Source organism: Streptomyces sp. NPDC002092 (assembly GCF_053593775.1).
The window spans coordinates 1-57671 of the sequence record NZ_JBSFDG010000031.1 but is presented as its reverse complement, the minus strand read 5'-3'; the positions used below and the strand labels follow the sequence as shown (position 1 = coordinate 57671).

45 protein-coding genes and 1 pseudogene (1 of these 46 running past the window's edge) are annotated in these 57671 nt (G+C 70.6%); 25 read left to right on the top strand and 21 right to left on the bottom strand.

Annotation, left to right across the window (positions count from 1 at the left end):
• Both ACWCRD_RS42110 and ACWCRD_RS42105 read right to left on the bottom strand, forming a co-directional pair.
• Positions 1 to 1707, bottom strand: the 5' portion of a protein-coding gene (locus ACWCRD_RS42110; protein ID WP_450970966.1) for a SpoIIE family protein phosphatase. The gene continues 1170 nt to the left of window position 1, outside the view; only the first 1707 of its 2877 coding nucleotides appear in the window; it begins with the start codon at positions 1705 to 1707; its stop codon lies beyond the left edge, outside the window.
• Between the two features lie 130 nt (positions 1708 to 1837).
• Positions 1838 to 2806, bottom strand: a complete 969-nt coding sequence (locus ACWCRD_RS42105) for a cyclase family protein (protein ID WP_450970965.1) — start codon at positions 2804 to 2806, stop codon at positions 1838 to 1840.
• Between the two features lie 814 nt (positions 2807 to 3620).
• Between ACWCRD_RS42105 and ACWCRD_RS42100 the strand changes: the two genes are divergently transcribed.
• The 4 genes from ACWCRD_RS42100 (at position 3621) to ACWCRD_RS42085 (ending at position 6693) form a co-directional block, all read left to right on the top strand.
• A complete protein-coding gene (locus ACWCRD_RS42100) occupies positions 3621 to 4034 on the top strand; it encodes a hypothetical protein (RefSeq protein WP_450970964.1) in 414 nt (137 codons plus the stop codon).
• Between the two features lie 302 nt (positions 4035 to 4336).
• Positions 4337 to 4645, top strand: a complete 309-nt coding sequence (locus tag ACWCRD_RS42095) for a hypothetical protein (protein ID WP_450970963.1) — start codon at positions 4337 to 4339, stop codon at positions 4643 to 4645.
• Positions 4646 to 4694: 49 nt separating this feature from the next.
• Entirely contained in the window at positions 4695 to 5954 is a 1260-nt protein-coding gene (locus ACWCRD_RS42090; protein ID WP_450970962.1) for a nucleotide sugar dehydrogenase, read from the top strand.
• Between the two features lie 205 nt (positions 5955 to 6159).
• Complete coding sequence (locus ACWCRD_RS42085; RefSeq protein ID WP_450970961.1) at positions 6160 to 6693, top strand: EF-hand domain-containing protein; 534 nt, start codon at positions 6160 to 6162, stop codon at positions 6691 to 6693.
• A gap of 116 nt (positions 6694 to 6809) precedes the next feature.
• Here the strand turns inward: ACWCRD_RS42085 and ACWCRD_RS42080 are convergent, their stop codons facing one another.
• Genes ACWCRD_RS42080 through ACWCRD_RS42055 form a run of 6 tightly spaced genes read right to left on the bottom strand, consistent with a single transcriptional unit; the run spans position 6810 to position 12593 of the window.
• Positions 6810 to 7244: a DUF6917 domain-containing protein gene (locus ACWCRD_RS42080; RefSeq protein ID WP_450970960.1), complete on the bottom strand. Its 435-nt coding sequence runs from the start codon at positions 7242 to 7244 to the stop codon at positions 6810 to 6812.
• Positions 7241 to 8191 carry a Gfo/Idh/MocA family protein gene (locus ACWCRD_RS42075; RefSeq protein WP_450970959.1) on the bottom strand — a complete coding sequence of 317 codons (951 nt, stop codon included), beginning with the start codon at positions 8189 to 8191 and terminating at the stop codon, positions 7241 to 7243. The genes ACWCRD_RS42080 and ACWCRD_RS42075 overlap by 4 nt, the downstream gene beginning before the upstream one ends.
• The gene (locus ACWCRD_RS42070) at positions 8188 to 9321 is read right to left on the bottom strand and encodes an Ldh family oxidoreductase (protein WP_450970958.1); all 1134 of its coding nucleotides are present in this window, start codon (positions 9319 to 9321) and stop codon (positions 8188 to 8190) included. Before ACWCRD_RS42070 ends, ACWCRD_RS42075 begins: the two co-directional genes overlap by 4 nt.
• On the bottom strand, positions 9318 to 10613 hold the full coding sequence (locus ACWCRD_RS42065; protein ID WP_450970957.1) for a M20/M25/M40 family metallo-hydrolase: 1296 nt from the start codon (positions 10611 to 10613) through the stop codon (positions 9318 to 9320). The genes ACWCRD_RS42070 and ACWCRD_RS42065 overlap by 4 nt, the downstream gene beginning before the upstream one ends.
• Positions 10610 to 11515 (bottom strand): sugar phosphate isomerase/epimerase family protein, encoded by a 906-nt coding sequence (locus ACWCRD_RS42060; protein ID WP_450970956.1) that lies wholly within the window; start codon positions 11513 to 11515, stop codon positions 10610 to 10612. The genes ACWCRD_RS42065 and ACWCRD_RS42060 overlap by 4 nt, the downstream gene beginning before the upstream one ends.
• A 1-nt stretch (position 11516) precedes the next feature.
• Positions 11517 to 12593, bottom strand: coding sequence for a Gfo/Idh/MocA family oxidoreductase (locus ACWCRD_RS42055; RefSeq protein ID WP_450970955.1), 1077 nt, complete (start codon positions 12591 to 12593; stop codon positions 11517 to 11519).
• A 305-nt stretch (positions 12594 to 12898) separates the two neighbouring features.
• Between ACWCRD_RS42055 and ACWCRD_RS42050 the strand changes: the two genes are divergently transcribed.
• The 10 genes and pseudogenes from ACWCRD_RS42050 to ACWCRD_RS42005 all read left to right on the top strand — a co-directional run bounded on the left by ACWCRD_RS42050 (position 12899) and on the right by ACWCRD_RS42005 (position 25204).
• Positions 12899 to 13993 carry a DegT/DnrJ/EryC1/StrS family aminotransferase gene (locus ACWCRD_RS42050; protein ID WP_450970954.1) on the top strand — a complete coding sequence of 365 codons (1095 nt, stop codon included), beginning with the start codon at positions 12899 to 12901 and terminating at the stop codon, positions 13991 to 13993.
• Complete coding sequence (locus tag ACWCRD_RS42045) at positions 13990 to 15132, top strand: DegT/DnrJ/EryC1/StrS family aminotransferase (protein WP_450970953.1); 1143 nt, start codon at positions 13990 to 13992, stop codon at positions 15130 to 15132. The genes ACWCRD_RS42050 and ACWCRD_RS42045 overlap by 4 nt, the downstream gene beginning before the upstream one ends.
• 96 nt (positions 15133 to 15228) lie before the next feature.
• On the top strand, positions 15229 to 16203 hold the full coding sequence (locus ACWCRD_RS42040) for a UbiA family prenyltransferase (protein WP_450970952.1): 975 nt from the start codon (positions 15229 to 15231) through the stop codon (positions 16201 to 16203).
• Entirely contained in the window at positions 16200 to 17570 is a 1371-nt protein-coding gene (locus ACWCRD_RS42035; protein WP_450970951.1) for an FAD-dependent oxidoreductase, read from the top strand. Before ACWCRD_RS42040 ends, ACWCRD_RS42035 begins: the two co-directional genes overlap by 4 nt.
• Entirely contained in the window at positions 17557 to 19134 is a 1578-nt protein-coding gene (locus ACWCRD_RS42030) for a class I adenylate-forming enzyme family protein (RefSeq protein ID WP_450970950.1), read from the top strand. The genes ACWCRD_RS42035 and ACWCRD_RS42030 overlap by 14 nt, the downstream gene beginning before the upstream one ends.
• Positions 19135 to 19212: 78 nt before the next feature.
• Positions 19213 to 20052 carry a class I SAM-dependent methyltransferase gene (locus tag ACWCRD_RS42025; protein ID WP_450970949.1) on the top strand — a complete coding sequence of 280 codons (840 nt, stop codon included), beginning with the start codon at positions 19213 to 19215 and terminating at the stop codon, positions 20050 to 20052.
• Positions 20049 to 21851, top strand: a complete 1803-nt coding sequence (locus tag ACWCRD_RS42020) for a CoA transferase (protein ID WP_450970948.1) — start codon at positions 20049 to 20051, stop codon at positions 21849 to 21851. Before ACWCRD_RS42025 ends, ACWCRD_RS42020 begins: the two co-directional genes overlap by 4 nt.
• Positions 21848 to 23518, top strand: coding sequence for a class I adenylate-forming enzyme family protein (locus ACWCRD_RS42015; RefSeq protein WP_450970947.1), 1671 nt, complete (start codon positions 21848 to 21850; stop codon positions 23516 to 23518). Before ACWCRD_RS42020 ends, ACWCRD_RS42015 begins: the two co-directional genes overlap by 4 nt.
• Before the next feature lie 360 nt (positions 23519 to 23878).
• A pseudogene (locus tag ACWCRD_RS42010) lies at positions 23879 to 24972 on the top strand (IS630 family transposase).
• 109 nt (positions 24973 to 25081) lie between these two features.
• Positions 25082 to 25204, top strand: a complete 123-nt coding sequence (locus ACWCRD_RS42005; RefSeq protein ID WP_450970946.1) for a hypothetical protein — start codon at positions 25082 to 25084, stop codon at positions 25202 to 25204.
• On the opposite strand, the gene ACWCRD_RS42000 is transcribed toward ACWCRD_RS42005, so the two are convergent.
• From ACWCRD_RS42000 to ACWCRD_RS41985, 4 genes are all read right to left on the bottom strand, one after another.
• Positions 25185 to 25313 (bottom strand): hypothetical protein, encoded by a 129-nt coding sequence (locus tag ACWCRD_RS42000; RefSeq protein WP_450970945.1) that lies wholly within the window; start codon positions 25311 to 25313, stop codon positions 25185 to 25187. The two genes, ACWCRD_RS42005 and ACWCRD_RS42000, sit on opposite strands and share 20 nt — an antisense overlap.
• 2 nt (positions 25314 to 25315) lie before the next feature.
• The gene (locus ACWCRD_RS41995) at positions 25316 to 25603 is read right to left on the bottom strand and encodes a hypothetical protein (RefSeq protein ID WP_450970944.1); all 288 of its coding nucleotides are present in this window, start codon (positions 25601 to 25603) and stop codon (positions 25316 to 25318) included.
• A gap of 97 nt (positions 25604 to 25700) precedes the next feature.
• Positions 25701 to 26597, bottom strand: a complete 897-nt coding sequence (locus ACWCRD_RS41990; protein ID WP_450970943.1) for an alpha/beta hydrolase — start codon at positions 26595 to 26597, stop codon at positions 25701 to 25703.
• Positions 26587 to 28023 (bottom strand): MFS transporter, encoded by a 1437-nt coding sequence (locus ACWCRD_RS41985; protein WP_450970942.1) that lies wholly within the window; start codon positions 28021 to 28023, stop codon positions 26587 to 26589. The genes ACWCRD_RS41990 and ACWCRD_RS41985 overlap by 11 nt, the downstream gene beginning before the upstream one ends.
• A gap of 202 nt (positions 28024 to 28225) precedes the next feature.
• On the opposite strand from ACWCRD_RS41985, the gene ACWCRD_RS41980 reads away from it, so the two are divergent.
• Positions 28226 to 29107 (top strand): helix-turn-helix transcriptional regulator, encoded by an 882-nt coding sequence (locus ACWCRD_RS41980; protein ID WP_450970941.1) that lies wholly within the window; start codon positions 28226 to 28228, stop codon positions 29105 to 29107.
• Between the two features lie 341 nt (positions 29108 to 29448).
• On the opposite strand, the gene ACWCRD_RS41975 is transcribed toward ACWCRD_RS41980, so the two are convergent.
• The 5 genes from ACWCRD_RS41975 to ACWCRD_RS41955 all read right to left on the bottom strand — a co-directional run bounded on the left by ACWCRD_RS41975 (position 29449) and on the right by ACWCRD_RS41955 (position 34648).
• Positions 29449 to 30354: a viperin family antiviral radical SAM protein gene (locus ACWCRD_RS41975; protein WP_450970940.1), complete on the bottom strand. Its 906-nt coding sequence runs from the start codon at positions 30352 to 30354 to the stop codon at positions 29449 to 29451.
• Between the two features lie 5 nt (positions 30355 to 30359).
• Positions 30360 to 31181: an inositol monophosphatase family protein gene (locus tag ACWCRD_RS41970; RefSeq protein WP_450970939.1), complete on the bottom strand. Its 822-nt coding sequence runs from the start codon at positions 31179 to 31181 to the stop codon at positions 30360 to 30362.
• Entirely contained in the window at positions 31178 to 32593 is a 1416-nt protein-coding gene (locus tag ACWCRD_RS41965) for a prenyltransferase/squalene oxidase repeat-containing protein (protein WP_450970938.1), read from the bottom strand. The genes ACWCRD_RS41970 and ACWCRD_RS41965 overlap by 4 nt, the downstream gene beginning before the upstream one ends.
• Positions 32594 to 32967: 374 nt before the next feature.
• Positions 32968 to 33633: a hypothetical protein gene (locus ACWCRD_RS41960; RefSeq protein WP_450970937.1), complete on the bottom strand. Its 666-nt coding sequence runs from the start codon at positions 33631 to 33633 to the stop codon at positions 32968 to 32970.
• A 250-nt stretch (positions 33634 to 33883) separates the two neighbouring features.
• On the bottom strand, positions 33884 to 34648 hold the full coding sequence (locus ACWCRD_RS41955) for an SMODS-associated NUDIX domain-containing protein (RefSeq protein WP_450970936.1): 765 nt from the start codon (positions 34646 to 34648) through the stop codon (positions 33884 to 33886).
• Between the two features lie 79 nt (positions 34649 to 34727).
• On the opposite strand from ACWCRD_RS41955, the gene ACWCRD_RS41950 reads away from it, so the two are divergent.
• The 5 genes from ACWCRD_RS41950 to fxsT all read left to right on the top strand — a co-directional run bounded on the left by ACWCRD_RS41950 (position 34728) and on the right by fxsT (position 47192).
• On the top strand, positions 34728 to 39884 hold the full coding sequence (locus ACWCRD_RS41950; protein WP_450970935.1) for a hypothetical protein: 5157 nt from the start codon (positions 34728 to 34730) through the stop codon (positions 39882 to 39884).
• Positions 39877 to 41403: a VMAP-C domain-containing protein gene (locus ACWCRD_RS41945; RefSeq protein WP_450970934.1), complete on the top strand. Its 1527-nt coding sequence runs from the start codon at positions 39877 to 39879 to the stop codon at positions 41401 to 41403. Before ACWCRD_RS41950 ends, ACWCRD_RS41945 begins: the two co-directional genes overlap by 8 nt.
• On the top strand, positions 41400 to 42854 hold the full coding sequence (locus ACWCRD_RS41940) for an SAV_2336 N-terminal domain-related protein (RefSeq protein WP_450970933.1): 1455 nt from the start codon (positions 41400 to 41402) through the stop codon (positions 42852 to 42854). The genes ACWCRD_RS41945 and ACWCRD_RS41940 overlap by 4 nt, the downstream gene beginning before the upstream one ends.
• 98 nt (positions 42855 to 42952) lie before the next feature.
• Positions 42953 to 44017, top strand: a complete 1065-nt coding sequence (locus ACWCRD_RS41935; RefSeq protein WP_450970932.1) for an AAA family ATPase — start codon at positions 42953 to 42955, stop codon at positions 44015 to 44017.
• Between the two features lie 85 nt (positions 44018 to 44102).
• Positions 44103 to 47192 (top strand): FxSxx-COOH system tetratricopeptide repeat protein, encoded by a 3090-nt coding sequence (gene fxsT / locus ACWCRD_RS41930; protein ID WP_450970931.1) that lies wholly within the window; start codon positions 44103 to 44105, stop codon positions 47190 to 47192.
• A 732-nt stretch (positions 47193 to 47924) separates the two neighbouring features.
• Here the strand turns inward: fxsT and ACWCRD_RS41925 are convergent.
• Both ACWCRD_RS41925 and ACWCRD_RS41920 read right to left on the bottom strand, forming a co-directional pair.
• Positions 47925 to 49163, bottom strand: a complete 1239-nt coding sequence (locus tag ACWCRD_RS41925) for an IS256 family transposase (protein WP_450970930.1) — start codon at positions 49161 to 49163, stop codon at positions 47925 to 47927.
• A gap of 346 nt (positions 49164 to 49509) precedes the next feature.
• Positions 49510 to 49932 (bottom strand): secondary thiamine-phosphate synthase enzyme YjbQ, encoded by a 423-nt coding sequence (locus tag ACWCRD_RS41920; RefSeq protein ID WP_450970929.1) that lies wholly within the window; start codon positions 49930 to 49932, stop codon positions 49510 to 49512.
• A 334-nt stretch (positions 49933 to 50266) separates the two neighbouring features.
• Here ACWCRD_RS41920 and ACWCRD_RS41915 point away from each other — a divergent pair, with 334 nt between their 5' ends.
• The 4 genes from ACWCRD_RS41915 to ACWCRD_RS41900 all read left to right on the top strand — a co-directional run bounded on the left by ACWCRD_RS41915 (position 50267) and on the right by ACWCRD_RS41900 (position 54106).
• Positions 50267 to 51169: an ABC transporter permease gene (locus ACWCRD_RS41915; protein WP_450970928.1), complete on the top strand. Its 903-nt coding sequence runs from the start codon at positions 50267 to 50269 to the stop codon at positions 51167 to 51169.
• Complete coding sequence (locus ACWCRD_RS41910) at positions 51142 to 51882, top strand: ABC transporter ATP-binding protein (RefSeq protein ID WP_450970927.1); 741 nt, start codon at positions 51142 to 51144, stop codon at positions 51880 to 51882. The genes ACWCRD_RS41915 and ACWCRD_RS41910 overlap by 28 nt, the downstream gene beginning before the upstream one ends.
• Before the next feature lie 42 nt (positions 51883 to 51924).
• Positions 51925 to 52947, top strand: a complete 1023-nt coding sequence (locus ACWCRD_RS41905) for an ABC transporter substrate-binding protein (protein ID WP_450970926.1) — start codon at positions 51925 to 51927, stop codon at positions 52945 to 52947.
• A gap of 73 nt (positions 52948 to 53020) precedes the next feature.
• Positions 53021 to 54106: an NAD(P)-binding domain-containing protein gene (locus tag ACWCRD_RS41900; RefSeq protein ID WP_450970925.1), complete on the top strand. Its 1086-nt coding sequence runs from the start codon at positions 53021 to 53023 to the stop codon at positions 54104 to 54106.
• Positions 54107 to 54121: 15 nt separating this feature from the next.
• Here ACWCRD_RS41900 and mltG read toward each other — a convergent pair whose 3' ends face one another.
• Together mltG and ACWCRD_RS41890 are read right to left on the bottom strand one after the other, a co-directional pair.
• The gene (mltG, locus tag ACWCRD_RS41895; RefSeq protein ID WP_450970924.1) at positions 54122 to 55111 is read right to left on the bottom strand and encodes an endolytic transglycosylase MltG; all 990 of its coding nucleotides are present in this window, start codon (positions 55109 to 55111) and stop codon (positions 54122 to 54124) included.
• Positions 55112 to 55154: 43 nt separating this feature from the next.
• Entirely contained in the window at positions 55155 to 56966 is a 1812-nt protein-coding gene (locus tag ACWCRD_RS41890; protein WP_450970923.1) for an ABC transporter ATP-binding protein, read from the bottom strand.
• 93 nt (positions 56967 to 57059) lie between these two features.
• On the opposite strand from ACWCRD_RS41890, the gene ACWCRD_RS41885 reads away from it, so the two are divergent.
• Positions 57060 to 57521, top strand: a complete 462-nt coding sequence (locus ACWCRD_RS41885) for a MarR family winged helix-turn-helix transcriptional regulator (protein WP_450970922.1) — start codon at positions 57060 to 57062, stop codon at positions 57519 to 57521.
• Positions 57522 to 57671: the final 150 nt, after the last annotated feature.

Here is a 57671-nt window from a genome sequence, read left to right as displayed (position 1 = left end):
CGACCGGTCGTCGTCCCCGAACGGCGGCGAGTCCTGCGCGCGGTAGAAGCCGGCCACGCCCAGGACTGCGCCGCGGGCGACCAGGGGCACCGCGATGAGGGAGTGGACGTGGCTCAGCAGCTGTGCGGAGTGCTCAGCGTCCTGCCCGAACCAGCCCGCGGCAGCCTTCAGATCCGGTTCCAGTACTGCCTGGCGGCTCGTCAGACACCGCGACTGCGGCATCGTCGGACCGTAGTCGACCTGCTTGCCGACCGGGTGGAAGGGACAGTCGTCATGGATGCCGTGGACCACCGTACGGCGTAGGTCACTGCGGGGATCGGCGGGCTCCTCGCCGCGGAGCACGGCTTCCGGCAGGTCGATGGTGACGAAGTCGGCCAGTTGCGGCACCGCCGACTCGGCGAGCTCCCGGGCGGTACTGCGCACATCCAGGGTGGTGCCTATGCGGACGCCGGCCTCGGACAACAATTCCAGGCGGCGGCGCGCGGCGAGGGCGTAGGTCCCCACGTGCGGCTCCCCCACCATCATGAGCTTTCTCGCCGGGGGCGGGGAATCGGAGTGCTCGTCCGTCGTGCTGTCGCCGGCCGTGACCTGCTCGACGCCCACGGCGACAGGGGCGTGCTCCGTGCCGGGAAGACACTCCGCCGGCGGGGTGACGTGGAGCTGCCCGGGCGCCACGTCGGGGACAGCCCCGGAGAACGTGAGGGAGGTGGCGACGGCAAGCTCGGCAGGGAGGCCCAGCGGCTCGTGCACCTGATGCGGGAAGGCGAGGGGCTCGCGCGGTGAGGGACCGGGGACGACGGCCTCGACGGCGAAGCCCTCCACTCCGGAGGCACTCGTCATCGGCCGGCTGACGAGCGTGACCCGACGGCCGTCGGGCAGGGGCACGTCGACACAGGCCCGCTGCGCGCAGGCGATCAGCTCGGCGGCCTTCTCCATGAGGATCGCGCGGTCGCGGGGGCTCATCTCCACGGCCAGTTCCCGCACCCCTATGTGATGCCGAAAACCTGCGGCGGCCTCGGCTGCGCTGTCCAGGTACGCCCGCAGCAGAGCGCGCTCACGCGAGGAACTCTGCCCCAGCAGCCGCCGCTCGATGGTCTCGGCCGCCTTGCGTATCACGGTGTCCAGCGCCGGGTCCTCGGCACTGCGGGGATAGCCGAAGCACAGGACGCCCTCGATGCGGCCGCTGAGCGGGTCGCGGACGGGAAGCGCGCGGCAGGCACTGCCCTGGGAGCGCTCGGCGAAGTGCTCGGCACCGTAGACCCGGATGGGTTGGCGCTCGGCCAGGGCGAGACCGATGCCGTTGGTACCCGCGACCCTCTCGGCGAACACGAACCCGGGGACACTCTGGATGGCCGGGAGATCTCTGGCCAGCGAGGCTTCTCCGAAACGGCGCAGGAGAACCGTCCCGCTCGCATCGGCGACGGAGATGTTCATCGCGCTGCCGGCGAACATGGCCTGCAGCCGGTCGAGCACCGGGACGGCCGCGCGGACGATCCGTCCGTCCGGTTCGAAGTCCTCCCGGAAGGGAAGGTCGGACTGGTCCGGCGACAGACCCAGCGTCCGGCAGCGCCGCCAGGAATCCAGGATCGACGTGCGCACGCCCGTCTCGACCGGCTCACCCTGCAAAAACCGCTCACGGAAACTGGCGGGTCCCGTGCCGCCTGGCGCACGCCCCGCCGGTATCGGATCTTCGCCGGCCCGAACCACGCTCCGCCTCACTCGCGCCTTCGACAGTCAACCCTTCCGAAATATCTGATATGGACGAGGATACGGGCATTGGAGGCGCGAGTCACCGTCCACAGGGCCCCTCACACACGGTGACCGGACCGGCTCGGCATCACAGGACCGCGACCGGATTGACGGGCGAGCCCGTCCCGCCCGGGACGTTCAGCGGCGCCACGACGAGCATGAAGTCGTAGCGCCCCGCCGTCGCGGTCGCGGCGGACAGCGCTTCCAGGTCGAGGTTGTCCAGCAGTGGCATCCCCATCGCGGCCACAGCCAGGGCGTGGACCGGCGAGTGCACGCCGTCCACGGGTGAAGGCCGTACGTCACTGTCGCCGTCTCCGCCGAGCAGCGCGATGCCACGCTCGGCCAGCAGCGGCAGGGCGTCCACATGAAAGCCCGCGCTGGCCGTGTCGGGGTCCCAGGCGCCGAGTTCCTCGCGGCGCCGGACGTGTCCGGAGCGCAGCAGTACCGCGTCACCCTCGCCGATCGTCACATCGAGCGCCTTCTCCGCAACGACGATGTCCCTCGCGTGCACCGCTCGCCCCGGCTCCAACCAGTGGATCCCGAGGACGGCGGGCAGGTCGAGGAGCACTCCCCTCGTGACGAGGGACCCGAGCGTCGACACCGCGCCGAAGCGGGCGCCTGCGGCATCGACGACCTCGTGTGCCGTGCGGCCGTCGTAGAGCTGCCCCCGATAGGCGATGTGGCACAGCGCGTCGAGATGGGTGATGCCCTTGCCGTGGTAGTCGGCGGCGATGAAGTCCTTGTGGGTGGAGGGTTCCGGCGCCTCCACGTCACCGAGGTCGGTCATGTGGTGCAGGGCAGGCTTGCGGTTGCCGGGGCCGGGCCGGGTGTTCCACGGCAGCGCCAGCGGGACGACCGTCCCGGTCCGCACGCGCGCTGCGGCCCGCCGCACATGGTCCGCCGTGACCCGGTTCCAGGCACCGCGGTCGGCCGGGGACCAGCGACCCCACGTGCGAACCGCCTCGAAGAGCGCGTCGAACTCCCGACGGGAGACGGCGGGCCCGTTGCCGACGCCGGTCGGCGCGGGATTCGCGGCATCGGCGGAACTCGGACTCATCTGTACTCACCGTTCCCAGGCAACAAAGTGTGCGGTCCGCCTCTGGGCGCTTGTTGTTCAGGGTTGAACCTGGGCTCCGGTACGGAGGAAATGAGTCGCCCGGAGACCGAGGTTGCAGTCAGGAGCCCGCAAGAAACGAGAAACGCACCTTCCGCTCCGCATTATCCCTGTTCATGTCCGCCACACTCCGTCAAGACAACGGCCAGGGTCAACGCACGCCAGACGGATGAACACCGATACCGGCGACCGCGCGTCCGGCCGGCAGCGTTCCCAACGGCCCTCAAGGGCAGCGACAGGTCGTCGCCCCGAGGCGATCCGTAGAGCAGGCAAACGTGCAAGCGGTCCGGCCAGACCACGACCTCTCGGCACCGTCCGGCAGGGCACGACCAAAGCATGGCGTTACCGCCAGGGCGCCGCCAGGTCTGTGGTCGAACCAGCCCGCTTGCCGACCCAGGCCGCTTGCTGTTTGGGGCGGAACGCGCCTGGCCGTGAGGACCGGAAGTGCCGATCCAGCCGTCCCGCACGGTTTGGTGAAGGTCATACAGGCTTCTTGGTGTGAACCCTTCCTTTCGCCCCACCATGGAAATTCCGCGAGGTGGGGTCGAGTGCGCGAGCCACGCCGACCGGAGGGCACCCCCTCAATGGGCCCGTTCACTCACACGTGTACACCACCTGCCATCGGCGCATCCTTCTCCGGCAGGCGGACAGACTCCAGACGCCGAAGCGCGGCAGCCGCCTCCTCCCGAGGAACACCGCACGACTTGACTGTTCCGCTCCCATCTCATGGCCGCCAGAAGGGGAAGCATCTGTGCCCATGACCGTCGATCACCTGCCCGAGGCCACCAGGTTCGGTGATCCGCCGGCGGACGTCCGTGTGGCCGAACTCCTCGACTCCGGCCAGATCTCTCACGTCAACGACCCTTTCCGCGCCATCCGTAGGCTCTCCACGCGGCATCACCAACTGCCGCCCTGGCTCCAGGAGTTCCTGCACGAGGCCGTGGCGCCGCCGCCCGGCCGGACGGCCGAGGACGTCCACAGGGGGGAGTCGTTCTTCGCGCTCCACCACAGCACCGTTTCGACGGTGCGGGCCACGGTCGGTCCTGTCGACCGCCACCCCTGCCCGGCCAGGGCATTCACGCTACGTTCCACCGGGCGCCCGGGCGGCGAGGAGAGCCCCGGACGGCGCCTGTCGCAGGAGGACGGCGCCTTCATGACCAGGCACGGATAAGCCGACCTGCATCTCCCGTTCCGCCGTCGACCTGACCACCAGGCAGGGCGCGAACATCGCCGCCCTCGTCCCGGTGGCCGCCGTTCCAGCCGGGAGCCCGCGAGAACGGTCACCGGGGCGTTCAACGCGGTACTGCGCTATGCCATGACGCACGATCAGGACGACCATTCGCGGATGCCCGAAGAACTCACCGACGGACGATGACGATATTCGCGCGGGGACTGCGGCACTCAACCGCCCTTCGCCCTGAAAAGAATGACCGAAGAAAAAGAATGACCGAAGAATTCCAGTGGAGGCCGTTTATGCGTGGTGCCCGGACCTTTCTGCTCGCTGTGACCTGTGCGCTCCTCGCGGGGACCGCAGCCCCCGGTACAGCCACGGCGGCGGAACCCGGCGAGGTCGTCGTCTTCGCGACGGAACTGGCGCCGTTGACCGTTTACCCGGAACCACACGGCTGCCACAAGCTTCCGGTGGCCGCACACGTGCTGACGAATCGCACCGACCGGCCGGTCACGGTGTACGGCGACCCCTTTTGCCTGACGCCCGGCCTCATCGTGCAGCCCGGCTTCGGGGCGCATGTGCCGCCCGGCAGCGGCAGCTTCTCGGCCTGAACCACCCTTTCCCTCGCCCTCCCACGCACACCCAGGAGAACTGCTGCACATGACCGTCGACCTTGTCGTCATGGGGCTTGGCCATGTCGGGTTACCGCTCGCCCGAGCCGCAGTCTCGGCCGGCCTGGCCACCGCCGGGTACGACGTGTCCGGCACCGTGGTGTCCGCTCTCGCCGAGGGCCGCTCGCACGTCGGTGGCGTCTGTGACTCCGAGGTCGCGGCCATGCTGGACGCAGGCTTCCGCGCCACGGCCGACCCCACGATCCTCGACGGCGCACAGACCGTGGTGATCTGTGTTCCGACCGGGCTCACGCCGGAGGGCTTACCCGACTTATCCGCGGTGCAGGACGCCTCGAAAGTCGTCGCTGCCCGGCTGCGCACCGGCATGCTCGTCGTCCTGGAGTCCACCAGCTACCCGGGCACCACAGAGGATGTCGTGAGACCGCTGCTGGAGCACGGCAGTGGACTGCGGGCGGGCGAGGACTTCCATCTCGCGTATTCCCCCCAGCGCATCGACCCCGGCAACGAGATCTGGGACGTTCGCAACACCCCGAAGGTCGTGAGCGGTTGCACCGCTCTGTGCGCGAAGTACGCCACCGCGTTCTACGGGCGGTTCGTGGACCACCTCGTCCTCGCCCGGGGCACGCGGGAGGCGGAGATGGCCAAACTCCTCGAGAACACCTACCGCTACGTCAATATCGCCCTGGTCGACGAGGTGGCACTGTTCTGCCACCAGGCCGGCATCGACGTCTGGGACGTTCTGCACTGCGCGGCGTCGAAGCCGTTCGGCTTCGCCCCTTTCAGTCCCGGTCCCGGCGTCGGCGGACACTGCATCCCCGTCGACCCCCGCTATCTGGCCGCGCGGGCCGAGTCCCAGGGTTTCCCCTTCCGCATGTTGGCAGCCGCACACGAGGTCCTCACCCACATGCCGAGGCATGTCGTGGACCGGGCCCTGTCTCTGCTCACCGAGAACCGCGGCCGGCCCGAGGGCGCACGTGCCCTCCTCCTGGGCGTCACCTACAAGGCCGATGTCGCCGACGTCCGTGAGTCACCGGCACGCCCCGTGGCCGCGGGGCTGCTCGCCACGGGGGTCGACGTCTTCTACCACGATCCCTACGCAGCCGACTTCAGCGTGGACGATCGGTCCCTGCCGCGCGCCACGGATCTGCGGGAGGCCCTGGGTGAGGCGGATGTGGCGATCCTGCTGCAGCACCACGCCTGCTACGCCAGGGAAGCGCTGGGCAGAGCCCGTTGCGCCGTGCTGGACACGCGCGGCAAGGCCGTCGGCAGCAGAGTGACGCTTCTCTGACAACCCCGCCGCGTCTCCGGGACTGGCTACGGCCCCCTTCGCCACCCCAGCCGACGCCTCGCCGCCGCCGACTCCGGTCGGCACCTTCCTGCCGGCGTCCCGCCGGCCCCACAGACCCGCGCAGGGGCAGCGCCCTGCGCGGTTGCGGCCCTTGCCAGGGGCCGCAGTCCGTCAAATCTCCGAGACGAACCGAGAAGGAGAACACATGAGCACTGCTGTCGCCAACGACCGTCTGGTGAAGCGCTTCGAGAAGTGGGACACCGACGGCAACGGTGTGCTGGAACCCAGCGACTTCCAGGGTGAGGCAGCCCGGATCGCCCAGAACCTGGGGAGGAAGGCCGACTCCGCGGAGGTTCGGGAACTCCTGAACGCGTTCCAGGGACTCTACGAGAACCTGGCCCAGAAGGCCGGGGTCCCCGCCGGGAGCGGCATCAGCCGGGAGCAGTTCCTCAACGCCACGGGAGACATGCTGTTCAAGGAGGGCGAGGCGAGCTTCAACCGCGCCCTCTCCCCCATCGTGAAGGCGCTGATCCGCCTGTGCGACGACAACCACGACGGCGAGATCGACCAGTTCGAGTTCCGAGCCTGGCTGACCGGCGTCGGCGTGCCGGAGTCCCGGGCCGGTGACATGTTCGAGCAGATCGACGCCAACGGAGACGGCCGTCTGTCCGAGGAGGAACTGCTGGGGGCGCTCCGCGACTTCCACTTCGGCCGGCTGGACGTCGAGCTTCTCGGCTGACCTGCCGTACCAGCCCCGGTGACCCCCTGAGTATCCGCTCAGGGGGTCACCCCATGAAACCGCATGAACCCGCATGAGCCCCGATGAACCCCATGAAGGGGGCCTGGACGAAGGCGTCAGTCCTTCGGCCCCAGGCCCCCTTCATCCGGGCCCTGGAGGAAGGTGACACGGGCCTCGGGCCGCAGCCGCAGGTCTCGGCCACTGACCGGACTGGCTGTGTGGATCAGGATGTTGTAGTGGTTCGGAAGGTGGCAGGCGTCGAAGCCGAGGACCGTGCCGACCGGCGTGTCGTCGATGCTCACCAGGTCACCACGGTCGATCACGCCGCCGCACACCAGTTCCGCGAAGCCGAGGAAGCCCACCCGGTCGATCCGGGCGCCGGGGCGCGGGTCCCATTGATCGGTGCTGACGAGTTCGTGCACCTCGTCCCGCCGCACGCAGCGCGCCGCGTGTTCCTCCAACCGCATCCCCCGGTCCGTGCGGTGGTGCGTGAGCACTTTGACCAGGCTCGCGCGCACCACACGTTTCGGGCCGTCCTCCGCCGGGTTCACCGGTCCGCCTCCGCCGGCGGCGCACAGGATGCGGGCCGGGCGCGGCGGTAGGCCGCCTCGACCAACTCCAGTGCGGGCAGGCCGCCGTGCGCTCCCGGCCCGACCGGGGCGCACCGGCCGGCGAGGGAGGCGAACTCGGTGAGGATCGCCTCGTACTCGTGCCACAGCGACGCCTTGAAGCCGAGGTGGCCGGCCAGCATGTCGGCGTGCAGGACCTCCCCGTCGGCCAGTTCGGCCTCGACGTCCTTGCGTTCTCCCGGGTACGACCAGTCCAGTTCCACCCTTGCGGTGGCGCCGGTGGGGCTGCTGAGGCGGATCACTGCCTTCCGGTCGACGCCCGAGCCGTCGCGGTGGATCTCGCTGCCGGTGACGGTGACGTCGCCGAGCAGCATCCGCACCAGGTCGAGCGCGTTCGGGCCGTTGTCGGCCACACAGCCGCCGCCGCAGCGGGCGGGGTCGAGGTACCAGTCCTCGCCGCCGAGATGTTCCTCGATGCGTTCCAGGTACCGCACGCGGACCGCGACGATCTTCCGGCCTGCCGCCTGGTGCGCCAGCGCACGGACGACGGTGTTGTAGCGGCGATGGAACGCCGTCAGCAGAGGGACGCCGCAACGCCGCGCGAGATCCACCAGCAGGCGTCCCTCGGCGGCGGTGAGGGCGAGGGGTTTTTCGACGCACACGGGAACACCGGCGGCCAGCGCCTCTCGGCAGACCGGGAGGTGCACGTGGTTGGGCACGGCCACGACCAGGGCGTCCGGCCGGGCCTGGGCCAGCAGTGTCCTGTGGTCGCGGAAGCGGGCCGCCCGGCCCCGGTACTGCTCCAGGGCCTGGTCGCGCGTGTCGCACACGGCCGACAGCTCCCAGCCGGGCAGCCGTTCGGCGGCGGCCAGGTAGTAGGGGGAGATGGCGCCGAGGCCGACGACGCCCAGCCGCAGCGGCCGGGTCATCGCGGGCTCCCGGAGCCAGGACCGACGGGGAGGCCCAGGTCCGCCAGTTCCCGGTACAGGTGCTCCGGCAGCGGGATGCCGTCGCGGCGGCGCTCGGCGGCGAGTTCGGCCTCCCGCCACCCCGGGTAGCGCACCGGTGCTCCGCCGGGCACCGGCGGGCAGTCGGCGAGCGCGCCGAACAGGGACCGGGTCGAGCCGACGACGTCCGTGCCCGGACTCAGTACCTCCGGGGCGATCGCGAGGAGGAAGAAGCCGATGCCGTCGTCCCGTCCGTGCGGCCGGCCGTCCCCTTCCAGAGCGGCGGGCGAGGGTCCCACGGCCGCCCCGGACACCACCGCGGCCAGCAGTTCCACCGCGATGCCGAGTCCGTAGCCCTTGTGGACGCCGGTCTCGGCCGTACCGCCCAGCCAGCGCAGGAACGCCTCGCCGCGGTCGAATGCGGACGGGTCCGTCACGGGGTTGCCCGCCGCGTCCTCCAGCCAGCCTGCGGGCACCGGAGTGCCCCGGCGGGCGGCCACGCGGACCCGTCCGGTCGGCGCGACGGTGGTGCTCATGTCCAGCAGGAAGGGGTGGCCGTCGAGAGCGGGGGCGGCGACGCTCAACGGGTTGGTGCCGAGCATGGCCACCGCGCCTCCCGGCGGGCGTGCGATGCGCTGGCCGCCGCAATTGCTCGCGACGACGCCGATCATCCCGGCGTGCGCGGCGCGGACGGCGTGGAAGCCGGCGCACCCGAAGTGGGTGGCGCCGCGCACGGACACCAGGCCGACGCCATGCCGGCGGGCCCGGGCGACGGCATCGTCCATGGCTTCGGCCGCGGCCCACAGGCCCAGGGCGCGGCGGGCGTCGACGACCGCGCAGGCGCCCAGGTCGGTGAGGGTCCGCGGTTCGGCACGGGGGTCGCAGCGCCCCGACTCCAGCAGCGGCAGGTAGAGCCGGGTGAGGTTGAACACTCCGTGCGAGTCGAGGCCGGCAAGGTCACCGTGGCACAGGGCGTCGGCGGCGAGCCGGGCCCTGGGTGCCGGAATGCCGTGGCCGGTGAACAGGCCGGTCAGCGCTGCACACAGCTCGGCGTGGCCGACAAGGACGGATGCGTGGTCGGACGTTGCCGAGGAGGCAGTGGACACCGTCATACGCGGTTCCTTACGGGAGGGGCGGGTCGGTGGTCTTCAGCGAAGAGGGTGACGAGGCGGTGGACGACGCCCGCGAAGTCCTCCAGGTCGGCGAGGTCGACGAACTCCCCGGGCGCGTGGGCGTGGTTGGCGGCGAGGTCACCGGGGCCGAGCACGGTGGTGAAGGCGTCGTCCAGACCGGCGGCCCAGATGGCGTCGCAGGTGAAACCGGGATCGCCGTCCGCCGGCCGGGCTCCCGCGCGGGCCAGGAGCGCCTCGGCACAGGGGTCGCGGTTGTCCAGTGCGGGCAGTCCGTCCTTGTCCCAGCCGAGCAGGGTGATGCGTCCCGCGTCCCGTGCCGTGCGGGCGAACTCCCGGGTGGAGGCGAAGAGTTCGCTGAAGCCGCGCAGACCGTCGGTGACGTGCCGGGTCACGGCGGCCTTGAGGTGACTGCCGTCCGCGGTGGTGCCGTAGGACAGGTTGACCAGCAGGGTGCCGGTGCCGTGGACGCGGTTGTGCGTGCGGCCGGTGTGCAGTCCGGCCAGGCACACCCGTGTGCCGGGTACGGCCCCGTCCAGGCGGGCGGCGAGGTGCTGGGCGAGGAAGCCGAGCAGCACGGTGGCGTTGTGTCCGGCGTCCGGATGGTCGTCGACGGCGTCCTCACCGGTGACGGTGATCCGGGCGGTCATGGAGGCGGTCGCCCGGGGCAGCGCGCGCAGACCGGTCGGTTCGCAGAACACGTTGAGGCGTCCGTGATGGCCGGCTTCCAGCAGGGGGCGGGTGCCGTAGGTGCCCAGGGCGCCGCCTTCCTCCCCGGCGACGGCCTGGAGCAGGACGGTGACGTCCCGTCCGACGGCGGGGTGGGACGCGGCCGCCCGCAGCCCCGCAAGCAGGGCGACGGCGGGTCCCTTGGCGTCGACGGACCCCCGGCCGGTGAACCTGCTTCCGTCGAAGGCGGGTTGGACGTGTCCGGCGACGGTGTCCAGATGGACGTTGAACATCACCGTGTCCACGCGGGGACGCTCGGGTCCAAGCCGCAGCAGCAGGCTGGGCTGGTCCACGAGGAAGCGCGGGTCGCGCGCGGCGGCCCGGACGGTGGACGGAACCCCGGGCCGGTCCAGACATGCGACGGGGGCAGCCGCGAGCCGTACGGTGCGCAACCCCACGTCGGCGGCGGCTGCCGCGTACCGGTCGAGGAGGTCGGGCAGTCGGGACGGCGGGTCGTCCGGCCCGGCCTCCAGAGGGTTGACGCTGGGCAGGCGCAGGAGGTCCAGCAGCAGCTTCTGGTACTGGTCGGTGAACAGTACGGTCACGCCGTACCGTCCGGGTGGGCGGGTGCCGCCTTCATGGTCCGCAGCAGCCGGGTGAGCGCCTGTCCGGCCCGTACGAACAGGGCACCGGCGTCTTCACCGGCCCGGACCAGGCCGTCGTGGGGGCGCACGGCGAGGTGTGGTTCGAGGGAGAGGGCGCCGGTGTAGCCGTGGGCGGCCAGGATCCGCAGGCATGCGGCCACCTCGGCACCGCCCTCACCGGGCAGCGTGTAGGCGGTGGTGCCGTCCGGGGTGCGGACGGCGTCCTTGATGTGGACGTGGGCCACATAGGGGGCGAGGTCCTGAAGCATGTCCGGCGCGCGGTAGCCGTACGGAACGCCGTTGCCGGTGTCGAACAGCAGCCGCAGGGCCGGGCTGCCGACGCCACGCAGCAGCCGGAGCGCTCGGTCGGCCCGGTCCCCGGCCCAGCCCGCGCAGTTCTCGTGCACCAGCACCAGGCCCGCCCGCTCGGCGCGGTCCGCCAGGACGGCGGTGCGGGCGAGGACGCGGTCGGCCCACTCGGTCTCCGTCAGGCCGTCGTTGGGGTACGACATGATCCGTACGAGACGGCAGCCCAGGGCGGCGCACCGCTCGGCCAGGACGTCCAGTTCGGCGAGGTCCACGGCGAGGTCACCGGTGACGGGACGGGACCAGTTCCCGATCCTGGAGGCCACGCCGATCACCGTGACACCGGCGTCCGCCAGCCGCCGGGTCAGGGTGTTGAAGGCCGCCGCGGAGAGATCGGCGAGTGCGGTCCCGTCGACCGTGCGCAGTTCGATGGCGTTCCAGCCCAGGTGCCGCAGGGCGGCCAGCTGGCCGTCGGTACCGGGCGCCGCCTCGTCGCCGATCCCGGCCAGGGGCCCGAATCCCGCGGCGCGGTGCCCGGCGGCGTCGTGTCGGGGCATCTCAGCGGCTCCCGGTGCGGGCGGATGGTGCGGCGGCGCAGTGTTCACGGGCCGCGCACAGCAGGCGGACGCTCTCGCAGGCGAGCGAGAAGCCGGCGGCGTCCGGCGCTGCGGAGAGAAAGCCGCGATAGGCACCTTCGAGGAAGTCGGTCAGGGCGTCGTCCCGGAAGACCTGGCGGCCGGGCCCGGGCACGCCGCCCGTGGCGGGGGCTCCGGTCGGCGCCGCGGGCGCATCGCCGCCGACGGGGGCGATGACGAGCTGGGCGTGGTCGTCGTCCTCGCTGAGGGGGAAGTGGCCCGTGGCCGTCCCGCCGTCGAACTCGCATACGACGCTGCGCTGTCGCACGGGTGCGCCCAGGTCGGAACGCAGCAGGGTGGACACCCCGGTGCTGTGCTCCAGTTCCAGGAGGGCACCGCCCATACCGGGCAGCTGCCGGTCCTCGCAGCGCAGGTCCCAGCAGTGCGCGGCGCGCAGTTCGGCGGGGCCGGCCAGGTCTAGGGCCAGAGCCAGGGAGTGGGGGAGCTCCACGTCGAGGGCGCTCTGATGCCCGTCGGTGGTCAGGGACCGCAGGAAGCGCGGCTTGTGCTGGTCCGCGGTGATGCGGCGCAGCGGGCCGAGCCGGCCGCCGCGGACGAGTCGGCGCAGCCGACCCGCGAGCCGGGAGCCGGTCCAGTGGGCCATGGCCACCAGGGCGAGGCCCGCCTCGTCGCGGAGCCGGATCAGGGCGTCCAGTTCGTCGCGGGACGCAGCCAGGGGTTTCTCCACGATCATCCGGCGAAACCCGTGCCCGGCGAGTGCCTCGATCAGGGCGTGTCTCGACCGGGGCGGCGTGCAAACGTGCACCACCGCGGTGGCGGGGTCCACGTGGTCCAGGGCCTGATCCAGCGTAGTGACGACGGTCACCTCTCCGGGGGTGGCCGAGAGCCGCAGAACGCCGGCGCGCGGGTCGCACCCGATCGCGGGCAGGGCGACCAGTGGATCGCCCGTGCTCCCGGTCCGCCCGGCCAACCGGGCCAGCGTTTTCAAGTGCAGTCCGGATCCGGACCGGCCGAGGCCGACCACGAGGGGCTGCAGCACATGGGCCTCCTAGTCCGTGCGCCAACTCCGTTGCGACGCAGGACTATTGCCCCTCTGCCGGGATTGGGTCAAGGCATTCGGAATGCCTTTACTCACAACGTGTGAAGATGCCCCTTGCCCATTCTCCGCGGCCGACGAGCCCGATTAGCGTTGATATTCAGCATGACTCAACGGGGCATACGACTCCACGGGGCGGGAGACGAGACTTGAGCGAATTATCGGCCGCAGAAGGAATAGCGCAGGCGGTTCCCTTCTTTTCCCAGGCCAAAACCTTCGAACTGCTGTGGCCTTCCATCGAAAAGTCATTGGAGGAGGTTTTCCACAGCGGTAAGTTCTCTCACGGAAAACAGGTCGGACAGCTTGAGTCGGCGCTCGCGGAATACACCGGCGCACGGTACGTCGTCGGAGTCAACAGCGGCACCGACGCACTCGTGCTGCTGCTGCGCGCCTGTGGGCTGCGTCCCGGCGACGGCGTCCTGGTCCCCGCCTACTCGTTCTTCGCCACCGCGTCGGCCGTCGTTCTGGCAGGCGGCCGGCCCCAGTTCGTGGACATCACCCCGGAGACGTACGCGATGGATCCGGCGGCCCTGGAGGCAGCCGTCACTCCCAGCAGCCGGTTCGTGATGCCGGTGCATCTGTTCCACACGATGGCCGACCTGGAGGCCGTCACCGCAGTCGCACGGCGGCATGGTCTGACGGTGGTCGAGGACAGCGCCGAGGCGATCGGCATGCGCCGACGCGGTGTGCACGCGGGCCTGCACGGCGCCGGAGGGGTGCTGTCCTTCTTCCCCTCCAAGACGCTCGGGGCGCTCGGGGACGCGGGAGCCGTGCTCACCGACGACGCGGAGGTGGCGGACACCGTCGCGGCCCTGCGCCACCACGGCAGGACCGGCCGTACGCTGAACGACTTTCCGGCGATCTCGACCGACAGCGCATGGCCGGGAGTGAACAGCAAGATGGACGACATCCAGGCGGCCGTCCTGCTCGCCAAGCTGCCCCTCCTGGAGGAGCAGATCGCGCACCGGGCCGAGTTGGCCGACGCCTACACCGCCCGTCTGCGGGACGTGCCGGGCATCATCCGCCTGCCGCGCGCCACCGCCGAGGGCCCGGGCACCCGCGACGTGTTCTACGTCTACCTCATCGAGACCGAGGACCGGGACGCCCTCGTCGTCCATCTCGACCGGCACGGCGTCGGCACCGAGGTCTACTACCCGGTGCCGCTGCCCCACCAGCCCGCCTTCGCCCACCTGGGCCACCGGACGGGCGAGTTCCCCCATGCCGAAGCGGCGGCCCGGCATGCCGTGGCCCTGCCGCTCCACCCCGATCTCAGCCCCGGCGACCTGGACCGCGTGTGTGACACCGTCCGCTCCTTCCGCGCCGAAGGGAGGGCGACCGCATGACCGTGTCGCTCCCTCCCGCCGTCCCGTTCTTCCCGCCCGCCCTCTTCGAAGCCGACCGCGCCGCGCTCATCGACCTGGTCCGGGAGGTGGGCCTGGACCCTGAGCAGCGGTTCATCCTGGGCCGGCGCACCACGGCGTTCGAGGATCTGCTGCGCGAGGACCTGGGAGCGGCGGACGTGGTCGCGTGTTCCAGCGGCACTTCGGCGCTCTCACTGGTGCTGCGGGCTCTGCACGTCGGTCCCGGTGACGAGGTGATCGTGCCCGCGTTCGGGTGTGCGCCGCTGGCCGCGTCGGTGGTCGGCACCGGAGCCACCCCGGTCTTCGCCGACATCCGGCCGGACACCATGACCATGGACCCGGACCATGCCGAGCAACTCGTCACCGCGCGGACCAAGGCGGTGATGCCGGCCCACATGTTCTCCGTGATGGCTGACATGCCGAGGTTCGTCGAGCTGGCCCGTCGGCACGGACTGCGTCTGGTGGAGGACTCGGCGGTCGCCCAGGGTGGCGTCCTGCGCGGTGTTCCGGCCGGACTGTGGGGGGAGGCGGGCGTCTACTCCTTCGTCCAGGTCAAGACCTGCGGCATGCCCGGCGAAGGCGGCGTGGTGGTCACCCGGGACGCGGAGCTGGGCGAGAAGGTACGGATGCTGCGCAACCACGGCCAGGTGGCCGGGCAGCGCTTCGTGCACCACGCCGTCGGGCTCAACAGCCGCTTCGACGAGATCCAGGCCGCGTTCCAGACGCACCGCTACCGCGCCTTCCCCAAGCGGCTGGCGCGGCGGGCGGAGATCGCCGCCTACTACACCGAGCGCTTCACGCCGCTGGCCGGCCGCGGTGTGGTCCCGCCCCCGCCCGACCAGGACGGCCGGTGCTTCTACGTCTACACGGTGCTCGCCGCCGACCGGGACTCCCTCGGCGCCCACCTGGCCGAGCGGGGGGTGGCCACGCACGTCTACTATCCGCGCCCCCTGCCCGCGCACCATGCCTTCGCCCCCCACGCGCCAAGCGGTGCCCGCTGGCCGCGGGCAGAACAGGCCGCCCGCCGTCATCTCGCGCTGCCGGTACACCACTTGCTGAGTGACACGCAGGTCGAACACGTCGCCGACCTGGTGTGCGCGTTCGTCGCCGAGCACTCCTGACGTACGACAGCACGTACGACAGCCGCCGGGGCCGCCCGGTCACCCGGACCGCGCGCGGCCTTCCCGCCCGACGCAGAGAAACCCAGGAGGTCACCCATGACGGACAGCATTGCGGCGGGCCGTCCCGCGTCCGCCGCCCACGGCGCCGACAGGCTGCGCGTCTATGCGCGGCTCGGCAAGCTGGACGTGTACGACTACTACCTAGGAATCTTTCTCGCCCTCTCCGCCGTCCTGTTCCCGGTCGGCGACTTCACGGCCCGGCAGGCGCTGGTACTGGTGGCGTTCCTGGCCGGGGAGATCGCGGTCCTGATGGCGATGGTCGCCCTGGACGACGTCACCGGCTTCCGGGACGGCAGTGACCTCGCCAACTACGGCCCCGACAACCCGCTGCGCAGCAAGGCACGCAAACCCCTCGTCGCCGGGACGCTGACGGTGCCGCAGGCGCTGCGCTTCGCCTGGGGCTGCGCGGCCGCGGGCGCCGTGCTGTGGGCGGGCGCCGCCGCGCTGGCACCGTACCGCCCGCTGTGGGCGCTGGTGGCGGCGGGCGCACTGTTCGCCGTGTCGCTGCAGTACTCGTACGGCCTGAAGCTGAGTTACCACGGCTTCCAGGAGGCGTTCCTCGTCGCGCTCGGCGCGGTGCTCGTGATCGTGCCGTACGGCCTGGTGACAGGGGGCTGGTCCGGCTTCCTGATGGTGCAGGCGGTCCTGTTCGGGTTCGGGCCGCTGATGTTCGGGGTCTATTCCAACACCAACGACGTCGCCGGCGACCGGGCGGTGGGCCGCCCGACCGTGGCGGCTCTGGTGTCCGAACGGGGCAACGCCGTCTTCATCGGGACCCTGTCGGTCACCGAGTTCTCCATCGGTGCGGTCGCCTCGGTCACCGGGGTGGCCCCGTGGTGGTTCGTGGTGCTGATGCTGCCGGCGACCGTGCTGCGCGCCCGCCAGTACCTGACCGGATTCGTCCGGGCGGACATCATGACAGCGCGCCGGACGGGCTTCGCGGTGCACCGGCTGAGCGTGGTGCTGATGACCGTGGCCAACGTCCTGGTCGCAGCGGGGGCCGCCGCATGAGGCCCGAGGTCGACGTCGCGGTCGTCGGCGCGGGCGTCGCCGGACTGACCGCCGCCCACGAACTGCGGCGCGCCGGGCTGTCGGTGCGGGTCTACGAGCTTCTGCCGCAGGTGGGCGGCCGGATGCGCAGTCTGCGCCACGAGGGCTGGACGGTGGACACCGGAGCCGAGCAGGTGGCGTCGCGTGGCTACCGTGCCACCTGGGAGTTGCTGCGCCGACTGGGCGCCGGCCCGGCGGACGTCCCCCGGGTCGGCGGTGCGGTGGCCGTCTGGCGTGGTGGGCGCGCCCATCTCGGCGTCGGCGAGAGCACGGCGGTGCTCACCGGCGCCGGCCTGTCCGTCCGCGCCCGGCTCGACCTGGCCGTCTTCTCGGCGTGGACCGGACGCCGCCGCGCCCGGTTCGACGGCGACCGCCCCGAGCACACTCCGCTCGGTGCCGCCACCGTGCGACAGACGGCGGCCCGCTACCACCCCGACCTGCACGACTACCTCCTCCAACCGGTCGCGGGAGGCTTCTTCGGCTGGGACACCGCCCGCTCTGCCGCCGCCCCCCTGGTGAGCCTGCTGCTGGAGGCCGGCTCCCCCACCACCTGGCGTACCTACCGGGACGGCATGGACTTCCTTGCCCGCCGGCTGGCGGACGGTACCGACGTCGTGACCGGCCGCGCCGTGCGGGAGGTCACCGACGCGGGCGAGCACGCCGTCCTGCGGTTCGACGACGGTGAGGTCAGGGCGCGGGCCGCTGTACTGGCCGTACCGGCGCCCGTGGCGGTGGCGCTGCGCCCGGACGTCCCCGCCGACGAGCGGCCGTTCGTCACGGCCTGCACCTTCACCCCGATGATGAAGGTCAGCTACCTGCTGGACCGCCCGCTGGCCCCGGCCGCCCGGCGTCCGGTGCACATCCTGCTCACCCCGGCCGTCGAGGAGGACGTGCTCTCCGGTGTGGTCGTCGACCACGCCAAGGACCCCGGCCGGGCCCCCGCGGGCCGCGGGCTGATCACCCTCGTGGCCGGTCCGCGCCGGGTCCGCGGATTGCTGGACGCCTCCCCCGACGAGGCCGCCGACGTGCTCGCCCACGCGGCGGAACGCTACGTACCGGGCCTCGCCGGTGCCCGCCGCCACCACCTCGTGCACGCCTTCCGCCACGGCCTGCCGGAAGCCACCCCGCAGGCACTGCGGGAACGCCCCGGCTTCCTGGCCCGCCCGGTGCGCGCCGTTGAGTACGCCGGCGACTGGGTGATGCTGCGGCCCGCTTCCGAGGGCGCCGTCCGGGCGGGTGCGCTGGCCGCGTCCCGTGTCCTGAGCAGGCTGAGGCGGCGGCCGTCGCCCGGCACCGACCGAGCGGAGGAGATCCGTGCGACCCGATGACATGGGCACCCTGTTCGACGACGCGGCGGCGCGCGGCGCCCGGACCGTGTTCCACCTTGACCGGCCCTTCGACATCGCCCCGCAGGCGGGCACTCGGTGGACCGTCTTGGAGCTCGCCGACCTGGTCCGCGCCACCGCCGCCCGGCTCATCGACGCCGGAGTCCGGCCCGGGGACCGCGTGGCCATCGTGAAGGACAACCACTGGGACTACGACCTGCTCGCCTGCGCCGCCGTCCGTGTCGGCTCCGTGCCCGCCCAGCTCTCCGCCCGACTGGACACCCCGGACCTCCTCACCCTGTTGCGTCGCCTGCGCCCGGCCGCGCTGATCACCACCTCCGCAGTGCTGGCCCGCTGCCGGGACGCCGCCGCATCGGCCCCCGTCTGTGTCACCGTCGACACCGCCGTGCCCGGGGCGGCCCACATCGCCGCACTGGACGCCTCCGGCCCCGGTGCGCCGGTACGACGCCACGAGGACGAGCCCTTGGTCATCCACCACACCTCGGGGACGACCGGCGTGCCCAAACTCGTGGTCCACTCCACACGGACACTCGTGCACAAGCTGGCCCGCCTGGAGGCGGTGCGCTACCCGGGCATCGGCCTGCGCCGGGACGACACCCTGTGCAACGCCAGCGCCTACGCGCACGGGCGCACCTTCTGCTGGACGGCGGTGGTGACGGCGCTCGCACCCGCCAGGATCGTGGTCCTCACCGGCGACGAACCGGACACCGCCGACCCGTTGCTGCGGGCGTACCCGCCCACCGTGATGGAGGCGCTGCCCGCCACGTACGTCCGGCTGCGGCCGCTCACCGCACGACTGGACAACCCGTTCCGGCGCGTCCGCCTGTACATCAGCACCTACGACGCGATGCACCCGCCCGCGCTGCGCGCCTACCTGGCCGCCAGTCGGCGTGCCCACCCGCTGTGGATGCAGGGCTGGGGCCAGACCGAGACCGGACCGCTGACGTTCCGCTTCCACACGCGCAGCTCCGCGCTCGCACCGGACGCCGCGTCCACGACGCGCCGACTGGGCCGTCCGGTGCCGGGCCGGACCCGGCTGCGCGTGGTGGACCCGGACACGCTGCGCCCGGTGCCGCGCGGCCGCCCGGGTCTGCTCCTGATCCGCACACCGGCCCTCGCCCTGGGCTACGTCGGTGAACAGGAACGCTGGGAGGCCAAGCGCGTCGGCGACTGGTGGTCCTCGGGCGATGTCGGGGTGCACCACCGCGACGGCAGCGTCAGCCTCCTGGACCGCGAGGCCGACACCCTGCCCGGAATGAGCTGTCTGCGGACCGAGGACCTGCTCGAGCAGCGGCTGCCACAGGCCCTGGAATGCGTGATCGTCGGTGCCCCGGACGGCGACCCGCTGCCGGCCGTGGTCACCGCCGACGGCCGGCTGGATCCGGATGCCTGGAAACAGGCCGTCCAGGGGCTGCCGCCGATGCGTCAGCCCGCGGTCCTGACCTGGGACGAAGTCCCTCGCACCGGCACCGGCAAGGTTCGCCGCGCCGCCCTGGCCCGGCACCTCACCGGCACCGCGGTCACCGGGACCGGCCGCTGGACCTGACAAGCCACCACGTGACGACCTGACGAACCACCACATGACGAGTGGAGTCCTGCCGTGTCCCAGCCGTCTCCCGATACCGTGTCCGAGCCGTCTTGCGCCCGGGAGCCGTCCTACGCCCAGGAAGGTGCCCGCGCGGTCTTCGGCAACGGCACCGCGCACAGCCGCGACCAGCACCGCTGCCTGGCTGCCGCGTACGACCCGGTGACCCTGCCCCGGCTTGCCGCCGCCGGTGTCGGTCCGGGCTGGCGCTGTCTGGAGGTCGGTGCCGGCGGTGGCAGCATCGCGCGCTGGCTGGCTGACCGGGTCGCACCGGGCGGCTCCGTGCTCGCCACCGACCTCGACCCCCGCGACCTGGTACCCGGCCCGGGCCTTGAGGTCGCTGCCCTCGACGTGTCCCGCGACCCGCTCCCGGAGGCAGCCTACGACCTGGTGGTGGCCCGCCTGATCCTGCAGCACGTGCCCTTCCGGGACATCGTCCTGCACAAGCTGGTGCGCGCCCTCAAACCCGGCGGCTTGTTGCACATCGACGAGATCGACGCCTCCTACGAACCGCCACTGCTCACCCCGAGCCCACAGGCCGAGGCACTGTACGTCCGGTTCCTCGAGGCCAAGACGGCGGCGCTGCGCGCCGCGGGCGGCGACCCGTGCTGGGCACGGAAGGTGCCGGCCGCCATGCGGGCGGCCGGACTGACCGCCCTCGACGTCCACCTCCACATCGGCGTACGACACGCGAAGGACCCCGGCCTGGGGCTCCAGCTGAACCACACCCGCAACCTCCGGGACCGGCTCAAGGAGCAGGGCATGACCGACGACGACCTGGACCGGGTGCGGGACCTGATGCGGGACCCGTCCTTCCGTGCCGCCTCCAGCGTCTTCTACTCCGTACAGGGCCGTCGGCCCGCCGAGGAGCGACCGTGACGCCGGGACTGCGGGCCGAGGCCCGGCCGGCCGTTGCCACCACGATCGCGGAGCGTTTGCTGCGGCACACCGCACAAGCCCTGCCTGCGGGGGCCGGCGCCGGCCCGGACCCGGTGCGGCTCCGCATCGAGTGGGCGGGCCCCGTCGCGACGGAGCTGCCGGACGAGCGCGCCGTACAGGCCGCCTGCGGTCTGATGCACGTCCACGGCCGGGCCACGGGCGGGCCCGCCCCGCTGGCAGTCGACTACGCCTCGGTCGTGGCAGGCGTGCTCGCCGCTCTGGGCGCCACCGCCCTGCGCGTCGGGCGGGCCCGCGGGCTGGACCTGTGCGAGGTGAGGACCTCGGTGGCTCAGGGAGCGCTGCTGGCGGTCGGCCAGTACCTGGCCGCCGCGACGGCCGGGGGGAACGATGGCCCGCCCGGACCTCCATTTCCGCCCGGCTCCGCGCGGCAGGCGGGCGGCCCGGCGACCCTGGTCACGTCCGACGGTGTCCGGGTGGAGATCGAGACCCTCGCCCCCGACGCCTGGCGGGAGTTCTGGATCCGGCTCGGTGTGGCGCCCGCCGTCGCGGGCCGCGGCTGGCTTCCCTTCCAGCAACGGTTCGCCACCGCTGTCTGTCCGTTGCCCGACGCGCTGCGGCAGGCCGCACGCCGTTGCACGCTGCCGGATCTGCGTGCCGCCGCACACCGCAGCGGGGTCAGCCTCCTCGTCGTACGTTACGACCCGGCCCCCGCCGTCCGCCCCGAACCCTGGGAACTGGCTCCCTGGCCGGAACCGGCACGGAGCCCTGGGCCGCACGCGGACAGCCCCGCCGGGTTCCCCTCCCCGCGCCCGGGCCGCGGTGCCGCCCTGCCGCTGACCGGGATTCGGGTCGTGGAGTGCACCCGTAGAGTGCAGGGCCCGCTCGCCGGGCACATCCTGCGGATGCTGGGCGCCGACGTCGTACGGATCGAGCCGCCCGGCGGCGACCCGATGCGCTGGCTCCCCCCGCTGGCGGGAGAGTGCTCGGCCCGGTTCCTGGCACTCAACGCGGGCAAGCCGGTGATCGAGGCCGACCTCACCACCGCACACGGCCGCCGCACCATCCGTACCCTGACCGCCGATGCCGACGTGTTCCTGCACAACTGGGCCCCCGGGAAGGCTTCCCGTTTCGGTCTGGCCGCCTCCGACCTGCTGCCCGGGAGGTCCGCTCTGGTGTACGCCTGGGCATCCGGCTTCGGCGACACCTTCGGTGACCGGCCCCCGGTGGGCACCGACTACCTCGCCCAGGTGCACAGCGGACTCGCCGCCGCGGTACGACCGGCTGACGAACCTCCGGCCCCGTCCCTGATGACCCTCACCGACGTGCTCGGCGGGCTGGTGTGCGCCCACGGCGTGCTGACCGCGCTGGCGGTCCGCGAGGCGACCCACCAGGGCAGCCAGGTCCACTCCAGTCTGCTCTCCGCGGGCGCACTGGTCCCCCGTCCCGCGCACCGGGTCCGCTGGACACCACTGGACCGGCCGCTGCGCACGGCGGACGGCCACCTGTACCTCGGCCCCGGTGCCCGGCAACGCCCCGACGCCGTGCGCCGCCTCCTGGACGGCGCCGACACCGCGTCCGCGCAGGCCGTCGCGGCCCGCTTCGTCCGCCGTACGACCGAGGAGTGGCGGGTGCGACTGGCCGAGGCGGGGCTGACGGCGACACCCGTGCGGACCGAGCTGTCCGACCTGCCCCACGACGCCGCGTTCCAGACGGCCGTCGCGCCGCCGGACCCTGCCAACGGGTACGCCCGCCCGTACACACCGTGGGAGTTCGCATGACAGCCCCCACCACGCCGGAGACGACAAATACCGGGCAACCGGTGTGGACCTCACGCGCCGGAGTCCCCTTCCCCGACCACGTGCCCCGCGACCGGCGACGGGCCTGGGTGGCGGCCGGCGTGTGCCCGGACACCGACCTGTACAGCCTGTTCACCGCCCATGTCCAGGAACACCCGGACCGTGAGGCGCTGGCGGACGACGCCGGGGTGCTGTCCTACGCGGCCCTCGACATCGAGGTGCGCCGCATCGCCGACGTTTTCGAAGAAGCAGGCCTCGGGGCCGGGGACCTGGTCGCGCTGCGGCTGCCCAACGGACGCGACGCCGTCGCCGCGGAACTCGCCGTGTACGCGATCGGCGCGGTGGCGCTCCCGCTCCCTCCGGGCGGCGACGACCACGACCTGCGGGCGCTGCTCGCCCGCTCACGGGCCCGCGGTGCCGTCCTCACCGAGGCGCCTCAGGCGCGGGTCCTCGTGGGTCTTCCCCACCTCCGCACCGTGTTCGTACCCGGCCCCGGCGGGGGACGGACCCAGGGGCTGCACGCCCCGCATCCCACGGCCCGGCACGGCCGGTGGCACCGGTCGGCCGATCCGTACGGCCCCGCCCGCATCCTGGTGTCCTCGGGTACCGAGGCCGAGCCGAAGATGGTCGCCTACAGCCATCACGCCCTGGCCGGCGGCAGGGCCCGCTACGTCCGGGCGCTGCACCCGGACTCCTCGGTGGCGCCCCGTCACCTCGTCCTCGTGCCGCTTGCTTCCTCCTTCGGCTCCCTGGGCACGCCCGTCACCCTCGCCGCCCTCGGCGGCACTCTGATCGTGCAGTCGGGGTTCGACGCGGAGGGCGCGCTGCGGCTGGTCGCCGAGCACCGCCCCACCCACCTCTTCGCGGTGCCCACGATGCTCCGCCGGCTCGCCGACCTCCCACCCCGGCCCGACGAGGACACCTCGTCGCTGCGTGTCGTCGTCTCCAGCGGTGCGGCGCTGCCCGCAGCGACCGCTGACGCGTGGCTCAGGCGGTTCGCCCGGCCGGTGGTGACCGTCTACGGCTCCTCGGACGGAGTGAACTGCCACACCGCGAGGGAGTACCTCCCGCCCGGCGACAGCGTCGGCACCCCCGACCCCACGGTCGCCCAGGTGCGGATCACCGGTCCCGACGGCACACCCCTGACCACCGGGCACACCGGCCAGATCGAGGCCAGAGGCCCCATGACGCCGATGTGCTACGTCAACGCGCCGGAACTGGACGCCCTTTACCGCACGTCGGACGGCTGGGTACGCACCGGCGACCTCGGCCGGCTGGACGAGCACGGACGGCTGCACGTCCTGGGACGGCTCAAGCGCATCGTGATCCGCGGCGGCCTCAACATCAGCCTCGCCGAGGTCGAACGCGAACTCGGCAGCCATCCAGCGGTGGCCGAGGCGGTCTGCGTTCCGGTACCCGACCCGGCCCTCGGCGAACGCGTGTGCGCCTGCCTCCGCACGGCACCCGGCGCCCCCGCCCCCACCCTGTCCGACCTCACCACCCACCTGCTGAACCGCGGCCTGGGCCGCCGCAAACTCCCCGAACTCCTCCTGGTGGTCGAGGAGATGCCCCTCGGCCCTACCGGCAAGATCTGCCATCGCACCCTGGCCGCCCGGGCGATTCGACAGCGCGTCCCGGACCGGTCGTGAGGCGGTGACGATCTGCCGCTCACACACCCTCAGCACCACGCCGGAGGGCAGGCGCCGACCTGTCACCGCCACGGGCGCACGAGGGCCTGCCGACGTCGTAGCCGCAGAGGTCGAACGGCCGCCCTCCAGCTACTAGATCCACGACAGCTGCCGTACGCGCAGCAGCATGTGACGCAGCCACCGTAGGGCGAACACGCAAGGTACGGAGATTCCGCGTCCCACCCTCAGGGCGGTCTTGCTCAGGCCAAGAAGCTCAGGCGAACCCGACGGTTGGCATTGTCGATGTTGGTGTCCGCCAACCTCCGTTACTGATCTCTTCGGACTGTTGTCGGATGCTGATCCCTGCGGTAGGCCGGTGGTATGCGGTACGCGCAGGGTGGTGGGCTGACCGCTGAGCGGCGGCAGTTTCGTGAGCGGATCCGGTACCAGGCCGGTGAGCGGTTCGCACGCGGTGAGAGAACCGCGGTGATCGCGAGGGATCTGCGGGTGAGTGAGCGGTCGGTGGAGCGCTGGCGTCGTGCCTGGCAGGAGGGCGGGATGGAGGCCCTCGCCTCCGCGGGGCCGGCCAAACTTCCCAAGGTGTCCGACGGCCAGTTCGCTGTGCTGGAGGAGGAGTTGGCCCTCGGGCCGGCCGAGCACGGCTGGGAGGACCAACGGTGGACCCTGGCGCGGGTCAGAGCGCTGATCGCCTGGAAGCTCGGTATCGACTGCTCCTCGGCGGGCGTCTGGCGGCTGCTGCACCGGCACGGCTAGTCCTGGCAGTGCCCGGCCCGCCGCGCACTGGAACGCGACGAGCATGCGGTCGAGCTGTGGAAGAAGGACGTGTGGCCGCAGGTGGAATGACCGCGGCGGCGCTGGGGGCCTACATCGTCTTCGAGGACGAGGCGGGGTTTTCCATGACACCGCCGCGGGCCCGCACCTGGGGCCGACGTGGGTACACGCCGGTGGTCCGGGTGCGCGGCCGCTCCTGGCGCCGCTGGTCGATCGCTGCCATGTGCTGCTACAAGCAAGGAGAAACCTCCCGGCTGATCTACCGGCCGCGCCGCCACCGCAAGCACAAAGGCAAAGGGCGCGACAGCTTCTCCTGGCGCGACTACCGCGACCTGGCGGTGCGCGCGCACATCCAGCTCAAGGCCCCGATCGTGCTCGTCTGGGACAATCTCAATACCCATCTCGCCGCTGGCATGCGCCAGTACGCGGACGAACACGACTGGCTCACCATCGTCCAACTGCCCTCCTATGCACCGGATTTGGATCCGGCGGAAGGCGTCTGGTCGCTGTTACGGCGCGGCCCGCTGGCCAATACCGCCTTCACCGACGACGATCACCTCGAACGCACCCTCCGCCGCGGACTTCGCCATATCCAGTTACGGCCAGACCTCATCGACGGCTGCCTTGCCGGCACCGGACTCAGCCTCACCCACCACCCGACAACAATCCGAGGAAATCAGTAGGACAACCCCGACCCTACCCACAGAACAAGAGCTGCACGTGACGCCTGGCTTCGCCATGTTGAAGCCCACCTGTGCGCCCGAGCACAATGCCCCGCCGCCCGTCCTACTGTTGAGCGACAGCCGCGCGAATCCGATGGTCGACGCGAAGGTCACGGGCCTGACGGGCGGCTGGTCCAGCACCGACAGGCGCGGGGCCGGCGCCGCCGACCCGCTCATCGTGCGCTTCGCGTGATCGCCGGCACGATCCGGTAGCCCCGCTGGAAGACCAGGTTGTGCAGGTCACCGGTGGCGATCGCGCGCGGCGTGGGCACCTCGGCCGCCGCCTGCTCGGGCGTGAACACGTTCAGCGGCCAGTCTGCACGGTCGCGCCCCGCAGATGCGGGTGGTGGAAGCCACCGCCGTAGTACGCAAGAAGGGTGATCGGCGCGATCCCGGTCTCCCGCTGCTCGGGCCACGACAGCGTCCAGCTCGCCCTCAGCCCCTGGTCCCGGGTGCGCTGGGTTCCGCTCGCCGTCACCTCGCCGGTACCGAGGAGCAGGGCGGTGTCGAACTCCTCCAGCACCTGGGCGGCGTACGGGTGGAGCAGTTCGACGGCCTGCTCGAAATGCCGATCCTTGCCCTGACGCGACACGGTGTCGCGTCCTCGCCGTGGGTTCCGTCGCGCAGGTCCCCGAAGGGGCGCAGCAGGGCTGCGATGTGCGGCAGCCCCGTCTCGGGCCGTGTGGTGGTCATGGTGTCTCCTTCCGTCGTTCGAGTTGCTCGCGCAGCGCCGTTCCGAGCCAGCGCCGCAGTCCCGGGTTCCCTGCACCGGGACCGCCTGCGGCAAGGAAGGCCGCGTGCGGGGTGCCGGGGAAGGTCTTCAGCCGTACGGCGCTGCCCGCCTCGCGCAGCAGCCGGGCGTACTGCGTGACGTCGTCGCGGACGGGATCGAGCTCGCCGACCGCGAGTACGGCCGGGGCCAGCCCTTCCAACCGCTCCGCCGCCAGGGGGATGCTGTACAGCGGAGCCTCGCCGCGTATGGCGGTTTCCACCCCGCCGCGGTACGTCTCCCAGGCCAGCCGGAGGTCCTCCGCCGCAGGGAGGGCGCCCCGCTCGCTGATGTAGGAGGTGGCGGCGCAGTCGGGGTCCAGTGGCGGGTAGGCCAGCACTTGGGCGGCGAGTGGCTGGTCGCGGTCGCGGCGGGCGAGGGCCGCGCAGGCGGCGATGGTGCCGCCTGCGCTGTCGCCCCCGGCCGCCAGCGGCTCGCCGTCCGCTGCCTGTTCCCCAGCCCAAGAGAGCGCGGTCAGCACGTCCTCCAGCTGGGCAGGGTGCCGGTAGCCGGGGGCCAGTCGGTAGCCGGTGCTGACCACGGTGCACCCCGAGGTCCTCGCGAGGTCCGTGACGGGCCCGTGCCAGTGCTCGACCGACCCGGCCTGCCAGCTGCCGCCGTGCGCCCAGACCAGCCAGCCGTACGAGCGCGGTCCGGGCCGGTAGATCCGTACCGGTATGCGATGGGTCCCCGCGTCCAGCCAGCCCGGCCGCCACTGCACTTCACCGGAGCGCAGGCCGTCCGGACGTACGGCCCTGTCCTCGTCCGGAGCGCCCAGACCGGCGCGGGGTTCGTACCGTCGTGAGTTACTGCGCACTCGACCGCGCACCACGCAGGAACACGGCGCTGGTGAGGGCGCCGAGGACAACGAGGGCGGCGTTGACCGCGATGGCCGTCTTCAGTCCGCCGAGGATAGCCGAGGCTCCCGTGCCGGTCATCGCGGCGGTGGCGATGGCGCTCATGATCGGCGTGCCCATGGTGATGCCGATCTGCTGGGTCATGGTTGCGAGCCCGGTGGCCAAACCCTGTTCGTGGTCAGCCAGCCCGGAGGTCGCGGTGACCATGAATCCGACGATGACGAGCATGTTGCCCACCCCGCCGGCGAAGGTGGCGACGAGCAGCAGCCACAGCGAGGAGTGAGCGGTGCCGAGGCCGAGCAGGGCGGCCGTGAACACAGTCTGCAGGATGCCGCCGGTGATCAGCGTCTGCTTGCTGCCGATCTTCCCGATGACCTTCGGGGCGACCGAGCCGCCGACGACCGTTCCGATGCCCAGCACACCGAAGGACAGACCGGCGGCCAGCGGGGAGAAGCCGAGCACCTCCTGGAGGTAGAGGGTCAAAAGGAAGACCAGGGAGGTCTCGGTGAGGAAGGCGATCAGACCGGCGACGTTGCCCCAGGCCACCGAACGCTTGCCGAGCACGCCGAGCGGCACCAGCGGGGCGCTCACCTTGCGCTCGACGACCCAGAACACGATCAGCAGCAGCACACCAGCCGCAAGTGGCAGCAGGGCGTTCGTGGAGCCCCAGCCGTGCTCGCCGGCCTGGGTGAGGCCGAAGACGATGGCCAGCAGACCGAGGGTGACGCTGATGGCGCCGGGCACGTCCAGCTTCGGGCGCTCGTCGGGCCGGGACTCCTTGATGACCGTCGGGGCGACGATCAGGACGGCGAGGGCGACGGGCACGTTGATGAAGAACGCCCAGCGCCAGGAGAGCAGGTCGGTCAGCAGGCCGCCGAGGATCGCGCCGGTGGTGAACCCTGCGGACATCAGAGCCCCGTTGAGGCCGAGGGCCTTCTCCCGCAGCGGGCCCTCCGGGAACGAGGTCGTCATGAGTGAGAGGCCTGCCGGGGTCACCGCGGCGGTCGCGAGTCCCTGGAAGACACGGGCCGTGATCAGCACTTCCGGGTTCTGAGCCAGACCGCCCACCAGCGAGGCCGCGCCCAGCACCACCAGGCCGCCGAGGAAGAGCCGACGGCGGCCGAAGAGGTCTGCGACCCGGCCGAACAGCAGGGTGAAGCCCGCTGCGCACAGGGCGAACGCGGTGCCGATCCACTGCAGATGCGCCAGAGAGAAGCCCAGGCCCTTGCCGATCACCGGCAGCGCCACGTTCAGGATAGAGAAGTCCACGGCCAGCATGAACTGGGCCGCGAGCAGCAGCACCAGCACCAGCCGCAGGCGCGGGGTGAGGACGGCCGGGGCCGTTCCTACGGCCGTACCGGCCGTGTCCGAATCAGTGACGGACATGACGTCGGGTCCCTTTCGTTCGAGCTTCATCGGTGCGTCTGTCGTGCGCACCGCTGGGCAAGAGACTCGTCTCGGCCCGGGACCCCAGCCAGCACCCTGTCGCGCACAGTCAGTGCGAGGGTGGTCATCACATGACCACCCTTATGGCTCACGACCGGCGCAGCGGGCGGGCATGATGAAAGGGAGTGAACGGGAGGCATCGATGGACGCTCCGTCCGAACTGGGAGACTTCCTCAGGTCCCGCCGTGCCGCGCTGCGTCCGGAGGACGTCGGCATCACCCCGCATCCGACGCGCCGCCGGGTCAGGGGGCTGCGCCGGGAGGAGTTGGCCATGCTCGCCGGGGTCAGCATCACCCACTACACCCGTCTCGAGCAGGGCCGTGCGCTCAGCGCCTCGGACTCCGTGCTGGACGCGATCGCGCGCACCCTGCGGCTGACCGACGACGAGACCGCGCATCTGAAAGATCTGGGCCGGCCCACCGCCACCGCTGCCCGCCCCGCCACACCCCGTGCAGAGCAGGCCAGCCCTTCAGCACGGCAGCTGCTGGCGGCCATGTCCGAGGTGCCGGCGCTGGTGCTGGACCGCCGCAACGACGTACTGGCCTGGAACCGGCTGGGGCACGCACTGCTCGCCGCGCATCTGCCCGCGGACAGCCCCGAGACGCCGGGTACCCGGCCCAATGTGACGCGGATGCTGTTCCTGGATGACCGCTACCGCGCGCTGTACACGGACTGGCACGAGGAGGCGCAGCTCGCGGTCGCCTCGCTGCGGCTGATCGCCGGTCGGCACCCCGACGACCGCCGGTTGACCGAACTGGTCGGCCAACTCACCGTTCTGTGCGACGAGTTCGCCTCCCGTTGGGCCCGCCATCCGGTGCGCACCTGCACCTCGGGGGTGAAGCAGCTGCGTCACCCGTTGGTCGGCACGATGGACCTGAGCTTCGAGAACCTTGTCATCCCCGGCTCGTCTGGCCAGCGCCTGATCGCCTATACGGCCGAACCGGGCTCACCCTCTGAGGCTGCTCTGCGCCTGTTGGGCAGCACAGCCGCGCCTGAGGTCGAGAGCACTTCCGCGACAGTGTGAGGCGGATCGCGCCGATCGGCCGGGAGGGTATCTGACCACAGTTACAATCCAGCCCTCTGCAGTAGGGGCAGCGCGCTACCCTCCAGAGCTCCCTTGATAAACAGGGAACCTCATCGCGCCACGGCAGATCGAGGTCACACGTCGGCCTACGAGCTGGAATGCGTTGCGCGCCTGGTGAAAGCTGACTGCTGGAGGCGAAGATGACGGAGGGGGCGACTGCGGGCCTCAGGAATTGTCGGCAGGGTCCGATCGTCGCCGTCATCAACGTGGTCCAGGCCAGCCTGACGACTAGGATCTGGTACGGCATCAGCGGCGGCGGCGACCAGGACTCAGCCGCCTGGCTATTGCCCCACCAAGGACTGACTGTGCCTCCCCCAATCGTAGTTGCCACCCCGCGCAAGATATTTAGCACGGTCCAACCTCACCTGGCTCAGCGCAACAGAAACACCGCACTCCAGCACTGAACGGCTATAAGAATAGGAGCCGCTAATATTGTCAAAGAACCGACCGGCGGGATCAAGCATGGCATAGCTGCCCACCATATCCTCGTTCTCTTCCGGAACCACCTTCACACCGCGTCGGGATACCCAGCGATTTCTGGCTACAAAGTTCGCAAATTCCTCCCTGGAGATAGCAAACGGGTTAGCCTTTCCGCCGTTTTGCCCTTTGATGGGCAGCATCTGTAGGATTTTCCAACGATGCGGGGCAACGTCTGCGATGAAGGGAGCTAGATGCTCCTTCATGTTGACCCGTGTGACGACGGTGTTGACCTTGAGACGCACCCCGACTTCATGCGCTTGGCCACAGAGATCCCGGTAGGCCGACTCAGTCATGGGGCGACCCGACGTTGTCCGCCCCAATTCCGTCAATGTTCGCAGCCCCAGGCTGTCGACACTCACAACTATCCAGTCAAGAAGGTGAGCTAGATCCGATAAATCTTCTACAAGTGAGCCATTAGTGACGACGGATGTAACCATGCCGCATTCTGCGGCCATCTCAATCAAGTCATCCAACCATGGACACAGAAATGGCTCGCCACCCGCGAAGGTAATCTTCTTAAATCCAAAATCCGCGAGCATTTTCACGACGCGAAGAGCGTCACGAGCGGGCAAGTGGCCAGCCGGCAAGACCTCCCTGCGCACATCCTTGAACCGCGCAAAGCAAAATCCGCAATGCATGTTACATGGCTGCCAGAGGTGAAAATTCACCGACTCAATCGGGGGCGCTAAGCCCGTTCCCACCTCCATGCCACCTACCTCCCACCATCTGGGAACACCAGGCGCACCAAATCGCTAGCCAGCTTCTCAGAGCTTGCCGCCACAAAAGAAACTGCGCTCCGGTGCAGCGACTTATCCAAGCGCAGAGGCACGCCACGAGTATCCAGGATGCACCCACCCGCCATCTGAACCAGCAGCAGCCCTGCACAGACATCAAGAAGTGCAGCGTTACGGCTCACCATGGCATCCAAGGCACCCGTGCTCACCAACGCAAGATCCAACGCAGGGGCCCACATGGCCGTGACTCGTTTACAGTTCTGACTAAGAACCTGATCGATGCGTCGGCCTGTAATTCGCCCTTCCCGGGAATAGTCAGTGACGAGAGCCACCGTGGCGTCGCCCATCGTCGGGGATAGGGCGCTGACCACGGGTTGACGAGGCGAGTCCGCGACCGCCGAGAATTGGCGCCCCAGAATCGGGTCGTGAATCACCGCAAGAACAGGCCTGCCCTCATCGAAGAGAGTGATGGCAACCGCGCAGTGCGCGATCCCGAATCCGAAGTTATTGGTACCATCCAGGGGGTCCACGACCCACGTCATGCGTCGATCGTTCCAGGATTCCTGCATTCCCTCCTCTGATACAACGGCGTAGTCAGGAAAGCGTTGAACAAGGTACTGGACAATCACCCTCTGCGCGACGAGGTCAGCTCGTAATTGGACATCATAGAAACCTTTTCGGCTAGTAACGTTCCTGTTACCAAAATCGGATCGGATCTCGACAGCTGCCGCGCGTGCAGCCCCGATCGCCGCTTCCATTTCCCTATGCCACATACCGGTAAGCGTAGATGCGGTCTTCATGTACCTTCACCTCCGTGTGGTGGATTCGCGTTCCCTTGGCGTCGTATCTTGTACTCCTCGGCCAGTATGGGCGGTGCCAGTGCCCCCACGACAGCGAAAACGGCAGCCGCACCCCATTTGACTATTTTTGTGATCATAGAATCCCCGGCAGCCGCTTCGATCACATTGAACTGCACGAGAAGCAGAAGGATCACGGCAACGGTGAGCAGGGACATCCAGGCGGTGGTGACATAGCTGCTTCGCACCCGCCGGGCGACCCCACGCGGGGAGGAAGGACTCAAAACGGACTCCTCCAGCACGTCCCGCTCCCTTCGCAGATGGGAAGCCATAATGACGGCGTCCAATCGTCGGGAACTCACTTCAGTCACACTCTTCAGGGCAAACAGAGCGTCATGACAGGCCCATACCGGATAGTCACCCGGAGCCGTGAGACCGCTTCGCCAAGCACCGCTGGCTGCCTGTGCACGCAGGAGCCGTAGCGTGCCTAGCAGAACGGTCTTGTCACCGAGGTCCCGGCCCGCTGCACTGAGAGCCGACAGCGCCCACGGAGTGGCGAAGTGCCGGAAGTCCAAGCGTGCATAGGACTCGGCATCCACCAGGGTCGTGAAGGAGGTCGAGACCCAGGGCTCTTCCTGGGCCGGGTCGAATGCCGAATCGAGGTATTCGCAAGCCTTATCGACGGCCCGGTCACCTGGTTGAACCCCGAGTGCAACCAACGCGAGTATTGCGTGAGCCGTGTAGGCAGGCGAGGAGTTCGACTCCCCGTCTTCGGACGTCTGCCGCATGGCGACCGGCCCCCACCCCCCGTCGGCGTTTTGAGCAGTACGCAGCCACTCGACGCCGCGCCGGGCTGGCTCCGCGCGGTCAAAAGCCACGAGTACGCGTGCCGCCCATGCAGTGGCGACGACATTGGGTGCCTCACCGCTCTCCGACGATGACCAACCGCCGTCCGGGCGCTGCATGCTGGTCAGCCACGCCAATCCTCGCTGCGCCGAGGGGTTGGATGCAGTCCGGCCAGAAGCGTGAAGTGCCATCAAACAGAAAGAGGTGCTCTCCGTGATGGACACGTCGCTAGCTGCGCCCACAAGAGCCCGCCGCACCTGCCAGCCCCCATCGGGGTTCTGCAACGATTCCAGCGTTGCCGCCGTTTCGTGCAGCACATCACTACCGACGCCCGCGTACGAGTGGGAGAGAAGGGCCTGGGCGGATGAGATCACTCCCACCCGAGTGCCGTCCTGGTACTGGTTCCACCCCTTCATCCCATTCTCGGTGCAGGAGTGGGATCCCAGGAAAGCAATCGAGTCGTCGATCGCTTTCTGAATAGAGCGCCGCAGGTCGTCGGCAGCAAATTCCGCCGACCTGCGCTCAAGGGCAAGGCTGAAGAGTCCTCTCGTGGGTAGCTCGCCGGCCAAGTGACTCAGCTCCGAGAGCCGGAAGGGAGCGAGCGGGGTCCTACCCCCCGCAGTCTCATCAGCACCGGGAGTAGAGGCTGCCACGAACAGTCTCAGAGCTTCCGTTGAATCACCAACCTTCAGCACCCCCAGGTACGTGAGGTCGAGGTGCAGTTCCTCTAGCGCCGCTTCAGCCAGGGCCCGGCGCAGACCGAGACGGCGTAGCTGTGCCGCTGGCAAACGCACCTCTGGACAGCGCCTGCCCCCTGCCCCACCACGAAGGTAAAAGACGTCTGCGTCGTTCCGCATCAACAGTATGGACACGCGCACATCGCTCTGCGCCTCGGTCTCGTCTTGCGCAGTCGTCGCCAAGTCCGCCCCCCGCCGCTTTGACGCTAATAGGTACGAATCGCCGTCGACGCTGCAAGCAAGCATCGCGGTGGGTGCCCACCCGTCAAAGTCATCCCCATTTTCAAGGTGAACCACATCACCAAGGTTGCACTTTGCGCTTTGTTTACTTTGGCATATGCCGCGATGGTTAACCAGTCTCGGCGGAAGAGGCCTCTGCCCCACGTCCCAGAAGGTGACCGTAGCGGCGTTGGCTGGTGATGACTCCGATGTTGTTGCTCGAGGGCGTCGGCGGCGTGGCGGCCCATCTCGATGGCGTCGATCCAGTGCTCCACGCGGCGCGGGGTGTCGTCGAAGCGGAGGTTGGGCCAGCGGGCGACGTCTCCTGCGGCGACGATGCCGTCGATGGCGAAGCCGTCCGCGTCCGTGACATGGGTGGTCGGGCCGCACAGGACGCCGTCGGCGAGGTCGAGGCCGGTGTGCCACAGCCAGTCGGGGCTCAGCACGGTGCCCACGCCGACCACGGCGGCGTCCGCGCGGAGCTGTCGTTTGTCGAGGCCGGACCTCACCGATACATTCCCACCGAAGCGAGTCCCTAGCTGAAGAAGCTCAACCGGACCCGACGGTCCGTATTGCTCCTGTTCGTGTCCGGCAAACTCCGTTCGGACAACCACCAAGGTATCCGGCCGCGGGATCTCCACCGGATACGTCATCGGAATGACGCCTCCCGGTTGCCGCTGGGGCCATTGACGCTGGACGGCCTTCCCGGCCCGGCTCCTGCCCACGGGGAGCTATGAACAGTCCTAAAATGGAACAAATCATCCATCGATGATCGAGGGCAACGTGTCGGCCAACGGTGTGGCATCGAACCTTACCCGTGGGTTCCCTCTACCGGGTGCTCACACTGGGCAGCGCCCCACAGACGCGCCCTGACGCGGACCGGCCACCCGGCGGGAGAGCGGTTCACGAGTTCAGGGGTGGCAGGTCGGCGTGGAAGCGGCGTTCCCCCATCAGGTAGGCCGCGTGCGGAGCCAGATAGGCGTGCCGACGGCGGCCATGCACGATGTCGTCCGCGGTGGCGACCAGCACGCCATGGTTCGCGGAGTCCGCAGCCAGCGCCGTCAACGCGTCCCGCAGCCGCACGGCTTCGGCGGTGTCGAGGCTCAGGTCCCAGACATCGAAGAGGCGGACTACGCGGTAGGGCCGTCCGGGCACCTTCAGCGGACCGTCCACCACGTGCCGCACATGGGTGAAGTGGAGGCGGTCGATGCCGGCGGCCAGCTCCTGATGGCCGATCTCGGCGAGTTCCTCGGCGAGTTCGCGGCGCACGCACTCGAGCGCCGACTCTCGGTCCTCCTGACGGTCGAGCCAGCGGACGAAGCCGGGCAGCGCACGACCCGGCAGGAAACCGCGCAGATCGCTGCGCATGCGCTGGTCCACCCGCAGTTCCTCGCGGAACCCGAGCCGGTCCAGGGCCGGGCGCGCCGCCGGGTGGTACTTGACCACACCGCCGGGCGGACCGTAGGAGTCGGGCCGGTAGGGCGAGTGCACCAGGAGGTACCGGTCGTCGTCCTGGACACGGAGCAACGATGCGACGGAGACCCGCACTTCGCCGAAGAGACGCCAGGAGGCCACCAGTACGGGCAGTCTGCGGCGGTTGTTCCACAGCACCGATGCGATCCAGCACAGCAGCGCGACCAGTAGGCCGGTCCAGATGGCTTCCAGCACTCGCGTCCCCGTCCCCCCGTGCCCGCCCGGATGCCAAACTACAGTGAACCGACTGGGCTGGGGGGCGGACAAGGTGGAAGTGCGATTCCCGCCCGGTTGCGAGATCCCGGACGAGGAGCGGCCGGAGATCGACTGGGTGCTGCACGGCATCAGCGAGGGCGAGGGTGACGGCCGCCTGCCGAGGCCGGTGCACGGTATGGAGGTCGTCCGGCAGATCTCCGGTGGGCTCAGCGGGGCACAGGTTCTGGAGATCAAGGCCCTCTGCGGCTCTCCGGGATCCGAGGTCTGGTACGTGGTGAAGCTCCAGGACGCCGAGACCGCCCGGACCGAGTGGCAGGCCTTCCGCGACCACATGTCCGAGCTGAAAGCCGCCTACCTCACGGCGATCGCCGCTGTGAGCGAGTCCCTGCTGGAGCCCGGCGGGCCCCCGGCCGGGGAGCGCGCGGCGGTCGTGTATGTGCACGTCAGCGAGCGGATGGGGGAACCGGGGTTTCCGGTGGTCACCCTGGAGCAGCTAGCGCAGTCGGCCATGGAGGGTTCCGAGGAAGGGGCACGCCGCGCGGTGCTGCTCGTGGACCGGCTGGTGCGGCGACTGCGGGCAACGCTGTCCCGCGCGGCACGCCCCCACCCCACCAGCGAACGGCTTCAGCGGCTAAACCCACGGCTCGGCGCCGACCTGGTCGTGGAGCTGGACGACGACGCACAGCCCGGTGACGCGGTGCGACACGTGTATCCGGCGGACCTGTTCGCGGCCTCGTGCTCAGCCGGTACGGGCGACGGCGATCCCCGCTTCGCCGTCGGGTCCTGGATCTCCGTACCGGTGCAGAAGGGACGGCTGAAGAGCGGGGTGCTGACGGTCCACCCGTCGGACGACACCCGGATCGAGGTGCGGCCGGCAAAGGAGGCCACCAGACAGCTGGAGGTCTCCGACGTGCGGGCCGACGGCACCTGCACGGTCCAAGGGCCCTTGCGGGCCCGGGTGGTGAGCACCCGCGTCCTCGGCTACTGGAGTCTCGTACGCGAACTGCTGGGCGAAGAAGCGGTACTGGAGACTCACGGGCTGCGCATCGGCGAGCACCTCGTGGGTCATCCGTTTGCCCGGCTGCGGTCCATCCTCTGCGGTGCCACGGACGGCTGGGTGACCGCCACCGTCCACGACGACCTCAATCCACGCAATGTGCTCACCGCCGACTACCGGTACACCCCCCGCAAGGTGCTTCAGGTCGACGATCAGCCGTACCTCATCGACCACGCGCGGGTCGACGAGGATCTTCCCCTGCTGGGCGATCCCGCCTGGCTGGAGATCAATCTCCTGCGGAACGTGGTGGCGCCGGCGCTGAGCCGACCGGAACTGATCCGGCTGAACCGCCGCCTCGCCGTCGCCTGCCGCCACGGCGCCGACGGCGAGGCGGACGGCGGCCGGGAGGCGGACAGCGGCGGTGCCGAGTCTCCGGGGTGGGCCCTCGCCGGGGAGTCGCAGGCCTTCCGCGTGGCGTTTCGCCTCCTCTGGCACGTGCGCGCCGCTGCCCGCGACGGCTATCCCGCCGAGGGTAGGCAGCCGTGGTGGCGTGAGTACCTGGCGCAGCTCACGCTCGCGGCCTGCCGGACCCTGAAGTGGCCCCGGCAGGCGCAGAAACCCCACACCGTCGCGGCGGCGCTCATCGCCGCCGGTGTGGCGGGCGAGTTCCTGGAAGGCGAGGAGGTCGGCGCGCCGGGTTGCTTCGCCTACTGGCCGTCGACGGAACTGCACGAGCTGGCCGCCGGGGTGCTCCCGGGGCTGGATCCGGGACACGACGACGAACTGCGGCTGCTTCTGGAGCTCGTCTCCGAACTGGACCGGCGGCCGGGCGGTCGCGCACACCCCCCGGTACGGGAGGCGGTGCGGGCGGCCTGCGACCGGGCCGTGCGCGTTATGTGCGCCGACGCCGCGGAGCAGCGGCTGAACAAACTGCTGCGCGCCGGCACGAGGTTCATCTCCCTGCGCGGATCCGTGTCCGGCGAGGCGCTCGCGCCGTCCTCCGGCGCACCGGGCGGGACGCCACCCGAACGGCCCCAGGACGCCCTGCGCCTCGCCGCCGGCTACGGGTCGGTGACCCTCGTCGGCCAGGCGGGCGCCGGGAAGTCAACGCTTCTCGAAGTGCTGGAGCGTCTGTATGCCTCGGCCGTGACCGGGGAAGCCACGGACCCCGCGCTGCCCCCGCGGATGCCACTGTCCATGCACGCCGCGGACCTCGCGACGGCACTGACGCCACCCGGTGACCACGGCGAGGTCCTGGCCCGTGCCTGCACCGCCGGTGCCCTGCTCGGTGGCGCCGCCTGCGACCGGCTCCTGACCCTGCGGGGACTGCAGCTGCTGGTCGACGGCCTGGACGAAGTGCCCCCGCCCCAGCGCGCCGATGTGCTGGGGTGGCTGCGGGACCTGCGCGCGCGGCACCGGGACACGCCGGTGGTCCTGTGTCAGCGCACATCGGCCTACCCCACGGCTCCGGCGGCCGAACCGCTCAACGCGCCGGTGATCACCCTGCACCCCGTCACGACGGAACAGGCCCGTCGCTATGCGGCCGAACTCCTCTCCGACCGGAGCAGCACGCCGTGGTTCACGCCGCTCTTCGGTGAAGGGCTCCCGCCGGCCGGGCGCCGGGAGAGCGAGCCGGGTGAGGGGCTGGTCTCCGCCGGGCTGCTGGAGCTGTTGCACACGCCGCTGTTTCTGTGGATGGCTGTCGAGTCCCACGGCTCCACCGCGACGCCGCCACGCACGGCCGGTGAGCTGTTCGCCGTGTTCTCCACGTGGTATCTGACCGAGCGGCACCACCGGCACCGGGCAGACGGGCATCCGGAGCTGCGGTTCGCTCCTGAGGAGAAGCTCGACGTGCTGGAATCGGTCGCCGAACTGCTCGTCGAGCACGGCCCGATGCCGCTGAAGCGGATGGAGCCCCGGCTGGCCGAAGTACGCGAGGACTGGCGGGCCGTGGTGGACGAGGTCGTCGCCTCCCAGTTTCTCGATGTGGCGCACGGACTGGTGCGGTTCCGGCACGAGCTGTTCCAGGCCTACTGCGCCGGGCGTCTCCTGGCCCGGCTGGCGACGCAGGACGAGGCGGAACTGCTGCGGCGCGTCCTGCGGTTCGAGTGGCAGGAGCCGGCCCGCATGCTCGTAGGGCTTCCGGGCGTCGACCGGGCGGTCCTGGAACGGGTGTGGCAGCGCGCCGCCGACGCGGACGCCCGGTACGCGGCGTGGTTGATGCGTGAAGCGCCCTGGGTGCCGGCCGAATTGACGCGGACGTTCGTCGAGCGGCAGCAGCGCGTCCTGGCGTCGGGGCGGGACTGGAACCGCGCGGCCGTGGCCCTCACCCTGCTGCGTGCCGAAACCGCCTGGTCGGCGCTCGAAGACGTGGTGTCGTCCGACGACGCTCCCGCCGAAGCCGTGGTGGCCTGCCTGCGGGCCATGGGCGCCACCGTACCCGGCGCCGGCGCCACGGGTGAGGACGCAGCGCGGAGGTCGCTGCGGTGCGCGGTCGTCTCCGTGTTGCGCCGTACGGTGCCCGTCGAGGTGGAGGCCGCCGCCCTGCGGGCCATCGGCCAGGGGCAGTTGCTCACCCTGTCCAGCTATGCGACCGAACGCTGCCTCGACGCCGGGCGGCCCTGGCCGATCGTCCGGGAGGCCGCCGCCGCGCTCACCGCGCTCCATGTGGAACTCACTCCCGACGCCTGGAAGGCGCGGAACACGGCATGCCGCCGACGGCTCGCCGCCGCGGACCGGGAAGCCCAGGAAGCCGCGCGCCTGGCCGACAGCGCCGCCCTGGCGCGGGAACGCGGCGAACTGCTGTCCGTCGTGGCGCAGTCGCACGACCCGGATTCCCTGGAAGTGCTGCTGGACCATCGCTTCGATCCCGGGTTGAGCGAGCTGCCGAACTGGTCGGAGCTGCTGTCCACCGCGGCCCGGCACCGCCGCGCCGCCTCCCCCGGCGATCCCCTCGCGGGCCTGCTGCTGACCGGCGCCGAAGGCGACGGCCGCCGACAGGCGATGGATGCCTTCGCCGAGGGGTCCGACCGGGAGGCGGTCGCCGCCGCCCACCGGTTGCTGTCCGACGGTGAGGTTCCGCCCCGGCAGTTGCTCGACCTGGTCACCCCCGGATCCTCCGGGCCGCGGTTGCTCGCCGCCGCCTCCGTGGTGGAGAGTCTCGCCCTCGCGGAAATGCCCCTGGCCGAGCGGCTGGTCAGAGATCTGATCGCGCGCCCCCGGGCCGAGGATCCGCTGTGGCTGGACGGGCTGGCCGCCCTGATCGGGGCGGTGGGGCAGCAGTCGCGCGTGCTGCACGTGCAACTGCTGCACGCGGCCTCCCCCGTAGTGCGGGCCCTGGACGCGCAGCACGCGATGAAAGGGACATGGGCCCAGACGTACTACGCCGCGGACGTCGGTCATGAGGTGCTCGCCGCCCTCCTGGAGCGCGACGACGAGGAGAGCCATCGGCTCGCGATGGACCACATGAGCGGCATGGACTTCCTGCTCACAGCGGTCGGCCGTCCGGAACGCCTGATGCTGTCGCAGGAGGCCCTCGCCCGTGTCCTCGCGCACGGCCCGGCGGACTGGGACGGTTCGGCGGCCATCGGAGGCGCCGCGTCCAACTCCCCGGCCGAAGTACTGCGGTTCGTCCAGGCCGTCGCCTATGCGGGGGTCGTGGAGGCGGGGCCGTTCGTCGAGACTGTGGCCCGCTCCAAGTCGGCCGCCCGGACCTTGGTGACGTTCGGCCACTCGCACCACGGGATCGTCGAGCTGGCCCTGGCCGCCCATGCCGTCACCGCCGTGGGCTGGTTCGGGCGGCTGGCCGGCGAGCGGCAGCAGCTGCTAGCCATGCGGGAAGCGCGCTCCTGGCTGCAACAGCTGGATACCCGGGGCGACCACCCCAGCCTGGAGCGGGCACGGCTGGTGGGGCTGGGACTGCTGGGCGACTGGCTGCCGATCCTGCACGGCCTGACACCCGCGGACCCGATCCTGCACGAGGCCGCCACGGAGGTGGTGCTGCACTGGCTGCCCGTCCCCTGGGACACCAGCCCACCGGGCGACGCACGGACCACCGCGGCCTGGATCACCGACCGCCTCGCCTCCGGTGAGGTGACCAGCACCGAAGTCAGGGATGTCCTGACGGGTATGGCCACGGCGCTGAGCCGGCGACTGGGCCGGTACATCGAGGCTCCGTCGGGGCACGGGCCGGCGACGGACGGTGGTCGTGATGCGTGACCACACGGACGTGCGGGCGGACGGCCCCGAGCCGGGGCATGCCGCCAACCGTGCGCAGCTGCGGGTGGCATCCGACGTGGTCGACGTGCTGCTAAGTGATCCCGTGCTGTTCGACGCGGGGCTCGCGCGCTTCGACGAACTGAGCCGTCACCTCGGACAGCACCCGGCCGTGGACGCCCGCCAGCCGGCCACGGGCGCCCGCAATCGCGTCACAGCGCTCGTCAGGGCCTGCATGAGGGAGCCGTTCGGACTCGCCACCCTCGCGGGAACGCTGCACCTCATGGGCGCCCTGCCCGAGACAACGAAGACCGTGGAGCAGCTCGCCGAGGAGTGGCAGGCCCTGTCGTTCCACCCCGACACCGACTGGGACGCTCTGCGGGCTCTCCTCTCGGTTCTGGCGCCGACCGACCTGCCGCGACTGGTGAACCGGGCGACGGAGGGCAGGCTCCCACCGGGTGAGGGCCTCACCGGCGGCACGGCCTGGCACGCCCTGGTGCATCTGACGACGTGGAACACACCGCCGTCCGGTCTGCCACCGGCTCTGGCCTTCCTGCTCCTGCTGGTCCACTCCCCCGAGGTCCGCTCGGAGCTGAGTCAGGAGCGCCACCGGCAACTGGAGACCCGAGCCCGCGCCTGGGCCCGGCACAGCGCGCTGGAGGACGAGTACGACCGTCAAGCGGAGGAATACCGCTCCGAGTTCGCCGGGCAGTCGGCCGGTCCGCTGACCCGGTCGGTGGTCGTGCAGGTCGTCCCCGACACCCTGGACCCCGATCGCTACCACCTCACCTGCTGGGCACAGACCGACCCGGACCGCTGGTCACCCCACCGTCTGGCGGAAAGCGTGGCGACCCGTGCCGACCTGGAGCAGGCGGTGGTCCGGACCCTGACGGACGCGGAGGAAAGGACACATTGGCAGCAAGTGTCAGGCCTCACGGTGGAGTTCATCCTGCCATTGGAGCTGCTCAACTCGCCGGTGGAACGATGGGGCGCTCCGGAGACGTTCGAGCCGCGGGGACCGGTCCCCGGCACTCGGGTGCCGAGCCGCCCGGTCATCGTCCGCAGCCTGGACCGGATGCGGGCCCGTGACACGCACCGCCACTGGCACACCCGCTGGCAGCGCCTGCTGCACAGCGAGGGCCGCGTTCTGTGGAGTTCGTCGAACGGGCGGGGAGCCGTCGAGCGGATGACCGACGCGCTCGCCGACGACCCGGGCCTGGTCGCGTGCGTCCTGAGCAGACCACCGGGCTCCTACGACGGCGACGGGTACGCCGAAGTCCGCGCGGCCCTCTGGCACGGACTGCCGATCGTGGTGTGGGACCGTCTCGACTGTCAGCGGCCCGGGTTCCGCGCGGCCGCCGAGGAACTGTTGTCGGGCGGGCGGCTGGCCGAACTGCCTCAGCGCCTCGGGCGGTTGCGGCGGGACGGACAGCTGGACCGGCATGTCGTCGTGCTGTGGGACGACCCGACGCAACAGCCCGACGCAGGTGGAGCCCTCGGTACGCCCTGGAGCAGTTCGTGAACACGCAGTCGGCTCAGCCCGAGGGGCCCGAGGGCCCGGGAGGCGCCCGGGAAGCCGCCGGCCAGTGGGTGATGGGCCGGTCGCTGCGCCGCCCGGCCTGGGTCGCACCGAACACGTCCCCGGCGGCGGCACTGCTCGTGGAGCGCCGGATCGCCCCGGCACTCCAGCCGCTGCTGCCCACACCGTCCGCCGCCGGCGCGGCACTGCGCGACCTCGCCTGGCCACCCGCACCGGGCCCGGCCTGGCAGTCGGAGGGACCCCATCCCGCGGACGCGGCCGGCTGGGAGATCACCGTGGTGGCCGACGGAAGCCTTGCGATGGAGTTCTGGCGTCCCGTCGTGGAAGAACTCGTCGCGCTGCTGGTCCGCATGGGGCTGTGCCGCCAGGAGTCCCTGGTCACGCTCGACACGGAGGCGGTGCCGGGGCCCCTCGACATCCCAACCCCGGACGGCGCGGACCCGCCCGGTGCGGGACGGACGGCGCGCCCCGTGCTCCTGCTCACCGACGGGCTGGCCATGGCCTGGCGTACGAGTGCGGTCGTCCCCCGACTCCGCTCCTGGGCTCTGCGGTCCCCGGTCGCCGTCGTTCATCTGCTGCCGGAGACACTGTGGCCCAGCACCGCGATCGCGCCCCAGCCCCGAGCGCTGCGCTCACCGCTGCGGGGAGCGCCCGCAGCCCAGGTCGACTGCGAGGGCGCGGCTCCGGGGACGATCGCAGTGCCGGTGCTGGCAATGCACGAGCACCACCTGCACCGCTGGGCGAAGTTCCTCGCCCGGGGCCCCGAGGGCTGGAGCAATCTGCCGACCATCCTGGTGTCGGCGGACGCCCCCGGGCCCGCCACAGCCGCACCCGCGCCGCAGCCATCCGGCCGCACGGTCGCCGCCACGGCACAGGACCTGCTGCGGGACTTCGGTGCGGCCTCGAAGGACGCCAAAAAGCTGGCCACCCGATTGTCCGGAGTACCGCTCAACCTGCCGGTGATGCACCGTGTGCAGTCCCGGCTGCTGCCGGGGACGGCTCCGGACCTGCTGTCGGAGATCTTCATCGCGGGCCTCCTGGTACCCGTCGTGGACCGCGCCGAGATACGCAGTCACGACCGCGTGACGTTCGAGTTCCGTAGCGGTGTACGGGAGTTACTGCTCGCGTCCTTGCACAAGTCGACGACCGCCGACGCATTCCAGGACGCCGCCCACTTCCTTGAGCACGAGCTGGGGGTCTCGGAGGTCCAGGGCTGGGACCGGCTTCTGAGGAACCCCCAGGAACCGGTCACCAGCGTGGTCACGAGGCGCTCCGAGCCGTTCCTGCGCGTGCAACTCGCCGTACTCAAAGCGCTGTCCGGCCCCTACAACGCGCACGCCCGCCGCCTGGAAGAGGAGTTGGCACATTTCGCCCGTTCCGAAGGGGCCGAACGGCCCGAACAGACGCAATCCTCCGGCATCGGTGGTCCATGACCGGTCTGTTCGGGAAGGATGGAGGTCCGTGAACCTCCGCCGGGACGGCGGAAGCGGACGCGCCACCATGTCGCCGGCAGGGGGAGGAACCCGTGACCGTGCCCACCTCAGACAGCAGCGCCACCCGTGAGTGGCGTGTCTTCCGCGGCGACGGCGTCCCCCGCCCGGACGGAGCGGCAGAGCTGCCCCCCGCGCCGCCGTGGCGCACCTTCCACGGCGGGCCGCCGCTGCCGCCGCCGTTCCAGGAGGGGCGCGAGACGGACCGCAGGCTGGGCGCGTTCGCCCACACCGCGCCCCTGGGCGAAGCGGCGCTGAACGTGGTCAACGCGGCGCTGTGTCTGCGTCGACCTCTCCTGGTCACGGGTCCGCCCGGCTCCGGCAAGTCGACCCTGGCTTACCACATCGCCCATGAACTGCAGCTCGGCCCCGTGCTGTACTGGCCGATCAGCAGCCGCACCACTCTCCAGCAGGGCCTGTACGCCTACGACGCCATCGGCCGCGTACAGGACACCGCCGTACTGCGGGAGTCCACGAGGTCGGCCACCGTAGCGGCGCCGGCCGCTGATCCCAATCACCTCGCCGGGCCCCACTCCATCGGCGACTACCTCGTCCTCGGCCCCTTGGGCACCGCGCTCCTGCCTCATACGCGGCCCCGTGTCCTCCTCGTCGACGAGTTGGACAAGAGCGACATGGACCTGCCCAACGACCTGCTGAGCGTGTTCGAGGAGGGCGCGTACGTCGTCCCTGAGCTGGTCCGGTCACGCGAGAGGGAGGTGTCGGTGCTGACCGAGGACGCTCTTGGCAGGGCGCCGATCACGGAAGGCAGGGTGCAGTGCCGGGAGTTCCCCGTCGTGGTCGTCACCAGCAACGGCGAGCGGGAGTTCCCCCCGGCGTTCCTGCGGCGCTGTCTGCGGCTGGAGCTGCCCATCCCTGGTCTCGACGCGCTCGCCACCATGGTGGCGGCCCACTTCTCCACCCGGGTCGCCGAGGAGGCCCGGGACGTCATCGCGACCTTCCATGAGCGCAGCGTCGCCCACGGGAGTCTGGCCATCGACCAGTTGCTCAACGCCGTCCATCTCCTGACCCAGGGGAGTCCGCCCCCGCGGGACGGTCGCTGGGACGAGTTGATGACCTCGGTCTGGCGGCGGCTGAACGACTACTGACCGATACCGTCCGCGCCGGCGCCGACCGCCCGGCAGTCGCTGAGCGCCCTTGATCAACGGATCCATGCAGCCCGGGAGGCACACGGTGGACGAGCAGCAACCCGTGCACCCGGACGGTCTGACGGCCACGGAGATCGCCGACCTCCTGTGGCTGGCGTCGCTGGCGGGACCCCGGGGAGGCGCGGCACCCGACGGCTCCGAGGCCGACACCCCCGTTCTCCCCGACACCGAACGACCGCCGCCGGCCGAACCCACGGCGCAGGAGCACCTCCGGGACGGCGTACCCGAGCCTCCGCTCCCCGGGCGGGACGACCAGGCGTGGAGGTCTTCCGCCGCCGCCCCTCAACCGGCGTCCCAGAGTGGCACGCCTGCTGACCGGGCCGAGTTCCGGCACCGACAGCAGCTCGCCGGGCCGCTCCCACTGCCACCGCAGCGGGCTCTCGCCGACCCTCTCGTCGTGGAGCGCGCGTTGCGCCCCCTGCGCAGGCGGGGCCTCTCCCCCGCGACGACGGAGATGCTGGACGAGGAGGCAACCGCCGAGCGCGCCGTCGAGGGGGGCCTGTGGCTGCCGGTGTTCCGTCCCGCGTACGACCGTGCTTGGACCGAGGTGGTGCTGCTCGTGGACGACAGCCCGACCATGGTCCTGTGGCGGGACAAAGTCCGGGAGTTCACCGAACTACTCTCCCGCGTCGGCGTCTTCCGGTCCGTGCGCACCGTTCAGCTGATCACCGGCCCCGGCGACGGATCCGGCCCGGACGGCGCGCCCGCCGTGCCCATGCTTCGCTCACGCTCCCGTGATGTGGACCCCCGTGCCCTCGGTTTCCCGGCGAGCAGCAGGCTCATCCTGGTTCTGACCGACGGGCTCGGTCCCGCCTGGCTCACGGGCACCGTGACGCCCTTGCTGCACCACCTCGGCCGGTTGCAGGCGCTGGCCGTCCTGCAAGTGATGCCGTCCAAGCTCTGGCCTCTCACCGGGGTGTCCACCGCTCTGGTGCACCTGCGCGCCCCTGCCGCACTTACGAGCAACGCCGCCCTGTACTGGTCCGATGACGGGCGGCGACTCCCCGATCTGCAGGAGCCCGGTGAACGGGAGGCCATCCCGGTGCCGGTGCTGGAGATCGACGGCGGCGGGCTGCACAGCTGGGCCCGGCTGATGGCGGGCATGAATGTCAGTGCCACGGAGCTGCTGCCGGTGATGGCGGCCACCCGTGAGGCGCCCCTGGCCCCGCCCGCGGCGCCCGCCCTTCTCCAGGTCACGGGCGCTGACATCGTGCGGCGCGCCCGGGCCGCCCTGTCACCGACCGCGTTCCGGCTGGCTGTCCGTCTCGCCCCGGTGCCGCTGACCCTCCATACCGTGCGGCGGGTACTGCCGGGCTCCGGGCCGAAGGAGCTGGGCGAACTTCTCGCCTGTGGCCTGCTGCGGTACGTACCGGAGCCAGTCGGGCGTACGGCTGAAGCAGACACCGCCCACTTCCCGTTCGACTTCAAGCCGGGTGTACGGGAGGAACTGCTCGCCCACGGCACCCTCCGGGACACCACTCAAGTCGTGCGCGAGGTGAGCCGCTCGATGCCCGTCGAGCTGTGGAGCGACGGGCAGCGCTTCCTGATCGACACGCTCGACGGACGGCAGCCGCCGGTGCCCGAGATCACCGACGGCAACCGGGAGTCGGTCACACTCGCGGCAACAGTGCTGACGGCACTGTCGGGCCCGTATGGCGCCACCGTACGGCGCACCCGGGCGGCGCTTCAGAGGGAGCAGGGCTCCGCTGTCCCCGACGGGGGGCCGCAGACGACGATCTCCCGACCGGGCCACCCAGCCGCGGAATCGGTCGCCCCCAACCTGGACTCGCCGGAGCCGTCACCCGCGTCCCTCCCCCGGCCCGAGCACCGTCTCGCGTCCACGATCTGGGGTGAAGTTCCTCCCCGCAACGTGCATTTCACCGGCAGGCAGGACCTGCTGGACACCTTGCACGGCCTGCTGGCCCCCGGCCGGTCGAAGGAGGCGGCCCATGTGCTGACTGGCCTGGGCGGCGTGGGCAAGACCCAGCTCGCCGTCGAATACGTCTACCGGCACAGCTCCGAATACGACCTCGTCTGGTGGATCCGCGCCGATCGGCCCTCGACGATTTCCTCGGGCTTCCACGACCTGGCCAGGGCGCTGGGCCTGCCGCTCACCCCCGAGACCGCCCGCCACGAAGCGGTGTCCGTCGTACGGGAAGCGCTGCGCGCCGGTGACCTGCGGCGGAGGTGGCTGTTGGTGTTCGACAACGCCGATTCCGTCGAGGAGGTCCGGCCCTTCCTCCCTCTAGGCGGGCCGGGGGCCGTGCTGGTCACCGCGCGTTCGCCGCAGTGGGCACATGTCGCACGGACGCTGGAGGTCGACGTGTTCCGCCGAGACGAGAGCACGACACTGGTACGCCGCCGCAATCCCCGCCTCGACGAGCACGAGGCCGACGCGCTGGCCGAGACGTTGGGCGACCTCCCTCTCGCCCTGGCGCTGGCAGCGGCCTGGTTGCTGGAAACCGGGATGCCGGTGAGCGAATATCTCGCGCTGATCCAACGGCAGCTCACGGCGCTCCTCGACGAGACACCGCCGTACGACTACCAGCACAGCGTCAGCGCGGCATGGAATCTCTCCCTGGACCGGCTGCGGGAGGCGAACCTCACAGCCGTAGAACTGCTCCACGCCCTCGCTTGGCTGGCTCCCGAGCCCGTGCCGACGTCGGTGTTCCGCCACCTCGACGGCGACCACGCGCCGGCGGGCGGTTTCCTGGCGGTCTCCCGGGCCGTACGCGAGATCAACCGCCATTCCCTGGCCCGTATCGACCACCGCACCGGAACCATGCAACTGCACCGTCTGCTGCGTATGGTGTTGCGCTCGTCCATGTCGGACGGCGAGCGCGAAACCTCGCTGCGGACGGCCCGCTCACTCGCTGCATCGCTCCCGCCCAGCCCGTCCCGCACCGCCCATCTGTTCGCCTGCCGGGCCGTGGAGTCCCAGGACTCCACGGTGCGGTCCGCGCTCCTGGATCAGTTGCGGTGGCTGGCGGCGGAGGGCCTGACGCGTGACGAGCACCGCTTGGCCGACGCTGTGCACGAGGAATGGTCGCGCACGGACACGATGACTCCAGCCGAACTGACCGAGCTGGCACGCCACCTTCCATTCCCACCGTGACGACAACTGGCCCGCGACGGGGCGTCCAGCCGTCCCACGCGTGCCTGTGGGCTCCCGTAGTGCGACAGATTCCCGGCCCGGCGGCTGTCAGCCGCACGCCTGCTGGCACGTTTCGGCTCACGGCCCGGTGACGCCGACCCGCTGCCGCTGGGCATGTTCGTCGCGCTGACGACCGACCCGCGCCCAGCGTCAGAGGCGAGGCAGCCACCGCCCTCACCCGCTCACTGGCCTGGACGTCCAGCGCCGTGTGCCAGTAGGCCGTCCTGATCGCGTCGAGCGAGGCCGGCTGCCGCACCCCGCTCGGCCGACGCGGCATGGAGATCTGCCGTGAAGTCCGTGATCATCTCTACGCAGCAGCGATTGGTGGAGAAACGGGCCGCTCAGGAACACGCGTAGGCGGTACGCGGCGCGGTGCAGCAAGTGCGGGATAGTCAGCGATCAGTACCTCCCGGTCGAGAGCTGACCTGTCGGTGCCTCAGGACGCCATGTCTCCGGCCCATGACGGACGGGTGGGACCGCGCCACGACGCTCCCGCAACGCATGGAGGGGAAAACCGCAGGTCAAAGCCGCGCAAGCGTCACCCTGGACGTGCAAGAAGCCGGATTCGCTACACCACGCGCAGCGTTCGCTGCACACCACACACCCTCGAAAAATCACGTTCTCGCAGGCCAGAAGGGGTCACGTCCGCGGGAGTGGTGTATTGACGGCCACTCGGTGATCTCTTCTTTGAAGCTATGCGGTGAGTTCGGTCGGGAGGACGCTCTCGTCGGTTTCTGACTCGATCGAGTGGAGGCGGGCCTTGGCGAGCAGGTCGAGGCCCATGTAGCGGCGGGCTTCGGTCCACTCGTCGTTCTGCTCGGCCAGCACCGCGCCGACCAGGCGGATCAACGCGGTGCGGTCGGGGAAGATGCCGACCACGTCGGTACGGCGGCGGATCTCCTTGTTGAGGCGTTCCTGCGGGTTGTTCGACCAGATCTGCCGCCAGATCTCGCGCGGGAACGCGGTGAACGCCAGGACGTCGCCCTGGGCGGCGTCCAAGTGGGCTGCGGCCTTGGGGAACTTGGCCTCCAGGGCGTCGAGGACGTGCCGCATCTGGGCCTGGACGGCGTCGGTGTCGGGCTGTTCGAACACGGTCCGCAACAAGGTGGCCACCCAGGGCTGGGCCGACTTGGGTACCTGGCTCAGCAAGGCGCGGGCGTAGTGGGTGCGGCATCGCTGCCAGCTCGCGCCGGGCAGGGTGGCGCCGATCGCGTTGACCAGACCCATGTGCGCGTCGGAGATGACCAGTTGGACGCCGGACAGGCCGCGGGCGATCAGGGAGCGCAGGAACGCGAGCCAGCCGGCGCCGTCCTCGGCGGTGGCCACGTCCAGGCCGAGGATCTCGCGGTGTCCGTCGGCGTTGACGCCGACCGCGACCAGCGCGTGGACGTTGATGATGCGGCCGCCCTCGCGGACCTTCTGCGTGAGCGCGTCCACCCAGACGAAGGCGTAGGGGCCGGCGTCCAGGGGGCGGTTGCGGAATGCGGCGACCTGTTCGTCCAGGTGCTTGGCCATCGCGCTCACCTGGGACTTCGACAACTGGGTGACCCCGAGGGACTCCGCGAGCTTCTCGGCCCTGCGCGTGCTCACGCCCAGCAGGTAGGCGGTGGCGACCACCGAAATCAGGGCTTGCTCGGCCCGCCGGCGTCGCTCCAGCAGCCAGCTGGGGAAGTAACTCCCGGACCTGAGCTTGGGGATGGCCAGTTCGACGGTGCCGGCGCGGGTGTCCCACTCGCGTGGGCGATAGCCGTTGCGGTGGTTGACGCGTTCGTCGCTGACCTGCCCGTATTCGGCGTTGCAGAGGGCGTCGGCCTCCGCGGACATGAGCGCGTCGGCGAACGTCTTGACCATCGCGCGCAGCAGATCGGGACTCGCCGCGGCGAGGTTGTCTTCCGCGAGGGCGTGCAGGGGCAGACTGTCGGGTGCGGTCATCGTGCTGATCTCCTTCGAGGCTTCGACACTTCGAAGATCAGCCGGTGGCCGTTCATCTATGCGGGCACCATCCCGATGCCGGAGCAAACCCCCGGATCAGGTCGACCCCGTACACCATCTCCCTGGACGCAACCCCAGAAGGTTTCTGCACGCATAGCGAGCGTTGTGGGGCGGGTGGGACTCGAACCCACGGCCGATCAGAGACAAGGCCCGCTGCTCGGGCAACACAGCAGCACCCCTACCTTCGGCTTCATCGTTCACCGCATCGCTCGATGTCAGTGCAGGTGGAGTGCGAGCCAGACTCGTTGGGTTCGGCCGGACTTCGGACCTACAGTCGGCACCCTCGTCACGCAAGGAACGACAACCGCACCTGGCGACGAGGATTGTCCTTGTTCGTATCCACCAGACACACCGACTGCCAAGTCCCCAACTCCAGCCGCCCGTCCACCACAGGCAGCGTCGCATGCGGTGGTACGAGTGCCGGGAGGACGTGGTCGCGGCCGTGGCCGGGGCTGCCGTGGCGGTGCTGCCAGCGGTCGTCTGCGGGGAGGAGGGTGTGGAGGGTGGCGAGGAGGTCGTCGTCGCTGCCGGAGCCCGTTTCGAGGATCGCGATTCCGGCAGTTGCGTGGGGGACGAAGACGTTGAGCAGGCCGTCTCGGCCGGCGGCCGCCTCCCGCAGGAAGGCCTCGCAGTCACGGGTCAGGTCCACGACTCGTTCCGTGGAACCGGTGGCGACGTTCAGGACTCGGGTGGTGAAGGCATCTGACATGCCCCCATCCTCACCCATACGCCGGGTTTCGCAGGTCAACGGCGGTTCGCTGGTTGATACGGGTGGTCCAGTCCGCGAGACGCCATTGACCGTGCACGGACGACTTGGCTACTTTCGCCGCATGTTGCGTTCAGCCATGCTCACCACGCGCGGTCACATCGACCTGCTGCGGGTGGCCTCCGCCGCGTGTCGTCGCGGCTGCTGACGCCTTCCCCCTTCTTCCCCCTCCCTCCCTGCCTGTACCCCGCCGTACCCGCACGCTCCGCGTGACGTGGCGGCGCTGAGGCGCGCACCCCCCTCCCTCACCGGACGCTCTCCTCCCCATGGAGCACCCATGAGCATCAGCCATGCCCCGCCCGGCTCCTCTGAACCTGATATTTCCCCTATATCCGCATCGAAGGGGGCCGATGTCGACTCCCTCGACTCGGCATCCCTCGAGCTCACCCCCATCGTCCCCGTCTCCTCCCGCCGCACCCGCATCCCGCGCTGGCTGCGCCGCACGGCGGGTCCCCTCCTGCTGCTCGGCCTGTGGCAACTCCTCAGCGCCACCGGCGTGTTGGCGTCGGACGTTCTCGCCTCGCCAGGCCGGATCGCCCAGGTCGCCGGGGATCTGATCGGTGACGGTTCGCTGGCTTCCGCCATGGGCACCTCGCTGCAGCGCGTGGCGTTCGGACTGCTCCTCGGCACCGTCATCGGCACCGGGCTCGCCCTGGTCTCGGGCCTGTTCAGGATCGGCGAGGACCTGGTGGACGCCCCGGTGCAGATGCTGCGGACCGTGCCGTTCGTGGGGCTGATCCCGCTGTTCATCATCTGGTTCGGCATCGGAGAGGCCCCGAAGGTCGCCATCATCACCCTTGGTGTGACCTTCCCGCTCTACCTCAATGTGTACGCCGGAATCCGCGGTGTGGACGCCCAGTTGATCGAGGCCGGGGAGTCGCTCGGCCTCTCCCGTTGGGGGCTCGTGCGGCATGTCGTGCTGCCGGGGGCCCTGCCCGGCGCGCTGACCGGGCTGCGCTACTCCCTCGGCATCGCCTGGCTGGCACTGGTCTTCGCGGAGCAGGTCAACGCCGACTCCGGCATCGGCTTCCTGATGGTGCAGGCACGGGACTTCCTGCGCACCGACGTGATCGTGGTCTGCCTGATCGTCTACGCCTTCCTCGGCCTGCTGGCCGACTTCATCGTCCGCTCCCTCGAAAGGCTGCTGCTGCAATGGCGACCGACGTTCACCGGCCGGTGACCCCGCTGACTGCGGTACGGGTCGAGGGGCTGACCCGCTCCTTCGACGGCCGTGCCGTCATCGACAACCTTCAACTCGACGTGCGGCCGGGCGAGTTCGTCGCCCTGCTCGGTCGCAGCGGCTGCGGCAAGTCCACCCTGCTGCGCATCCTGGCGGGCCTCGACCGCGACATCGAGGGCACCGTCCTGGTGCCGCGCCGCAAGGCCGTCGCCTTCCAGGCGCCACGGCTGATGCCGTGGAAGAAGGTGTGGCGCAACGTGCTGCTCGGCCTGCCCGGAAAGCCCGCACGGGCCGTCGCCGAACAGGCCCTGGACGAGGTCGGCCTCGGCCACCGATCCGACGCCTGGCCCAAGACCCTCTCCGGCGGCGAGGCCCAGCGCGCCTCCCTCGCCCGGGCGTTGGTCCGCGAGCCCGATCTGCTGCTGCTCGACGAGCCGTTCGGCGCGCTCGACGCGCTCACCCGCATCAAGGCGCAGCGCCTGGTGGGCGAGTTGTGGCAGCGCCGGGGCTGCGCGGTGCTGCTGGTCACGCACGACGTCGAGGAGGCCGTCCTGCTCGCCGACCGCGTCCTGGTGATGGACGACGGCGTCATCGCGCACGAGCAGGAGATCGATCTCGACCGACCGCGCGACATCACCGACCCCCGGTTCGCCGAGCTGCGCGCCGGGCTGCTGGAACGGCTCGGCGTCGACACCGCCGCCGAAGCCGCCTGAACTCCCCCTTCCTGATCTCGGTTGCACAGAACGGATCCACCCATGCGACGACGTCTCGTCCCTGCCGCGCTGCTCCTGCCCTTCGCTCTCCTGCTCACCGCCTGCGGCGGGAACTCGTCCGCGAGCACGGAGACCGGCACCGACGGCCAGGGTTCGCTCACCCTCAACGTCGGTGACCAGAAGGGCGGTTCCGAGGCCATCCTGCGGGCCGCCGGGGAGCTCAAGAACCTCGACTACAAGATCAAGTGGTCCACCTTCACCTCCGGCCCGCCGCTGCTGGAGGCCGTCAACGCCAAGGCCGTCGACATCGGCGGCGTCGGCAACACCCCGCCGGTGTTCGCCGCCGGCGCGGGCTCGAAGATCACGGTGGTGGCCGCCTTCCACGGCACCTCCAAGGGCGACGCCATCCTCGTACCGAACGACTCGAAGCTGTCGAAGCCGCAGGACCTCAAGGGCAAGTCGGTCGCCGTGGCGCAGGGTTCGTCCGCCAACTACCAGCTGGTCGCCTCCCTCAAGGCGGCCGGGCTGAGCCTGAGCGACGTCAAGGTCAAGTACCTCCAGCCGGCCGACGCGCTGGCCGCGTTCACCTCCGGCAAAGTGGACGCATGGGCGGTGTGGGACCCGTACACCTCGCAGATCCTGCAGGGCAAGCAGGGCCGTGTCCTCACCACCGGCGAGGGCATCACCAACGGCCTGACGTTCCAGGTGGCGGCGCCGAGTGCGCTGCAGGACACGAAGAAGGCCGCCGCCATCAAGGACTATCTGGAGCGGCTGCGGCGGGCCACGGCGTGGGTCTACGGCCACCAGGAGGAGTGGGCGAAGGTCTGGGCGAAGGACACCGGTCTGCCGTACGAGGTGGCGCTGGCCTCCGTGCGGCGCACCAACGCCACCCGGATCTCGGTCGCCGTCGACAAGCCGCTCATCGCCTCCGAGCAGCAGATCGCCGACACCTTCACCGCCTTGAAGCTCATCCCGAAGACGGTCGACTTCGGCGCCTTCGTGGACACCCGCTACAACGGCAAGCTGCCGGCCTCGACCACGCCCGCCCGGGCTTCCGAGGGCTGAGCACTGCACACCGTCCGGCACCTCACGGCCCCACCGCGGGAAGATCCACGGCGCCCGCACGGTTAGTAGAAACGTGAACAACACGCGCGAGGTCGAGGTAGTCGTCGTGGGCGCTGGTCAGGCAGGTCTGTCCAGCGCCTATCACCTGCGGCGCACCGGTTTCGAGCCTGGGCGTGACTTCGTGGTGCTCGACCACTCCCCCGGGCCGGGGGGCGCCTGGCAGTTCCGGTGGCCGTCGCTGACCTACGGCAAGGTGCACGGCATGCATGCGCTGCCGGGCATGGAGCTGACCGGCGCCGATCCGGCTCGGGCCTCGTCCGAGGTGATCGCCGAGTACTTCGCCGCGTACGAGCGCACCTTCGATCTGCGGGTCCGGCGGCCCGTCGAGGTGCATGCCGTGCGGGAGGGCGTGGGCGGGCGGCTGCTTGTGGAGACCTCGGACAGCGACTGGTCGACGCGGGCCCTGATCAACGCGACCGGCACCTGGGACCGGCCGTTCTGGCCGCGCTATCCCGGTCAGGAGAGCTTCCGGGGGCGGCAGTTGCACACGGCGCAGTACCCCGGGCCCGAGGCGTTCGCCGGGCAGCGGGTGGTCGTGGTGGGCGGGGGTGCCTCGGGTACGCAGCATCTGCTGGAGATCGCCCCGTACGCGGCTGCCACCACATGGGTGACCAGGCGGCCGCCGGTCTTCCGTGAGGGCCCCTTCACCGAGGACGTGGGGCGGGCGGCCGTCGCGCTCGTCGAGGAGCGGGTGCGGCAGGGGCTGCCGCCGAAGAGTGTCGTCTCGGTCACCGGGCTGCCGCTGAACGACGCGGTCCGGCAGGGCATCGAGGACGGGGTCCTCGACCGCCGGCCCATGTTCGACCGGATCACCCCGGACGGGGTGGAGTGGAACGACGGGCAGCGGGTGGAGGCCGACGTCATCCTGTGGGCCACCGGGTTCCGGGCGGCCATCGACCATCTGCGGCCGCTGCGGCTGCGCGAGCCGGGCGGCGGGATCCGCGTCGAGGGCACGCGTGCGGTCGCCGATCCGCGGGTCCATCTCGTCGGCTACGGCCCCTCGGCCAGCACTATCGGCGCCAACCGGGCGGGCCGGGCCGCCGTACGGGACATCCGGCGACTGCTGGCCGGGCAGCCGACCGAACCGGTCGCCGCCTGACGGCCGGTCCGCCGGCTACTTCGTGGCCTGCGGGACGGTACTGTTCTGCGCGGTCTGCGGGGCGGAAACATGCTGCGTGGCCTGCGGAGCGGAACTGCTCTGCGCGATCTGGGGAGCGGAGCTGCTCTGGGCGATCTGAGGAGCGGAGCTGCTCTGCGTGGCCTGCGGAGCGGAGCCGTTCTGCCGGGCGTTGAACTCGGCCACATTGCGCTGATGTTCGGCGAAGTCGGCGGTGAAACGGGTGTCGCCCGGCTTGACCGTGACGAAGTACAGCCAGTCGCCCGCGGGCGGATTGATCGCGGCGCGCATCGCCTCCTCGCCCGGGTTGTCGATCGGGGTGGGCGGCAGGCCCATGCGCAGGTAGGAGTTGTAGGGACTGACGAGCTTCGTGTCGTCGGCGCTCGTCTTCAGCGTGGCGCGCTTGAGGGCGTAGTTGAGGGTGGAGTCCATCTGCAGCGGCATCCCCCGCTCCAGCCGGTTGAAGACGACCCTAGCCACCTTGCCCATATCGGCCTTCGAGGCTGCCTCGGCCTGCACGATGCTCGCGACGGTGACCGCCTGGTAGACGTTCATGGCGTTGCGCTGAGCGCCGGCCGCAAGCGGGGCGCCGTTGAACTTCTTGTTGGCGGTGTTGACCATGAACGACAGCAGGGACTCGGGCGTCGTCTTCTTCGTGACGGGATAGGTCGCGGGGAAGAGGTAGCCCTCCGGGTTGCCCGCCGCGTCCGTCGGCAGCTTCAGGCGGGCCTTCGGGAGTGCCTTCTCGGTGCTGCCGGCGGGCAGGGCGAGGGCCTTGTCCACGGCGCCGTAGACCTGACTCGCACGCCAGCCCTCCGGGATCACCAGGGAGGCGGGCTTGGCCTCCTGCACGCCGTGCCGCACGGTCACCAGCGGCACCACCACGGCGGCGCCGGCCACCACGGCTCCGGTCGCGAGGAGGATGAGGACGAGTCGGCCCCGGCGCGTCAGTCGGATCGTGCCCCGTGGCGGAATGTTCTGATGCATGCGGGCACGGTAACCCGCATATCACCATAAACCCGACAGATCTTCAGCCTGTCGGTTCCAGTTGGGCATCCCGGCGTACGAGGGCCGCGTACCGCCCCTCCTGATCGAGCAGCTCTTCGTGTGTGCCCCGTTCGGCGACGCGGCCGGAGTCGAGTACCACGATCTGGTCGGCGCCGCGGATGGTGGACAGGCGGTGCGCGATGGTGAGCGTGGTGCGGTTGGCCGAGAGGGCGTCGATGGCCTCCTGGACGGCCGCCTCGGTGCGGTTGTCCAGGGCGCTGGTCGCCTCGTCGAGGATCAGCACCGGGGGGTCGCGCAGGATGGTGCGGGCTATCGCCAGGCGCTGCTTCTCGCCGCCGGAGAAGCGGTGGCCGCGCTCGCCGACGACGGTGTCGTACCCGTCGGGCAGTGAGGCGATGTGGTCGTGGATCTGGGCCGCTCTGGCTGCCGCGTGCAGTTCGTCGTCGGTGGCGTCCGGCTTGGCGAAGCGCAGGTTCTCGGCGACCGAGGCGTGGAAGAGATACGTCTCCTGGGAGACCACGCCGACCGCGCGCGCGAGGGTGTCGAAGTCGAGGTCGCGGACGTCGACGCCGTCGAGGGTGACGCGGCCGCCGGTGACGTCGTAGAGCCGCGGGACGAGATAGCCGAGCGTCGACTTGCCTGCACCGGTGGGGCCCACGACGGCGAGACTGCTGCCGGCGGGGACGGTGACGTCGATGCCGTCGAGGGTGGGGCCCCTCTGGTTGTCGTTGCTGTCGTATCGGAACGAAACGTCCTCGAAGCGGACCTCGCCCTTGATCCGGTCGAGGTGGACCGGGTCCTCCCGCTCGGTGATGTCGATCGGCAGGTCGAGGTATTCGAAGATGCGCTGGAAGAGCGCGAGCGAGCTCTGGATCTGCACACCGGTCGACAGCAGGCTCACGGCCGGGCGGAACAGGCCCTGCTGGAGCGAGACGAAGGCGACGATGGTGCCGATGGAGATGCCGGGGCCGCCCGTCTGGAGGGCGATGCCCGCTGTCCAGTAGATGACGGCCGGCATGGCGGCCATGACGATCGTGATGACCGCCATCCGCCAGCGGCCGGACATGTTCGACCGCACCTCGAGGTCGACCAGTTCCTCGGACTCCTCGGCGAAGGACTTCGTCAGCGAGTCGGAGCGGCCCATGGTGCGGCCCAGCAGGATGCCGCTGACGGAGAGCGACTCGGTGACCGTGGCGGCCATGGCGGCCATCTGCTTCTGGCGCTCGGTGGTGATCTTCTTGCGTTCCCTGCCGACGCGCCGGCTGATCCACACGAAGACCGGGAGCAGCAGCAGCGAGACGACGGTCAGGCGCCAGTCGAGGGCGATCATCGCGACGATCGTGGCGACCACGCTGGTCAGGTTGGAGACCAGGGAGGTGGCGGTTGAGGTGACGGTGGCCTGCATGCCGCCGATGTCGTTGGCTATGCGGGACTGGACCTCGCCGGTACGGGTGCGCGTGAAGAACGCGAGCGACATGCGCTGCAGCCGGCCGTAGACGGCGGTGCGCAGGTCGTGCATGACGCGCTGGCCGACCGTCGTGGAGATCAGCGTCTGCAGCACACCGAAGACACTGGTGAGGACGGCGCTGAGGATCATGCCGAGCGCGAGCAGGCTGAGCAGGCCGGTGCGGCCCTGGGGGATCGCGACGTCGAGGGTCGCCTTCAGCAGGAAGGGCGTGGCCACCGAGACCAGCGAGGCGGCGCCGACCAGCAGGCCGACCACGGCCAGACGGGCGCGGTAGGGGCGGAAGAGCCTCAGGATGCGGCGCACCTGCCGGGGTTGCTCCTTGGCATCGGCCGGCGGTGTCCAGCGGGGTTCTCGATCGGGGTGCAATGGACTCCTAGGGAGTGAGGTGACGAAGACGGGCGGAGCCTAGCTCATTGTTACCTATGCTCACAATGAATTAGGTCCTGATATTGTTCCCGCATGGCCACCCCCGATTCCGACAGCCTGCTCGCCGAGCAGCTGCTGCGGTTCACCCGCCGTGTGCACCGCATCCAGAAGCGGCACATCGAGCAGTGCGGCCTGGGCGTCACCCCGGCCCAGTCCCGCCTGTTGCGCACCCTGGCGCACTGGAGCTCACCACCGCGGATGGCAGACCTGGCCGAGCGCCTCGAGGTGGTACCGCGGGCGGTGACCACCCTGGTCGACGGGCTGGAGGCGAGCGGCAAGGTGCGGCGGGTGCCGGATCCGACCAACCGCCGGGTGATCCGGATCGAGCTCACGGATGACGGCCGCAAGGCGCTGAGCGAACTACGGGGAGCGCGCCGCTCGGCCGCCGAGGAGATCCTCGCTCCGCTGAGCGACGATCAGCGCGTTGTCCTGGGCGGACTGCTGGACACGCTGGTGGACGGGGCGCCTGAGAGGCGCTGCGGCCAGGGGGCATAACGGTTCGCGGGCGGCTGCGGGTGAGTGGGGGCTTGTCGCGCAGTTCCCCGCGCCCCTTCACCGCCGCGAACGGCTCGATCAACGGCCTGGCGCTGCAGCCGTCGACGTACGCCCTGGACTACTACGAGTCCCTGGAGGGCATGAACGTCC

Bases quoted from the DNA above. Each gene is read 5' to 3' on its own strand.
- ACWCRD_RS42105 (WP_450970965.1), bottom strand. From the start codon at position 2,806: ATGAGTCCGAGTTCCGCCGATGCCGCGAATCCCGCGCCGACCGGCGTC.
- ACWCRD_RS42100 (WP_450970964.1), top strand. From the start codon at position 3,621: ATGACCGTCGATCACCTGCCCGAGGCCACCAGGTTCGGTGATCCGCCG.
- ACWCRD_RS42095 (WP_450970963.1), top strand. From the start codon at position 4,337: ATGCGTGGTGCCCGGACCTTTCTGCTCGCTGTGACCTGTGCGCTCCTC.
- ACWCRD_RS42090 (WP_450970962.1), top strand. From the start codon at position 4,695: ATGACCGTCGACCTTGTCGTCATGGGGCTTGGCCATGTCGGGTTACCG.
- ACWCRD_RS42085 (WP_450970961.1), top strand. From the start codon at position 6,160: ATGAGCACTGCTGTCGCCAACGACCGTCTGGTGAAGCGCTTCGAGAAG.
- ACWCRD_RS42075 (WP_450970959.1), bottom strand. From the start codon at position 8,191: ATGACCCGGCCGCTGCGGCTGGGCGTCGTCGGCCTCGGCGCCATCTCC.
- ACWCRD_RS42070 (WP_450970958.1), bottom strand. From the start codon at position 9,321: ATGACGGTGTCCACTGCCTCCTCGGCAACGTCCGACCACGCATCCGTC.
- ACWCRD_RS42060 (WP_450970956.1), bottom strand. From the start codon at position 11,515: ATGCCCCGACACGACGCCGCCGGGCACCGCGCCGCGGGATTCGGGCCC.
- ACWCRD_RS42045 (WP_450970953.1), top strand. From the start codon at position 13,990: ATGACCGTGTCGCTCCCTCCCGCCGTCCCGTTCTTCCCGCCCGCCCTC.
- ACWCRD_RS42040 (WP_450970952.1), top strand. From the start codon at position 15,229: ATGACGGACAGCATTGCGGCGGGCCGTCCCGCGTCCGCCGCCCACGGC.
- ACWCRD_RS42035 (WP_450970951.1), top strand. From the start codon at position 16,200: ATGAGGCCCGAGGTCGACGTCGCGGTCGTCGGCGCGGGCGTCGCCGGA.
- ACWCRD_RS42015 (WP_450970947.1), top strand. From the start codon at position 21,848: ATGACAGCCCCCACCACGCCGGAGACGACAAATACCGGGCAACCGGTG.
- ACWCRD_RS41985 (WP_450970942.1), bottom strand. From the start codon at position 28,023: ATGTCCGTCACTGATTCGGACACGGCCGGTACGGCCGTAGGAACGGCC.
- ACWCRD_RS41980 (WP_450970941.1), top strand. From the start codon at position 28,226: ATGGACGCTCCGTCCGAACTGGGAGACTTCCTCAGGTCCCGCCGTGCC.
- ACWCRD_RS41975 (WP_450970940.1), bottom strand. From the start codon at position 30,354: ATGGAGGTGGGAACGGGCTTAGCGCCCCCGATTGAGTCGGTGAATTTT.
- ACWCRD_RS41970 (WP_450970939.1), bottom strand. From the start codon at position 31,181: ATGAAGACCGCATCTACGCTTACCGGTATGTGGCATAGGGAAATGGAA.
- ACWCRD_RS41960 (WP_450970937.1), bottom strand. From the start codon at position 33,633: ATGACGTATCCGGTGGAGATCCCGCGGCCGGATACCTTGGTGGTTGTC.
- ACWCRD_RS41945 (WP_450970934.1), top strand. From the start codon at position 39,877: ATGCGTGACCACACGGACGTGCGGGCGGACGGCCCCGAGCCGGGGCAT.
- ACWCRD_RS41925 (WP_450970930.1), bottom strand. From the start codon at position 49,163: ATGACCGCACCCGACAGTCTGCCCCTGCACGCCCTCGCGGAAGACAAC.
- ACWCRD_RS41920 (WP_450970929.1), bottom strand. From the start codon at position 49,932: ATGTCAGATGCCTTCACCACCCGAGTCCTGAACGTCGCCACCGGTTCC.
- ACWCRD_RS41915 (WP_450970928.1), top strand. From the start codon at position 50,267: ATGAGCATCAGCCATGCCCCGCCCGGCTCCTCTGAACCTGATATTTCC.
- ACWCRD_RS41910 (WP_450970927.1), top strand. From the start codon at position 51,142: ATGGCGACCGACGTTCACCGGCCGGTGACCCCGCTGACTGCGGTACGG.
- ACWCRD_RS41905 (WP_450970926.1), top strand. From the start codon at position 51,925: ATGCGACGACGTCTCGTCCCTGCCGCGCTGCTCCTGCCCTTCGCTCTC.
- mltG (WP_450970924.1), bottom strand. From the start codon at position 55,111: ATGCATCAGAACATTCCGCCACGGGGCACGATCCGACTGACGCGCCGG.
- ACWCRD_RS41885 (WP_450970922.1), top strand. From the start codon at position 57,060: ATGGCCACCCCCGATTCCGACAGCCTGCTCGCCGAGCAGCTGCTGCGG.